Origin of the sequence: Variovorax sp. 22077 (assembly GCF_052044195.1) — a bacterium.
Taxonomy (GTDB): domain Bacteria; phylum Pseudomonadota; class Gammaproteobacteria; order Burkholderiales; family Burkholderiaceae_C; genus Variovorax; species Variovorax atrisoli.
The window spans coordinates 169,280-225,155 of record NZ_JBQEQC010000010.1; the positions used below are offsets into that span (position 1 = coordinate 169,280).

The following is a 55,876-nucleotide window of genomic DNA, read 5'->3' on the forward strand; positions in this document are numbered from 1 at the left end:
AGCTCGGTGATCGCCTCGACCGTGGCGCGTGCGCGCTCGCGCAGCGCGTCGGTCTCGCCTTCGACACGCGTGAAGGTGCCGCACGATTGTTCGCCCGCCATCACCTGCGCCACGGCCGCGACGTCGTGCGGCGTCTCGACCAGGTACCGCGCACGCACGCGCTCGGGTGCCATCACGCTCACAGCTTGCTCAGGTCGGGAAAGGGCCGCACCGGCTCGCTGCCGTCCCAGCCCTGCGACGCGCTGCGGATCAGCTCGAACATCTTGCCCTTCGGGCCCGCGACTTCCGACAGCTCGATGACGGTGCCCGGGTGGTACTCGGTGTCGAAGTAGATGAAGCGTCCGCGCTCGCCCACTTCCCCGCTCATCACGGGTTTGAACCCCTGCGCCGTCAGGCGCGCGAGGTCGGCGTCGTAGTCGGCGGTCCAGTAGGCCACGTGCTGCAGCCCCGTGCGGCCGGCCCGCAGGAAGTCGCGGTACATCGATGGCACGTCGTTTCGCGTCTGGATGAGCTCCACCTGGACGTCACCCGAGTTGGCGAGTGCCACCGAGTTGTGCGGCTCGTGCACCTCGCCGTTGTAGCGGTAGTTCCTGATGGGCACGCGGGGGTTGTAGAACCAGGGGCCGACGCCCAGCTTCGTGCTCCAGTAGTCCATGGCGGCTTCGATGTCGTGCACGACATAGCCCAGTTGGCGGATCTCGCCGAGGAATCGACTCATTGCGTTTGGCTCCGTGGATGTGAGTGTGTTGTTGTGGTGTGCATCAGAATTTCAGGAAGCCGGTCGAGAACCACGGGAAAATGGCCACGATCACCAGGCCGACCAGCATCGCGCCGATGTAGCCCCAGATGTAGCGGATGCCGTCGTCGGGGTTGACCTTGCTGACGGCGCACGCGCCGTAGTAGCCCACGCCGAAGGGCGGCGCGAACAGGCCGATGCCCATGGAGAAGATGACGACCATGGCGTAGTGCACCTCGTGCACGCCAGCCGCCTTGGCGATGGGAAACAGCAGCGGACCGAACAGCACGATGGCCGGAATGCCCTCGAGCACGCTGCCCAGCACGATGAAAGCAATGATCGACACGGCCAGGAAGCCGTAGGCCCCGCCGGGCAGCGTGCCCATGACCCGCGCCAGGTCCTGCGAGAAACCCGACTGCGTGAGCCCCCAGGCCATGGCCGTGGCGCAGCCGACGATGAAGATGATCGCGCCCGAGAGCGAGGCCGTGTCGACGAGCATCGGCTTGAGCCGCTTCCAGTCGAACTGGCGGTACACCACCAGCCCCACGATGGCCGCGTAGACGATGCCGATGGTCGACACTTCGGTGGCCGTGGCCACGCCCTCGACCACGGCGGCGCGGATTACGAAGGGCAGCAGCACGGCCGGCAGCGCCACCAGCAGCAGCTTGCCGATCTCGCGCTTGCTGTGGCGCTGCACGCCGCTGAGGTCTTCGCGGCGGTAGCGCCACCACACCACCGCGCACAGGGCAGCACCCAGCACCACGGCCGGCAGCAGGCCGCCCGTGAACAGCGCCGCGATCGAGATGCCGGTGACCGAGCCGATGGTGATCAGCACGATCGACGGCGGAATGGTCTCGGTCTGCGCGCCGGTGGCCGACAGCAGCGCCACCAGGTCGCCGGGCTTGGCGCCGCGCTTGGTCATCTCGGGGAAGAGCACCGGCGCGATGGCCGCCATGTCGGCGATCTTGGAGCCCGAGATGCCCGACACCAGGTACATCGCGCCGATCAGCACGTACGAGAGACCGCCGCGCACATGGCCCAGCAGGCTGGCGAGGAACTGGATCATGGCGCGCGCCATGCCGGTCATCTCGATGAGCGCGCCGAGGAAGATGAACAGCGGCACCGCCAGCAGGATCAGGTGCGACATGCCCTCGTCGAGGCGGCCCACCATCACCAGCAGCGGCGTGCGCGTGGTGAGCGCCAGGTAGCCGAAGGTCGCCAGCGCGAACGAGAACGCGATGGGCACGCCGGAGAGCACGGTGGCCGCCACGATGACCACGAAGAAGATCACCAGGTTGAACTTGCCGAGGGTGGCGAACACTGGCGCGGCAAGCCAGAAGGCGCCCACCAGCGCGGCCGTGCCGACAAGCGCGAGCGCGATCTGCCTGCCGGTGCACACGCGCAACAGGCGCAGCAGTGCCATCGCCAGCATGATGCCGAGGCCCGCGGGGATGGCCGCGGCGCGCCATGCGTTGCTGACCTCCAGCGCCGGCGTGACGATGAACGACTCTTCGTGGGCGTAGTCGATCGACGGCCAGATGATCAGCACCAAGAAAGCGACCGAGGCCGCGATCGCGAACGCATCGAGGATGGCGCGCGTCGGCGGGCGCACCTTCTGCACCAGCGCCGTCATGCGCATGTGCTCGCCGCGGCGCAGCGCCACCACGGCGCCGAGCATCGAAAGCCAGAGGAAAAGGATGGACGCGAGCTCGTCGGACCACACCAGCGGCGCGTGGAACAGGTAGCGCGACACCACGCCGGCGAACAGCACGCAGATCTCGGCGAGCACCAGCAGCGCGGCCACGGCCTCGACTGCCGCGCCGAGCACGCGGTCGATGCGCGACGCCATGCCGCTAAGCGGGTTGGCCGAAGCGCCGGCAAAGGCGGCCGCCTCGAAAGTGGATTCATGCGCCATGGGTGATCAGGCCAGCTTGCCGACCGCGCCCTCAAGCAGCGCCCAGGCCTCGGGACCGAAGCGGCCTTTCCATTCGCCGTAGAAGCCCGACTCGCGCAGCTTCGCGCGAAAGCTCTCGGCGGCGGGACGGTTGATGCTCAGGCCCTTGGCCTGCAGGTCGCCCACCATCGATTCGTTGAGCTTGCGGATGTCGTCGCGCTGCTGCATGCCGGCATCGTTGATGGCGCGGGCGACGATGGTCTTCAGGTCTTCGGGCAGTGCTTCCCAGGCGCGGCCATTGGCGATGAACCAGTAGCCGTCCCAGATGTGGCTGGTGAGCGAGCAGAATTTCTGCACCTCGAACAGCTTGGCGACCTGAATGATGGGCAGCGGGTTCTCCTGCGCATCGACGATCTTCGTCTGCAGCGCCGAGTAGACCTCGCTGAATTGCAGGCTGGCCGGCGCGGCGCCCAGGCCCTTGAACATCGAGATCGACAGCGGGCTCACGGGCACGCGGATCTTCAGCCCGTCCATGTCCTTGGCGGAGGCTACCGCCGCCTTGCTGCTGGTGGTCTGGCGAAAGCCGTTGTCCCACATCTTCTCGAAGGCGTACAGGCGCGACTTGGCAATGGCGCCCCGCACGTGTGCGCCGAGCTTGCCATCCATCGCGGCCCACACCTGGGCGTAGTCGTTGAAGGCAAAGCCCACGGCATTGATGGCCGCCACCGGCACCAGCGTGGCAATGACCAGCGCCGAGGGCGTGAAGAACTCGATGCCGCCCGAGCGCACCTGCGCCAGCATGTCGGTGTCGCCGCCGAGCTGGTTGTTGGGGAAGATCTTGATCTCGACCCGGCCCTTCGTCTCCTTGGCGATGCGCTCGGCCGCCTCCTGGGCGCGGATGTTCAGCGGGTGCGTCAGCGGCAGGTTGTTGCCGTACTTGTACGAGAACTCGGCAGCGCGCGCGATGCGCGGCAGCGCCGTGACGATGCCGGCGGCGGGAAGGGCGGAAAGCGTGCGCAGGGCGCGCCTGCGGGTCAGCGAGGTCATGATTTTGTCTCCGTGATCGTCGAGTTCTTGCGGACTGCGGCTGATGCGATTTGATGCATCTTTGAATTCAGCCCACAGGGAAGATAAAAGCATGCATGATCCCGGTCAAACTTGGTTTTGATGGTTTTTGATGTATGAGGGATAACCCTTCACCCCTTCCGGGCTCGTCTGCTTCACCCGTGGAAACCCGCCGTGCACGCGTGGTCGACATCGCCCGCGCGGCGCAGGTGTCCACCGCCACCGTCGACCGCGTGCTCAACCGGCGCCCGGGCGTGCGCGATGCGACGGTGCAGCGCGTGCTCAAGGCTGCGGGCGAGCTCGACTATCTGCCCGGGCCGGCGCTGTATGCGGCGCTGACGCCGCCGCCGCTGCGGCTGGTGTTCCTGCTGCCGGCGGGCACCAACCGGTTCATCCGCATGCTGGGCGACATGGTGGGCTACGCGCAGGAGCACTGGGCGCCGTTCAACGTGCAGTGCCGCACCGTGTTCATCGAGAGCTTCAATCCGCATGAGCTGGCGGACGCGCTGCACCGGCACGGCCAGCGCTGCGACGGCATCGCGATGATGGCCCTCGAGCATCCGGCCGTGCGCGAGGCGGTGGCCGCGCTCGCCGCACGCGGGCTGCCGGTGGTGACGCTGATCTCGGACCTGTCGAACTCGGAACGCGCCGCGTTCGTGGGACTCGACAACCGGGCCGCAGGGCGCACGGCGGGCTACCTCATCGGCCGCTTCATCGGCACGCGCGCGGCGAAGGTCGCGCTCATCGCGGGCAGCCTGAGCTACAAGGCGCACGAGGAACGCGAGGCGGGCTTCCTGCATGTCATCGACGAGATGTTCCCGCGGCTCGAAGTGGTGGGCCTGCGCGAAGGGCAGGACGACGCGGACAAGAACTACCGCCAGACGCGCGCGCTGCTGGAGCAGCACCCGAACATGGGCGGCATCTACAACATCGGCGGAGCGTCCGACGGTGTGGCGCGCGCCCTGAAGGAAGCGGGGCGCGAGCAGAAGGTGATCTTCATCGGCCACGGCCTGACGCCCGATACGCGCGCCTTGCTGATCGACGGCAGCATGGACGCAGTGATCACGCAGAGCCCGCACACCACGCTGATGAGCTGCGTGCGCATCTTCACCAACCTGCGCGACAAGCGCGAGGCGCTGAGCGGCGTGGAGACGACGCGCAGCCAGGTGATTTTTCGGGAGAACCTTCCTTAGCAGGTGCGCCTGGTGGAGCGCCCCCTTTGCTGCGTTCTCGTGAGCACGCGGAAGACTGGCGCTGCAGCCGCGGTCTGGCCAGATACGGCGTAGTGCAGCTTGTTCTGAATGATCTGGAAGAAAGTCTTGACATCCGGCAAGGTGGGAACGTGGTCGCCTGCCAATACGAAGATCTCACGCACGCGGAGGTACGTGCGGCGCTGGCCGGCGCGTTGAGCCCATACCTCGCCTACTCCTGCGGGCCGCGGGCTTCGAGGTCATCTGTGGATCAGCACCGGCTAGCTCAGCGTCGCCATGCCTCGGCGGCTCGGATGCGCAGACTATGGCGGCTACAAGGCGCTGTGGGAGCAATGGATCGTAGGGGTGTATGGCCCACGCGCGCCGGTACTTCGTCGAACTCGAAAAGGTGGGCAAGAGCGTCATCGCCGCGACGGCTGTCGAGTTTATCGGGCAGTCGTACGGCATCGAGCGAGAGGTCAAGGGCATGACGCCCGAACCGCGTCTGCAGATGCGGCAGGAACGTGCCCGGCCGATCACGCTGGCCCTGCATACCTGGCTCATCGCACAGCGAAGCAGGGTCGTGGACGGCGGCGCCACTGGCACTGCGCTCGCCCCGGTCCTTGGGTAAACCTGGGCGCCTGGCGGGTATTCCGGGGCATCGTGACCGCCCGTTCCGGTCTTTCGTGACCGGGCATTCCGCGCGAACGTGACCGATGATCCCGGTCTCAACGTGCCACTTCTACAATCGGAACGCGCAACTCAACACGCATGACGACCCGTCACGATAGAGCGGAATCGTCGGTCACGTTCGTCGGAATACGCAATAGGCGAGAAGAACCTGTGTAAGCGAGCGGCTGCCGCAGCGACCACGTGTCTAATGGAAGCGTGGCGCCTCGCCAGATTCGTTCGATTTGTTCGATCTGCATCTGCCTAAAGCGACGGGTACAGTGGAGCCACAGCTTGCGACCGAAGGTCACTCAGGGCCGACCGCCTTGTGCAGCTTTGCCAGCTGCTGGCAGCGCCCGAGTATTTCGCGAGACAAGTTGGAGCACTGCGCAAGGGTGGTCGCTGCTGCCCAATAGATGGCGGGCGGTCTCCTGTGGTACGACGACACTGTGGCCGGATGCGGCCATGAGCTGATGTCGCATCCTCACCTCATCTCTTCGCGGCATGCGTGACTGCAGGTGAAGGCGGTGGTCCCTTCGCGCCCGTTTCGAGCCAAGCGATTTTGCGTTCGAGGAAGGCGAGCATCGCTTGCATTTCCACAGCCTTGCCACGCAATTTGTCGCGCTGAGCGGTCAAGGTCTTGAGCATCCGCGCGTGGCCACTTCCTGAACGCCGCTCGCCGATGAGCTGCTTGATTTCATCGAGTGACAGGCCCAGAGCCTGGCCCGCCTGTATCGCCGAGAGCAGGCGCAGGTCGCGTTCGGTGAACTCCAGGTAAGGCCGCGACCCGCCGGCGGGCCCCGTGCGCGGCGACAGCAGGCCTTCCCGAAGGTAATGTCTGACTGTCGTCTGCTTCACCCCCGCGCGGCGCGCGAATTCAGCGATCCACATCTGTCATGTACCCCGTCTTGACTATGCATCCAACTGCATAGTTATAACCTCGGTCATGAACCACGCGACACCCCTTCTTCTGCTTCCCGGTCTGATGAACGATGCCCGCATCTGGAATCCGCTTACGACTGCCATCGCGGGAGCGCGCATGTTGCATGTCGCTCCCACCCATCTGCATGACAGCGTCGTCGAGTCGGCCCGCGATGCGATAGCAGCGATGCCAGCCGGCGTCTTCGCGGTCGCGGGGTTTTCGCTGGGTGGGTACGTCGCCCAGGAGGTGTGCCGCCAGGCGGGCGATCGCGTTGCCGGGTTGGGCCTCCTGGATACAGGCGCCCGAGCCGATACCGAGGAAGTGAAGCAGGCTCGAGAGAGGATGATCCAAGCCGTGGACGGCGCAAAAGGCGCGGGCACCGCTACCTTCGTCCAGGTCGCTCAAGGGTTTGCCGCGCGGATCGTTCACGCATCGAGGCTTCAGGACCGGGACCTGTTGCACCTGCTGTTCGACATGGCTTCCACCGTGGGGAGCAAGGGCTTTGTCCGGCAGCAACGGGCCGCGATGAACCGGGTCGACACTCGTGACCTGCTATCGCGCATGCACGTTCCTGGCGTAGTGGTATGTGGGCGTGAGGACCAGATCACTCCCTTGAGCCTAAGCCAGGAGATGGCGTCATTTCTGCCGGACGCCGAGCTCGTGGCAGTAGCCGAGACGGGACACATGTCGATCCTAGAGCAGCCTGCAACGGTCGTTGCGGCTTTGATGCGTTGGCTTATGCGTGTCGACGATGCAACCGCGCGCCACGGCCAAAGGCAGGTGCCGGGCTGAGGACGGCTGCTTTGGGCTCCTTCGCGAGGGTAAAGCCATCGGCTAGGTTTGGCCAGAACCTGTCATTTGCTACCGGGTCCGACCACGCCCATAGCGCATCGCGTTCGATCAAAACGCCGCGCGTCCGAGAGATGCACCACCATCGACATGCAGGGTCTGACCGGTCATGAATGCAGCTTCGTCCGACAGCAGGAAAGCGATGGTTGCGGCAATCTCGTCCGGCTTGCCGAAGCGCCTCATCGGAACCCCTGACAGATAGCGCTGCTCACCCTGGCTGCCCGGTGGATTGTTGGCACGGAACAGTTCGGTTTCGGTCGGGCCGGGTGCGACGGCATTGACCGTGATTCCGGTATCGGCCAACTCCAGTCCCCAGCTGCGCGTGAAACTCACCAATGCGGCCTTCGCCGCTGCATAGGCCGTGCGTTGCGGCATACCAAGGATGGTCAGGCTGGAGATGTTGACGATGCGGCCCCAGCCAGCTGCCTTCATGCCGGGCAATGCTGCTTGGGCAGCCATCAGCGAAGGATGCAGGTTGACGCGCATGACCTCATCGAGTGCCGGCAGCGACACGTCGGCGAGCAAAGCAGGACGGACGAGGCCGACATTGTTGACCACACCGTCCAGGGGGAAGCGATGTGCGACGCTGTCCAGCGCAGCATGCGTTGCATCGTCATCACCCAGGTCAACCGGAATGAAAGTGCCAGGAAAATCTTCCGGCGCGGTACGCGCCAGACCGACCACCTGATGGCCCGCGGCGGCGAGCCGCCTTGAAAGAGCAAGGCCGATGCCCTTGCTGGCGCCTGTGATGAGAAAAGTTCGGGACATGCTTGCTCCTTCTGCGTTCGCCATAGGCGAACGCTGTTCAGTTGGTTCCGGCAGCAGCCTTGCGGATGGCCGGCAGCATCTCAGACGGGTCGGGGCGATGCGTGTAGTCGGGATTGACCTCGGCGTAGACGATGGTGCCGTCCTGCGCGATCACGTAGCGCGCCGGCATCGGCAGCGTCCAGCTCGGATCTCCGTTGAACGCGGGGAGGTCGTTCTTCAATGACTTGTAGAGTTCGACCAAGTAGTCCTGCAGCTCGAAGCGCAGACCGAATGCCGCCGCCACATCGTTTTGCACGTCCGACAGGATCGGAAACTCCAGTTCGTTCTGGCGCGCCGATTTGCGACTGTTGGCAGCCAGCTGGGGCGAGATGGCCACCACGTTGGCACCGGCGCCCCGGATCTCCGGCAGCGCGGCTTGCAGTGCCTGCAACTCCATATTGCAGTAGGGACACCAGACGCCGCGGTAGAACGTCACCACCAACGGGCCTTGACGCAGAAGGTCGGCGGAGGACACCGGCTTGCCGTTCGCGTCGTTGAGCGTGAAGGCCGGGGCCTTGTCGCCGGCTTTCAAGGCCTTCTGCGCAGCGCCGGAGGCGATCAATTCGGCGGTGGCGCGGCGCATGGTTTCGATGACTGACGGCGGCACGTTGTAAGGCGGCTTTCCGGCTTGGAAGTCGGCCTTGAAAGCATCGAGCTTTTCTTGCAATGACATGGGGAGGTTCTCCAGAAAAAAAGACCGGAGGGATCAAGGAGGAACAAGCAGTCCGCAGCACGGACCTGCCTGCCATGAACATCAGGCGGGCCGATTCATCGAGCGCGCCACTTCGGCGGCGCTGATGCCTTCGAGCGCCAAACCGTAGCCCGCGCCTTCTTCGACGATCCGACGCAGCTTCTGCGTCAGCGCGATGCGGGTGTACCGACCGGTGAGCGGCGGCAACTTCGCCAACTCGTCGGCGATCTCATGGGCGCGCGCCAGCAGGCAGTCGGCGGACACGACTTCGTTGACGGCCCCCCATTCCTTGGCGGTGTGCGCATCGAGCTGCTGGCGGGTCAGAATGAAATAGCGGCCGCGCACGCTGCCGATGACTTCGGGCCACAGCAGGTTGACGCCATCGCCGGGCACGATGCCGAAGTCGAAATGCGGCTTGTCCTGGAATACCGTTTCCGGCGTGGCCAGCACAATGTCGGCCAGCAGCGCGTATTCGGAGTGCAGCAGCACCGGGCCGTTGAGCGCGGCGATCAGTGGCACCTCGATGTCGAGGATATTCATCAACACCTTCTTGCCTTCGCGGTAGATCTTGTCGTAACCACGGGGGGTGAAGAAGTCGAAGCCTTCCGGGCTGATCGCATCCATGAAGGCATCGCCAGTGCCGGTGAGGATCACCACACGATTGTCGGGATCGCTTCCGACGTCATGGAACAGATCGACGAACTGCTCGTGCGTGTGGCCGTTGAAGACCAGCTTGCCGCCGTCGGTATGCAAGGTGATTTCGAGCACGCCTTCAGGCGAGCGAGTCAGGCGAGCGTTGGGGTACGCGTTTTGGTAGTCGTTGAAGCGGGACATGATGGTTCCTTCGAGTTGGGGGTGTTTCAGGCCGCGGCCATCGCGTCCACGCGCGCGATGGCGCGTTGCACGGCCGGTCGTTGTTCGACGCTGGCGAACCAGCGGGAGAGGTTCGGGTAGGCATCCAGCGCGATACCTGCGAAGGCACGCCGCCAGAACCAGCCGAAATTCGCGATATCGGCGATGCTGTATTCGTCGCCGGCAACGAAGGTGCGCTCGGTAAGCAGCCCATCGAGCAACGCCGTCACGCGTTCGGCTTCGGCAGTAAAGCGCTGTTGCGCCAGCGGTTGCGGCTCGGCAGCCAGCTTGGTGAAGAAGCCTGCGTTGCCGAAGCTCGGGCTGACAGCCGAGGCGTGGAAGAAAAGCTGCTCGAACACGCGGGCGCGTTCTGGGCCGGAGGCGGGCAACAACCCCTCATGGCGCTCGGCGAGGTACACCAGGATGGCGGCCGATTCGCTCAATACCAGCCGTTCGCCGGTCGTCGGGTGGGTGTCGACGAGCACGGGCACCTTCGCGTTCGGATTCAGCGCGCGAAAGCTCTCCAGCTTCTGCGCGCCCTGCGTCACGTTGACGGGATGCAGCGTGTAGCCCAAGCCCAGTTCTTCCAATGCGATAGGCACCTTGACGCTGTTGGGTGTCGCATACGCGTAAATCTCGATCATGTTGGTCCTTCTGAAGTGGGCGTCTTGCCTGGAAGACGTTGATCGAGATTTTGGATATCCACTGGTTGGAATGGCAGATATGATCTGGCGATAATCTCTATTCCTGAAAGGAATAAATGGATCGTTTTCTGGTGATGAACACGTTTGTGCGGGTCGTCGAGGCCAGTTCCTTCTCCCGTGCTGCCCGGGTGCTGGAAGTCGGGCAACCGGCTGTATCGAAGACCGTCGCACAGCTGGAACAACGGCTGGGCGTCAAGCTGCTCCTACGCTCAACCCACGGACTGGCGCCCACTGAAGCGGGTCTGCGCTTCTACGAGAGAGCACTCGTCGCCCTTCAAGAGGCGGACGAAGCCGAACTGGCCGCACGCGGCGCGGGTACGGGCCTTTCCGGCCGCCTGCGCGTCTCTGCGGCCCCAACGTTTGCGCGCTTGCACGTCATCCCGCATCTGCCGCGATTCCTCGCAGAGCATCCTGGCCTCGAGGTGGACGTGGTGCTGGACGACCGCACGATCGACCTCATTGCCGAAGGCATCGACGTCTCGTTGAGGATGGGGACATTGGCCGATACGGGCGTCGTGGCGCGCAAGCTGGCCTCTTCGCCGCGCTCTGTCCTCGCGACCAAGGAATACCTGGCGCGTGCCGGCGTGCCGCTCGTACCCGCAGACCTGGCCGATCACGAAACGATCGTGTTCAGCCAGAGCAATGTGTGGAACTTCAGCCGCGACGGTACGGAGGTGTCGGTGCTGGTGCGTGGCAGGGCGCGTTTCAGCGCCGCCGAAGGCATCCGCGCCGCCGTGCTTGCTGACATGGGGCTGGCCATAGCCTCGGACTGGATGTTCTCGCCCGAGCTAGCCGATGGCAGGGTACGTCGTCTGCTTGAGAACTGGTCGCTTCCCGATATCGACCTGTGGGCGGTCTTCCCGACCGGGCGCCTGGCCACGGCCAAGGCGCGCGCGTTTGCCAGATTCGTTGAAGACGTGATGCGACCTGGGCTCACTCCTGAACACCCAAGTCCAGTCCTTTAGGCGATGCTTCTACGCGCTGGAGTTGCAGCCACTTCTTGATCGGCCGCTTCTTGTCTCTTTCGGAAATCGCCTTCGGGCCGAGGCTGTGTGAAAACGCTTCTTCAAACGCCGATCCAAAAATAAAATGAGGCGCCCGTTCCCAGCGAGGTGGCCCGTGAAGCGATTCATCGAAGGCGCAGACCGACATCAGGGCATGTTGTTGCCGGAATGCCTGGATGACTATATCGGCGAAGACAACCCGGTGCGCATCGTCGATGCATTCGTCAACGAACTGAATCTGGGTGTTCTCGGCTTCGAAGGCGCCGATCCTGCAATAACTGGTCGCCCTGGATACCATCCGTCGGTTCTGCTCAAGCTCTACACCTACGGCTATCTGAACCGCATTCAACCGAGCCGGCGCTTGGAGCGCGAAGCGCAGCGCAACGGAGCTGATGTGGCTCACCGGCCGGCTCGCGCCGGACTTCAAGACCATCGCCGACTTCCGCCGCGACAACGGCAAGGGCAGCCGCAACGCATGCCGCAGCTTCATTGTGCTGTGCCGGCATATGAAGCTCTTCTCGCAAGCCGTCGTGGCCATCGACGGCAGCAAGTTCAAGGCCGTCAACAGCCTCGACCGCAATTTCTCACCGGGCAAGATCGATGCACGCAAAGAGTAGATCGAGCAGTGCATCCAGCTTTACCTCGATGCATTGGAGGCTGCTGATCGCATCCAGTCCGCCGACTTCGAAGCCAAGACGGATCGCCTGCAGGAGAAGCTAGCCAAGCTGCGCGAACAGATGCGGCAGCTCGACGAGACAAAGGAACAACTCAAGAGCGAGCCAGGGCAGCAGCGCTCATTGACGGATCCAGATGCGCGCTCGATGCTCTAGTCCGGTAAGAGCCCAGGCATCGTTGGCTACAACGTCCAGACAGCGGTCGACGGCAAGCACCACCTCATCGTCGCTCACGAGGTCACGAACATCGGCAATGACCGAACGCAGCTAACCAAGAGGGCAGTGGCCGCACGCGAGGCAATGGGCAAGACCAAGCTGCAGGCCTTTGCCGACCGCGGCTACTTCAACAGCCTGGAGATCAACGCTTGTGAGGATGCGGGAATCAGTGCCTTTGTTCCCAAGCCGATGACTTCCAACGCGAAGGCTACATCGCGAAAGACGATGAATACCCCTGCCCCGCCGGTCAGCGAGCCATCTTCCGGTTCAGCAGGTTGGAGGACAACCTGGAATTGCGTCTCTACTGGCCCAGTGCCTGTCCAAACTGTGCCCCTGAGAGATCAGTGCACCACCTCATCTGTTCGACGCATCCGGCGCTGGGAGCACGAAGCAGTGATCGACCGAATGCAGCAGTGCTTGGACCGCAAGCCCAATGCGATGACATTGAGACGATCAACCATCGAGCATGTGTTCGGAACACTGAAGCACTGGATGGGCTCAACGCACTTCATGATGAAGACGATGGCACGTGTTGGGACGGAGATGAGTCTGCATGTGCTTGCGTACAACCTCAAGCGGGCGATGAGCGTGTTGGGGATTGCGAAAATGATGAAGGGGATGCGGCTGGCGGGGCGTAAGTCTCTTCAGACTCTGGTTCACGCTTCGATAAGGCGCCTTGAGACCTTCATAGTCGGTCTCGGACGCATATCGGCACCGAAGAAGTCCGCTGATCTCAGCACGTCTTCGTTCACATGACGGCGTCGTGCGTTTCTACACAGCCTCGGCCGCATCCCGTCACGTAAGCAGCGTCGCGTTTGGGTCATAGCCTTCCTGATCACCACCAACCTGAGCTTCATCGAGTGGGCCAGCGTCTTCGGCGACGCGAAGATGACGACGGCGCTGCTGGACCGGCTCACGCATCACTGCCATATTCTGGAGACCGGAAACGACGGCTTCCGCTTCGAGCACAGCTCGGCTCAACTCGTTCAGGCAGTCCAACCAAAGAAGGAGAAACTCAGAAACTTATCCAGACCGTGAGCCGGCTGGCTCGCAAATAGGGTGGGTCAATATCGATGGAATCGGGGGTCAGGGTCGCATGGAAATCAACATCGTGGGCCAAATGGACAGGGTGAACTCGGCGAGACGGAAGTAGGCGTGTTCGATGCGCTCACAGACGTCAATTTCAACGACGTGTACGTCCTGATGCAGCAGCTGCTTCCGCAGATTGCGGGCGTAGGGGCGATCGTGCGCGTGTCCTCAACGATACCGGGGTACGGTCCGCATGCGGAGGTGAAATCGGCCGTGCCGATGACTTGAGCCGCCTGCAACCTGTTCTTGCACAGAGTTCAGTTCCATCCCGTGCCTTGGCCGCGGATGATGACGCCATCGCGGTGCCGGGCGACCACTTCGGTGAGTTGCAACGGCAACGACGTCCACTGCGACCGTTACCCTCCGTCGAGGAAAGTCATGACTCCGAGAGAAGTTTCCGGAATACGCATCCCAGACAGTCAGCTCGCTCGCGAGCTGACAGAGTTCGTTCGCGACACCGAGAGCGACCTGCTCTACAACCATTCCTTGCGCTGCTACTGCTGGGGCTGCCTGGCGGGCCGCCGCAAAGCGCTGAAGTACGACGCCGAACTGCTCTACGCCGCCTCGATGTTCCACGACATCGGCCTGACGGCCAAGTACGAGAACAGTGAGCTTCGCTTCGAAGTGGACGGCGCGAATGCGGCGGGTGATTTCCTCCGCAGCCATGGCATTTCCGAGGCGGACATCGAAACGGTCTGGAACGCCGTGGCCTTGCACAGCACCCCCGGCATCCCGCAGTTCATGCAAGCGGAGATCGCCCTGGTCCAAACAGGTGCGGGCATGGACGTTGCCGGGCGGGGATACGATGAGTTCACGGACGCGGAACGCCAGGCAGTGCTCGCGGCCTTTCCCCGCGAGGACGACTTCAAGAGCAGGATCATCGATGCCTTCTACCAAGGCATGAAGCACCGCCCCGCCAGCACCACCGGCACCTTCAATGACGACTTCCTCGCGCACAAGGACCCGCGCTTCCAGCGGGTAGACATGTGCGCAGTCATCTACGCGTCGAAGTGGCAGGGATGATGCGGCTGAAGGCTCAGGAGCGTCCCAATCGCGGTGAGAAGAAGGCGCGCAACGACGCGGGCCGCCGCTGGCGACAGACGTTGGCGACGCGAACGTGGAGGCCTTGCGCCGCGCCTTCAGCCGGCGGCTCAGCGCAAGTCCGCGCAAGAACCGGCAGCAGTTCGTGGAGTGAGTCCGGTCGCCGCGAGGGCAGGCGCGGCAGGCTCGAAGCCGACGAACTGCGCGAACTCGCGCGCACCCTGGCGCGGCATGCGGACCTGGTTCACCGCCGCCGCCGTTTCGGCCAAGCCCATGGACATGCCGCAAGCGGTCAGGTGGTCCGGGGACATGCCCAGGTAGGGAGCGATCACGGGATGGAAGCGTGCGAACGAGACCTGCGGGCACGTGGCGATGCCGCGTGCTCCGGCAGCGATCATCACGTTCTGCAGGAACAGACCCAGGTCGAGCCAGCTGTGAGCCGTCAGGCGTCGGTCAATGCTGAAGAGCAGGCCGACCGGCGCACCGAAGAAGTGGAAGTTCTTCTCGGTCTGTGCGGCGCGCGCGGCGGCGTCCTGCCGGTCGATTCCGAGACAGCTGTAATAGCGCGTCGCGAAGTCGGCCTGTCGCTCGCTGAATTCCTGCGGCAGCGAATCCGGAAAATGGGGCGACGGGGGCAGACTTCCTTCTCTGAAGCTCGCGACCAGCGCGTCGCCCAGTTCGCGCAGAGCGGCGCCCGCCAGCACGTGCACGCGCCATGGCTGCGTATTCGAATTGCTGGGCGCCGTCGCGGCGGCATCGAGGATCTCGAGCACCGTCTCTGCCGCGATCGGGTCCGGTCGGTATGCGCGCGTGGACCGGCGTGACTGCAGCACCCGGTCGATACAGCGCGCAATCTCCGCCTGCGTGCAGTTCACCGTGTCCATGTCAGTCCTCGGAGCGGAAACCGGAAGCCTGCACGATGGGACGCCAGAACTCCCGCTGGGACGCCAGCTGCTTCGCATACTCGCCGGGCGAAAGCGTCAGCGTTTCCAGGCCGATCTGCTCCAATGCCGAGCGCAGCGCCGGATCCTTGGTCGCGGCAACGATGGATGCGTGCACCGCCTGCACGGTCGACTCGGAGGTCCCCGGTGGCGCGAAGATCCCATAGTTCTCCACGCCGACGACCTTTGGGTATCCCTGCTCGATGAAGGTGGGTACCTTTGGCAGGAAGGCGGAGCGCTTCTCGCCGGAGACACCCAGGATCCTGATCTTGCCCTGTTGCAGGTAAGGCAGGAAGTCGGCAACGAACCCGAAGTACGCGGGGATCTGCCCGCCGATCAGGTCCTGAATCGCCGGAGCGGAACCGCGATAGCCCACGTGTTGCAGCTTCAGGCCCGCAGTGTCGGAGAGCTGGTATCCAAGAAAATGCGCGAAGGAGCCGGCAGCGGGCGACGCAAAGGTGGCAGCGCTCGGCGTGCGACGCACCCATTCGACATACGTCTGCAGGTCGTGAACGCTGGCCGGCGAAGCGTTGCTCACGGCAAACGCACAGGTCGCCGTGACCACTGGCGACACCGGCACCAAGTCTGCCGCTGGATCGTAGGCGAGCTTTGCATAGACGTGTGGGTAGATCGTGAGCGCGGATGCGTGCGTGCACAGCAGCACACTGCCGTCGGCTCGCTCGCGCTTCAACTGTCCATTGGCAATACGGCCGGCGGCCCCCGCCCGGTTGTCAACGATGTACTGGCGCCCCTGCCTGCGCCAGCCCTCCGTCAGGTGACGTGCTGTCGTATCGAGGGTTCCCCCCGGGGGATAGCCGACGAGCAGCTTGCCCACGCCCGTCTGGGACAACGCCGGCAGAAGCCAGCCCGCGGCCGGCACGGCCAGTGTCATGCGCACAAAAGCGCGCCGATTGATTGCGTCCATTCCGCGTCTCGCTTCACTCAATGATTGGTATGACCGAATCATGGTCGGACGGCGCGAGCGCTGGAACTGAAGACTTTGCAAGGGCAAATTGCATACCGTGCAACTTGCCTTTTGCGATGCTAGTCGAGCGCCTCCTCGGCAAGACGTGCTGTTGCCGCCACCACGTCGCGCAGCCACACATGGCCTTCGTCGTGATCGTCGCGGCGGTGCCAGACCGCGCGGATCGTCGACGTTCCTGCCTGATAAGGGGGTTGCCGTCGCAGCAGGTCGCTGCTCTTGGCCAGCGCTATGGCGAGCGAGGCGGGCACAATGGACAGCATGTCGGTCTCGCGCAGCAGGGCGGGAATCGCCAGCGAGTGCGGCACTGTCACGCGCGCGCGCGGGGCCTCCTGCACCGCAAGCAGCGCCTCCTCCAACGCGTGGCGGTCGAACATCTCGGATTGCCGCGCTAGGCCGCGCTCCAGAATGAAGCCGCCCACCGCGCCTTCTTCCTCGCCTCCGACGGAAAGCGTCACGAGAGGAAATTTCGCCATGTCCCGCAGCGTGAGCTTGCGACGCGAAGCGGGATGCCCCTTGCGCATCAGGATCGCTTCACCCTGCGACATGAGCGTGCGGGAGTTCAACCGGCCAGGCACCTGCGAGAAGATGCCGACGGCCATGTCGATGCGGCCCAGGTCGATCTGCTCGGCGAGGTCGAGCCGAGTGAAAGGACGGATGACGAGGTCCACGCCCGGCGCCGAGCGCTGCAGCTCGCGCGAGAGCGGCGCCACGATGACTGCGGTGAGGTGGTCATTCGCGGCGATGACGAATCGCCGCGTGGACTGCTGCGCAGAGAAGGGCTCGACGCCCAATGTGGCCTCGATCCGCCGCAGGGAGTCGCGCAGGGCAGGGGCCATGGCTGCGGCACGGCCGGTGGGGATCATGCCTTTTCCTGTGCGCATGAAGAGCTCGTCCCCCACCAGTTCACGAAGCCTGGCGAGCGCGTGACTCACCGCCGACTGCGACAGGTGCAGCCGCTTGCCCGCGAGGACCAGGTTGCGTTCCTCGTACACCGCATCGAAGACCTTGAGCAGGTTGAGGTCGGTCCGGCCAATGCTCATGTTCGTCCTCCAGCCAATGAACGCCGTGCATTATGGGCTTGCAGAGAGATCAGTTTCGTTTCCAGAGAGGGTCGCCCATCATCGGAACCAGCCAATCAGGAACTCACCCCATGATCAACGAAACACTCATCCAGGACCGCGAGGCCTTGATCGACCGCTGCATTCCCTTCCTCGAAGAAGTCAAGCACATGACGGCGAGTACCGAAGTCGAGCGCTGGCTGAACCAGAAGTACGGCCCCGACAGCGAGCTCTACCAGACGCTCGCGCGCCTGGTGCAGAAGGGTATTGAAGACGGCTGGGCGGCGAACGTGGAGATCGACGGCCCGCACTACCGTCGCAGCCGCATCGCCGAACCTTCGGACAGGACCCTGCACTTCAGCATCACCGCGGTGTACATGGACAGCACTGGGAACGAGCAGGGCCATCCCGATCGCCGGTTCCGCGGCCAATACCATGGCCACCCCTACGGCGAATTCAACATGGTTGTGCCCGTCACGCCCGGTGCAGCCCTGAACGGTCCGAACGGCTGGTGCTTCGGCGGGTGGACCGCGCCCTCGCCCGGCAGCCAGCACTATCCCGAAGCCAAGGAGGGTGCCGTCATCGCGCTTTTCTTCCTGCCCTCGGGACGGATTTCCTATCACGCCGCGCCGCAGGACTAAGCCATGACCACGAACACACGTGAATGGGCCCAGGAGGCCGTCGCGCAATGTGTGGCGAGTGTCGTGCGTTCCCGCCGCGCCGTGCGTGCCTTCAAGCAGAAGCCGCTCGATCGCAAGCTGGTGGGCGAGATCCTGGCGGATGCGGCCACCGCACCGAGCGGCGCCAATGTCCAACCTTGGCGGGTGTATGTCGTGACCGGATCGGCCAAGGAGCATTTGGCTGCGGCGCTGGTCGCGGCGTCGCGATCCGGGACGGCTCCCGCGCCCGCGCACTTCCCCGAGCCGCTGCCCGAGGTGTTTCGCGCCAGGCTGCAGGACTTCGGCGCACGGTACTACGCATCCCTGGGTATTGAACGCAGCGACGCGGAAGCACGCGCCCGCCAGTCCGAGCGGAACTTCTCGTTCTTCGGCGCACCGGTCGGCCTTCTTTTCAGCATCGACCGCCGCCTGAAGCCGCACAGCTGGATTGATCTCGGCCTCTTCGCGCAAAACCTGATGATCTCTGCCAAAGCGCGGGGCATCGACACCTGCCCGCAGGTGTCCTTCGCCCCATTCCATGACGTGATTGCCTCGCATCTTGGCATGGCACCAGAGGAAGTGACGGCTTTCGGCATGTCCATGGGCTACGGCGATCCAGATGCACCCGTCAACCAGACGGCCATGCCGCGCGAGCGCGTGCAGGATTTCGCTCGCATGGTCGGCTTTCCCGAATGAACCCAGGAGCACTCACTTGAAGAACACACTGCTCGCCTGCGTCGCGGCGGCCACGATCGGCGCAGTCGCGTCCGCTTCCGCTTCCGCACCGGCCCATGAAACGACCGAGAAGGTCACCCCCGCGTTCCGGCAAGCCATCCCCAACATTCCCGGGAAGTCGCTCATCTCGGTCGTGGTGGACTACGCGCCGGGCGCCGCGTCGCGTCCGCACCTGCATGCGAAGTCCGCATTCATCTACGCGTACGTCGTTTCTGGCGCAATCGAATCTCGGATCGACGACGGCCCGGTGCAGGTCCTGCATGCGGGGGAAAGCTTTTATGAGCCCCCGGGCGCAAGACATGTCGTCAGCCGCAACGCGAGCAAGAGCGAGCCTGCCAAGCTGCTCGCCGTCTTCGTGCTGGACACCGGGGACACCCCCCTCACGACTCCCACCACCTCAACCGAATCTTCAGAGAGCAAACCATGACCATGCGTCTCGACTACAACCAACTCGCTCCCGCTGGCGCCAAGGCGCTGGGCACCCTCTATGGTTACGTATCGCAGAGCGGCCTCTCGCCGGCACTCGTGGACCTCGTCTACCTGCGCGTGTCCCAGATCAACAACTGCGCGTTCTGCCTGGACATGCACACGCGCGACTTGCTGAAGAAGGGCTTGCCGATCGAGAAACTCGCGCTGCTGCAGGCATGGCGGGAGGCCGGCGATCTCTTCGACCCGCGGGAGCGGGCCGCACTCGCCTGGGCAGAGTCGGTGACGCGCGTCGCCGACACCGGCGTGCCGGATGAAGACTACGAAGCCGCGCGCGACGTCTTCGCCGAGAAGGAATTGGTGGACCTCACCCTGGCAATCGGTCTGATGAACACCTACAACCGCATGGCGATCAGCTTCCGCAACACGCCCCAGGCCGCGCTGAAGAAGTAGAGCTTCGGGCTCGCGCCGCGCCAATTCACCCGCATTTCTTTGTCGCACCGTTGCCGATCCGGCCACGTTGCCGCCGGGTTGCGGCCAATGCTTTGGCGGCCTTTCCCAACGAATCACCGAATATCTGAAATCAAGATGGCAAAAGTCCTCGTCCTTTACCACAGCTTCTACGGCCACATCGAGGCCATGGCGGCAGCCGTCGCCCGCGGCGCGCGTAGCGTTCCCGACGCCGTCGTGGACTTGAAGCGGGTGCCCGAAACGATGTCCCCGGAGGTGTTCCGCGGAGCGGGTGGCAAGGCCGACCAGACCGCTGCGCTCGCTGAGCCGGAAGAACTCGCCAACTACGACGCGATCGTCTTCGGCGCTCCCACCCGCTTCGGCAACGTCAGCGCACAGATGCGCACCTTCATCGACCAGACGGGACCGCTCTGGATGAAGGGTGCACTCGTTGGAAAGGTGGGATCCGTGTTCACCTCCTCGGCAACCCAGCACGGCGGCCAGGAGAGCACCATCCTCACGTTCCTCCCGACCCTGCTGCACCATGGCATGGTCGTGGTCGGCCTGCCTTATGCCGAGAGGCGCCAGATGGGCATCGATGAGATCAAAGGCGGCAGCCCGTACGGAGCGGCAACTCTCGTCGGTGGCCGGGGCGAGCGCCTGCCTGGCGAGCAGGAGCTGGGCATGGCGGAGTTCCAGGGCCGCCACGTCGCGACCATCGCGACGAAGCTCCACGGCTGAGGCACGCGGCGATATCGCGCGCTGGTCGGTGTATTCCTAGAGACCCGTACCAGTCCAGTCATGCGGCCGCCAGGCTGCGCGGACTTCGTGAAAAAGTTCCTGCGCGTTGCGCGCGCAGCGCTCCAGTTGCTCGTCGTGTCCGACCACAAGGGGCGCGCCGCCGTCCCCTTCACACGCCTCGTAGCGCGGCGCGACGTCGACGAAGAAGATGCCGTTCTCCTTCAGAACCACGCCTGGCGCGGAATGCAGGTGAGATCGTCTCCACCATCTCGCTCCCAAGCTTGGCTCAACTTGAGCGCGAACTTCGATCTCCACTGGTGTGCTACCTCCAAGGGGGAGCTTTTCGAATCGGACGGGGCAGCATATCGCCCGATTTCACCGAGGGATCGCCGATCCAGGATCGCGACATCGCAACGCAATACCTTGGGAATCTCCTCGGCGTTATCGGCATCGAGGACGCCACTGTGGTGGCAGGCGGACGGGCGAAGGCCGTCGACCTGGATGAGCAGACGATGGATGGATTCTTCGCCGCGCTGCAGCCGCGGATCGACCGCGCTGCGCAAGTTGAAATCACTCGCCAATCCTGAGCCTGGCTTGGCGGCAGGCCCTGGCACGCGTTCTGGGCGCCGCTGATGTGGTGATCGCTTGTGAGCGCGCGACTCGGCAGTACTGGCGTCGGATTCGGCTATGCAGCAACGCCATGCGCCAGTAAAAGCTGCGATTGCATGCTCGTAGCTATTAGATATACATTACATGCTTATTGCAATGTAACCTCCGGTCGACGCACACCCACGGTCTTAGGGTACCGGGGCCGCATTGCGGGGCCTACTCAGGAATTCGGCATGTCGATTCGCATTGGGCGCTTGCCCGCAGAAGATCAAAGCAATGGATGGAGCGCATTGCTGCCGCCGCGAAGGGCGAGCGCCGCGGTACAGGGCGAGCTGGACTTTGACTGGTTGGTGGTCGGGGCAGGGTATGCGGGCGTCGCTGCAGCCCGGCAACTTGCTCGGCTCCAGCCCAACGCATCTATCGCGCTTGTCGAAGCCGGCGTGGTCGGGGAAAACGCTTCCGGCCGGAACTCTGGCTTTGCGATCGATCTTCCGCATGCACCAGGGACGTCGGAACATGGGACAGAGCAAGGCCGCCGCGCGATCCGCGTGGGACGCTTTGCCCTCGACGAACTGGATCGCCTGGTCAAGGCGCACGGCATCGATTGCGGCTGGGAGAAGCGTGGGCGATACCACGTTGCGGTGACGGATGAGGTTGCAAAGCACTCCCTTGCGACGTATGAGGCCAATCTCAGGGCTTGGCAAGAGCCGTACCGATGGGTCGATCGAAACGAGTTGCGAGAAGCGCTGGGCACCGCCTACTACGGCGCGGCCATTCACACCCCGGGCACCTACCTCGTCAATCCTGCGAGTCTTGTCCGCGGGCTTGCCGACAGCCTTCCTCCCCAGGTCAGGCTCTTCGAAAACTCACCAGTGATCGAGGCAGACATCTGCGGCCGGACGCCCGGCGTGCGGACCCCGTCCGGCCGGATTCGCGCGAGCGCCCTCATCCTCACGGTCAACGCCTTCTCGCAGTCCTTCGGCGTCTATAGGGCGCGTCAGATTCCGATATTGCTGTTCGCGAGCTTGACGCCCGCGTTGACCGATACACAACTCGGCCAACTCGGCAGCGAGTCGACCTGGGGCGTGACGCCGGCGCATGGCATGACCGGATCGACGATGAGACTGACGCGAGAGGGTCGGCTGATGATTCGCCAGGGATTCGAGTACTCGCCTTCATTGCGCACCACTGACGCCCGTCGCGCGAAGGCCCGAGAGACCCATCTGGCGCTCCTGCGTCGGCGATTTCCTCAGCTCGGCCCGATCGAGCTGGAGCACTCGTGGGCTGGCTGGCTTGCCGTGTCGCACAACCACGCGCCCGCATTCGGTCGCGTAGGACCGCGTTCGTTTGCCGCCTCGTGCTGCAACGGGTCCGGCATTGTGCGGCACACCGCGGCGGGTATGTTCATCGCGGACCTCGCCGTTGGCCAGGATCATTCTCTGATGGCGGATTTTCTCTCTCAAGGAACGGCCGGCTACATCCCTCCGCGCCCGCTGCGCGACATCGGCGTCAGCTTGGCCCTTTCCTATGGCGCGTGGACCGGGCGAGGCGAACGATGACGTCATCGCTATCGTCGACGTGTCAGGGGCTGCACGATTCCTCACTTTTCTCACACGGAGCACCTGAATGACTTCTCTTCGCCTCATCCCGGGACACACCATCACCTGCGAGGCGCGCGGGGGCGCATCCGATGGCGTGGCCGAAATCTCTTGGGCGGTTGCGGACAGCGAAAGCGCTGCGCTTCCCTGCGGCTTTGGTCGCTGGCACGAGGCAACCTGTGAGCCGAAGACGCTCGCCTATGACGAAATCATCCTGGTGCTGGAGGGCGTCTTCGGCGTCGAGACCGGCGACGGAGAACGCGTCGAAGGTCGCCCCGGCGATGTGATCGAAATCGGCAGGGGGACCACGGTCAGATACTTCGGGCGCCAAGCCCGGCTCTTCTTCGTGACGAATTAGGACTGGGCGCGCGCCGGGAAGGCTACGACTTGCCCGTCTTCGGCGGCCTCTCCTGGCCTGCGGCAACGATCATCCCGGCAAGGCATTCGAGTTGGGGGGCGATGGATTTTTCCGGCACCGGAAACAACTTGAACACTGCGATCCCGCGAAGCGTGGAGAACACCATTTCGGCGAACCCTTCGGGGTCGCGATGGTTCGCGGAGATCTCAGGGAAGAGCGCCAGGAAATGCGCGAACGATACCGGGTCCTCCGCCTGTCGTTTCGCATCGATGCGCTTGAAAAGCGAGGGAATGGACTTACAGCCGAAGAACACTCCCCAGGCAGCCACATAAGAGTCTGCTCCGTAGATGTGCTGCCATGCGCGTTCCACGAACTCTGCGGCGCGCTCATTGAGCGGGATCGCTGAATCCGGCCACACAGGCCCCTTGTCAGAGAGTGGTGCCATCACCTCTTCCACAACCTGCTCTAGCAGCGCCTGCCGCGTTCCGAACTGATGCTGCAACGCACCGAGCGTGACTTTCGCGCCGGACGCAATGTTCTGCAGGTTGGCTTTCTGAAAGCCTTGCCGCCGAATCAGCGATATCGCTGAATTCAGGATGCGGCGCCGGGTCGTTTCGCTGCGCTCCGCCTGGGTTCTGACGACGCGCCGGGATTTGTTTGGGGAAGTGGCCATCTTCCGCGCATTGTATTCACAGCGTCGCGGGGGCACGTAAACCCTATACATGTTGCGTTAAATGCTTATTGTTTTATGCAAGATTGAAACGTACCATGCAGCCTCTGCAAGTCGACCATCAAGCGCCGAGCCTGCCCACAGCGACAGTTCGACTGTTCGGGGGAAAAGCGCGTGGTCCCCATCTCAGGAATGCGATCTGCTGTCATGAAATCTGTGGATATAGAAGACATTGCCCCGCTGCAAGTGCGAGTGCAGGGATCGGAAGAGTCCGCTCAAGCGACCCACAAGAAAAGGGCGCTCATCGCCGCCATCATCGGCAACGCGCTGGAGTGGTACGACTTCATCGTCTACGGGTTTCTGGCGGTTTTCATTGCCAAGCAGTTCTTCCCAGCCGGCGATGACGCAGCAGCACTCCTTTCGACCTTCGCGACATTCGCCCTCTCCTTCGTCGTGAGGCCTCTCGGTGGTGTGTTGATCGGTCTGTATGCCGACCGCTTTGGGCGACGTCCTGCGCTGAGCTTCATCATGGCGTCGATGACCGTGTCGATGCTCATCATGGTCTTCGTCCCTTCCTACGCTTCCATCGGGGTGACGGCCACCGTGTTGATGGTCATCGCGCGCATACTCCAGGCGCTCTCTGCGGGCGGCGAGTTCGCCAGCGCCGCGACCTACCTTCTGGAGTCCGTTCCGGCAAAGAAACGAGGCCTCTACAGTGGCCTCTACAGCAGCGGCCCGTTGCTTGCAACCGTCATGGCAGCGCTTGTCGGACTGCTCATGACGCAGGTGATGTCACCGGAATCCAGAGACAGCTGGGGATGGCGCGTTCCCTTCGCATTTGGCCTGCTGATTGCACCGGTCGGCTACTACATCAGGAGATACCTGCCGGAATCAGAAGTGTTCGAAAGAAACGCTGGCGACCGGGGAACCATGGAGATGCTTCGAGTCGTTCTCAGAGAGCACCGCCGTGCACTCATGGTCGCGCTGTCTCTGGCGGCGATCGGCACGTCGGTTCAATACGTTCTTCTTGTGTATGCGCCCACCTACGCCGTGCGCGAACTCAGGCTGCCGGCCGATGTTCCGTTTCTGGCCCTGTTGGTCTGTGGCGCCATCGGGACGGTCCTCACACCGCTGCTGGGAATGGTTGCTGACAGGCTGGGCGCGAAAAGGCAGTTGTACATCAGCCTTGCCGTACTGATCGTGATGATCGTACCGCTCTATATCTGGATGACCTCCGGGCCAACGACGGCGAAGTTCATCATCTGCTCGGCTATCTTCACCACTGTGACGTCGGCCTCCAATGCGGTCTATCCAAAGTTAATGGCCTATCTCTTTCCGCCTGAACTTCGCTCCACAGGCATGGCGATCTCATACAACTTGAGCGCAACCATCTTTGGGGGGTTCTCCTTGTATGCGATCACCGTCATGCTGAATGCGTTCCGAACCCCTCTCGTGCCTGCCTTCTACGTGGTTGCTGTGACGGCCGTGTTCTGGATCTTTCTGGTTGTGCTGCATCGACCCGGCTCGGACTTCAAGGTCTGAGGATCAGCGTGGGCAGGACACCGATGCCCCATCCCTTCACCTCCCAAAGAAAAATCATGCCCAATTCATCCAGCGCAATGAAACCTGCTGCTTCGGACCAAGCGCGAGAACTGTATTCCCGCCTGCTCGTGTGCGACATGACGTCACCCTTCTGCGCTCCCGCGGACCAGCGGCTCAAGGACGCATTCGTTTCACGGCTCATTGACGAGGGCTTTACCTTCGTGTCCTTCACGCTGGTGGCCGACAACAGCGACACGATCGGTGCGATCCAGGCCATCGCGGCGTACCGGAAGTTCTTCCTTGACCAAAGCGATCTCTGCTTGCTCGTCAACACGGTGGACGACATCCATCGGGCCAGGAACGAGCGCAAGCTTGCCGTGGGCTTTCACTTTCAAGGATCTGTTCCGGTCGGTCGGGACCTTTCGATGGTGGAAGTCTTCTACAAGCTCGGGATCCGCCACATGCTGCTGGCTTACAACCAGAAGAACTTCGTGGCGGATGGATGCCACGAACTGGGTGAGGGTGGGCTCAGCCGATTCGGGCGAACGTTGATCACTGAGATGAACCGAGTCGGGATGCTGGTGGACGTTGCCCATGCCGGCTATCGCTCGTGCATGGAGGCCATTGAGTACTCCGATCGCCCGGTGATCTGCAGCCACGGCAACATATGGAACATCCACCAACATCCGCGTTGCTACCGAGACGATCAGATCAAGGCTGTGGCAGCCAGCGGCGGCGTGTTCGGGCTGACGGGCCTTTCGATCTTCACCGGAGACGATGACGCGTCGCCTTCGAAGTTCGCCGAACAGATCGACTACATCGCTCAGTTGGTCGGGCCTGAACATGTCGGTCTGGGACTTGACTACATCGTCGATTTGCCTGCGATCACAGCCGACGCTGCGGCCCACGCAGACAAGCTGCCGCCAGAGGGCGGCTACACGCGCAGCGATATGAAGCAGGTGGAGTTGGACGCCATGCCGGAAGTGGTGGATGCGCTCTTGAGCAAGGGCTATTCCGACTCGGATATTGGTCTGGTCATGGGCGAAAACTGGCTGCGTGTGATGAAGCAGGTCTGGAAGGCGCCGATGTAGGGTTCATTGGCGGAAAAGGGAAACGCCCGGATGCGCCACATACAGCGGCTGCGCGGAGCGCGAAAAGCAGTCCCTGTGCGCGATCGCAATGAAGTACTGGAATGGACCCGGCTCCATCCAAAGCGACTCCGGGGCAGATCCCGCAAACGGTAAGAGTCATACGGTCCGCCGGTGTCCAGGCGCCCAGAGGCTGTTGAGCCTTCTTGGGATGGGTGCTTTCCCGACTCCGGATCTTTCCACCGATCAACGATTCCGCCACGAGTCGTCGCGTCGAAAGACAGGCGCGATGGTCGTTGCTTTCTCATTTCACACCTTGTTCAGGAGAAAAAAGATGAGCTCTCGGTCGTCAAAGAAACCGTCTTCGCATTCCCTGTTCCTCAAGTTCAGAACTCTCCAGAAGATCCAGTGCCCGTCGCCTTGCCGCAAGGTCTGGATGTTGCTGGCCTTCGTCGCTGTCGTGGGCGGATGTGGTGGTTCTGGTTCAACGCCAGGCTACGCGCTGCCCGTTGCTTCAGAGCCGTCCTCCCCAGAAGGCCGAGCGCCTCAAGTCGAGCTTCTGTCGTCGCGCCGGGATACGGTCAGCGGAGGCGATGTCATCATTGCGGTGAGCAATGATCCGGCTTCTGCATCCGCTTCGGCGACGGATCTGAAAGTCAGCCTCAATGGCGTTGATGTCAGCTCGTCGCTGGAGCATGACCCGGCAGGCAACCGCCTCGTCGGTCGTATTGCAGGCCTTCATTTGGGGGAGAACACGATTTCTGCGCGGGGCAAGTCTGGACCTGCAACGTCGCTGACGGTCAAGAACCATTCCTCATCCGGCCCCATCATCTCAGGTCCCCACCAAGTCCCTTGGATTTGCGAAACCGAGAGCTCCGGGCTCGGCGCAGCATCGGATGCAAGCTGTACCGTTTCGAGTCGATTGGACTGGTACTACGTCACCACCTCCAACGCCTTCAAACCGCTGACCAGCGTGGGTGCTCCGTATCCCGCAGATCTTGCTACGACAGAGACCATCGATGGAAACAAGGTGAACTTCATAGTGCGGGTCGAATCGGGCACGATCGATCAATCGATATACCGAATCGCCATCCTCGATGACCCCGCCCATCCGATCTCAAATCCGTGGACGAAAGACGGCAAAAGGCCCGGTGCGGGCTGGAATGGAAAACTCAATCTCGTGTATGGCGGAGGATGCTCCCCTGGTTATCGATCCGGTTCGAACACCTTGCCGGACGCTCTCGCCATGCTGCCTCTTAGCGTGGATAACGCCATAGACCCGCTAGGTCTTGGCTTCGCCGTTGCATTCGCTTCGCGCATGGCGATGGACAACGGTTGTGATCCCGTGATGGCCGCGGAAAATTCGATGATGCTCAAAGAGCACTTCATCAAGTCATACGGAATGCCAAGATTCACCGTCGGGACAGGGCCCTCCGGCGGCGCGATGATTCAGCACTTCATCGCCCAAAACTATCCTGGTGTACTTGACGCGATCACGCCCGGCCTGTCTTTTCCCGATACGCCGTCGGTCATACTCGACGTTGTCGACTGCGCTCTGCTTAATCGATATTTCGATGAGATGGGATCGGACGCCTGGCCTGTGTCATTGCAGGCCAAGGTGGCCGGCTATCCGGTGAGTGGCACATCGACCACTTGCCGCAGCTGGGATGCTGCGGGTCACGCTTTTGTGACGCCCACGCAAGGCTTCTCGCCGGTCGTACCGCCGACGGCAATCTACGATCCACTTACCAACCCTACCGGCGTGCGCGGCGGATACGTGGACGGATTGGTCAACGTCTTCGGGGTGGATGCAGCCACAGGCTTTGCCCGCTCAATCTATGACAACGTCGGCGTGCAATACGGGTTTCAGGCGCTGAACAGCGGGGCCATTACCGTCGAACAGTTCCTCGATCTCAACAGGCGAGTCGGCGGGTTCGATGTGAATGGAGCCTATACAAGCGTTCGGGCGACCGCGAACATTCGAGGGGTGGAGAACGCCTACAAGTCAGGACTCGTGAACGCGGGCGAGGGCATCGTTTTGCCTGTCATCGATACGCGCCTCTATACCGAGGGCCTGAATACGCACACGAGGGTTCGCACCTTTGCAACTCGTTCCAGGCTGCAGGCCGCACACGGAACCGATGCCAATCACGTGAGTTGGTTGTCCGCGAGCACGGGAGGGTATCAGGGGGTGGTCAATCTCACGAAGATGGCGCTCGTGGCTCAGAACGAATGGCTTGAAAGAATCGCCTCAGATACGTCGACAGACGATTTTGCGAGAAAGGTCATCAGAAACAAGCCTTCTTCGCTTGTCGATACCTGCTGGGATGTGAGCGGAGTTGCCCATGCAGAGCCCGCGACCCTGGATCCCGGTGGTGTCTGCAATACCCTCTTTCCGATCTATTCGACGCCTCGGATTGCGGCGGGCGAGAGCGTTGCGCAAGACGTCATGAAATGCGTGCTCAAGTCACCCGAGGTTTCTGACTACGGGGTGGTCTTTTCATCGGTGCAGTGGGCCGAACTCCAGACCATTTTTCCGAAGGGTGTGTGCGACTGGACAAAGCCGAGCGTGGGAAGAGTTGCTGCTGTCCCATGGCAGCGGTATTGAAGCGGTCCGCGGAGGCTGCAACTACCGGCGTGTCAGGCGAAGACAAGATGGTCTGAGTTCCTGAGAACGTACAGCTTTTCACTAATTCGGGAACAGTTCGTGACTTCATTTGGGTGTGCGCAAGACGGAAGAACGTTGATAATTGCTAAGAACTTTCGTAGCCCACCTGGGCGCTCGCCTGGGCGGCGGTGACCTGGTGCTGACCATGAGCAGCCTTGCCGGATGCAGGCGGGTCGTCTTCCGCTACTGGATCGGCGACGTCGAGGTGATGTCCTTGAAGTGCGCGTGGAACGAGGTGGGACCATGCCCGCCTCATCGGAGAAGCACCTGAGACGCAGTGCCAGGAGATCCGGCGGCAGTTGCGCGACGCCTTCTATTGCGACAACTGAATGCAAGGGCATGGTGCTCGCGCAGACCTGCGTGGTAGTGCTGCAGATGCTGCAAGGTTTGCGCGGGGGCTTGAGCCGTCTCGCGCTCAGTCTGTGAACCCTAGGCCATCGGGACGCCGTGGGCCGCGGTGATCGCGAGCCATCGCAAGTTGCCCGCCTGACGTTTCTCTTTCGCAGGCCGGTCCAGCATGCCCGCTGACGGACGGGGATCCAAGCTCCATGGCAGAGGAGCCCTGACCGGATCTTCGGAAGGCGATCGGCCTCGCCGTCGAATGACGCTTCGGTGCGCACCGTCCATGTGCTTGAGTGACTCTCTCTGGAGTGTCAAGCCTGCGGCGCGACGGACTGTCCATCACCGCCTGACCTGGACTCGCCGCATAATTCGTAACATAATAAGTTGCATGAAATTCGCCAGCCGTCTCCTCCACCGGCCTCCACGTGCTGCTGCACATGGCTGAGCCCCACGGCCCTGTCAGCGCCGGGACCCGGAGCCGCTGCCTGGGTTGCCGGCCCTTCGCGCGGGATTCTCGGTCCGGATGGCGACCTCCCTGGCGCGTTGATGCGAAGGCACGCCGCCCGCTCGGCGCCTGTCCGGCCGTGAGCGGGCCTGTGGGGCGGATCGTGCCCCTCACCGGGCACCCCGTTCGGTACCGCTGGCTTGGGGCGACGGCGCGATGGCGGTAGCCCAGGTCCTGCCCTTGCTGCCTTGGCCCCGGGACATCGCTTTCATTCGGGCGAAGGGTCGCCTTTGATGACGCCGTTCTCCGATCCAGCGGCCGTATCAGGCTATGCACAGAGAACAGCGAGGATCGTGCCGGGTCTGCGGGATCTGCACAGGATGGCAGCCGTGCTGCTGGCCGAACGCGCGACTGGCGACGCGCGCATCCTGGTGCTCGGCGCCGGCGGTGGGCTGGAGCTGAAGGCTCTGGGCGACATGCAGCCGGGCTGGCACTTCGACGGCGTCGATCCTTCGTCGGAGATGCTCGAGCTCGCCCGCACGACGCTCGGCCCGATGGCGGACCGTGTGCGCTGGCACGAAGGCTATATCGACGACGCTCCGGCGGGTCCGTTCGATGGCGCGACCTGCCTGCTGACGCTGCACTTCCTGCCACCGGCCGAGCGCCTGAAGACGTTGGCGGAGCTGCATATGCGGCTCAGGCCCGGCGCATCCCTGGTCGTCGCGCATCACAGTTTCCCTATGGAGGATCCGTTCGGGGACAGATGGCTCGCGCGCAATGCGGCGTTCGCTGCTGCTTCGGGCGTCCCTGGGGTCCAGGCGAAAGCCAGCATCGCAGCGATCAAGGAGCGGCTGCCCGTGCTGTCGCCCGAGCAGGACGTCGATCTGCTTCGCGCGGCGGGATTCGCGGACATCGAACTTTTCTATGGCGCGTTCACCTTCAAGGGCTGGGTCGCTCACCGACCCTGAGGGACCGCGTCCGCGCGGCCTCATGGGCGATCGGTAAGGGGCGCGCGCAAGCCACGAAGGCGACTTTCCTGGGCTGGCCTGCCGCGACCGGCCGTGTCGCAGGCGCGGATCGCGGCTTGTGCGGCATGGCCGTGGCCGACACGCAGAGACTGACCCTGCCTCGATTTCACGTACTGCAAGAAGTTGCCAACGTCGGCGATACGGAGAATCGAGATGAGAGAAGGCAAGCGGCCCACGAGGCAGCACACGCAAGAATCAAGGCTGAGGCTGTGAGGCTGGCCGCATCGGGGTGGGCATGATGCTGATTTCCATGAAATCCTGCCCCCGGGGGAGTGCGCGCGAAAACTTGGACTACCTGGAGGTAGTTCATGTATTCCTACGAAGATCGGATTCGAGCGGTCGAGCTTTACATCAAGCTGGGCAGACGCGTCAGACCGACCATCCGGCAGCTTGGTTATCCAACCAAGAATTCTCTGAAGGGCTGGTACAACGAGTACCAGCAGAAGCTCGACTTGCCAGCGGGTTATGCGGGGCGGCCAGCCAAGTTCTCGAAGGAACAGAAGGCGGCAGCGATCGAGCCTACCTCACTCACGACCGCTGCATTGCGGCCACCATGAGGTCATTGGGCTACCCCTGCAGAGGGACGCTCACTGCGTGGGTTCGGGAGGCCCTTCCTGATGCCGGAAGGCCTGTCGTCGGCAGTACGGGGCGACGAAGGCATTCCGGGGAGCTGATGCAAGCGGGAGTCATGGCGCTTTGCACCCGCGAGGAAAGTGGCCAGGCTATCGCCGACAAGTTCGGCGTGTGCCGGCCAACCCTGTACATATATGGACTCCCGGTTTGAAACAAGCCGCCAGGCGGCGCTGATCGTGAACTGATCTGCATACGAGTCGATTGCGTACATATATCCGGCGTCACGACGAAGTCGGCGCCTCGATGGAATCCGCGCACCCAGGCCTCAACAACTGGCAGGCCTGAACAGGGCCGGCGTACAACTCAGGTTCCCTGGATGCCGGATCGACCGATATGCCATCAATGAACTGCAGCGCACTTGACAGAACTTGATCAGACTGCGGGGCGATAGTCCTCCTTCTTGGCCAGCAAGACCCAGATCACTCGGGCCATCTTGTTGGCAATCGCGACGATCGCTTTGGGCGCCCCTCGTCGTGCGGCGAGCTCCAACGCCCATGCATGCTTGGCATCGGTCTTCTTGGGAGCGGTTCTGAGAACAGCTCGAGCGCCGTGCACAAGCAAGGTTCGCAGGTACTTGTCTCCGCGTTTGGTGATACCCATGAGTTGTTGCCGGTCGCCGCTGGAATGCTGGCGGGGGACCAAGCCCAGCCAAGCCGCGAAGTGCCTGCCATTCTTGAACTCATGAGGATCCCCAACGGCAGCAACAAACGCGGTGGCGGTCTTGGGGCCGACGCCTTCAATATGGGCAATGCGCTGGCAGGCCTCGTTGCTTTGGAAGACTGCATCGATATGGCGATCAAACGCCTTGATGCGCGCGTCAAGTGCGCTGAGCTCGTCCATGAGCTCAACGAGCATCGTTCGCAGGATAGGCGTCAGCGGGTTGTTCAAGTCCTGCGCGATCCCCGGAACCTCTCTGCGCACTCGGGTCAGGGCTTTGGCGAACACGATGCCGCGCTCGGCCAGGATGCCTCGGATCTGACAGACCAGTGCCGTGCGTTCGCTGACCAGCCGTGATCGAACTCGATGCAGACCCTGTATGTCTTGTTGCTCAATAGTCTTTATCGGAACGAACCGCATGCTGGGGCGCTGCATGGCTTCGCAGATTGCCTCTGCATCATTTCCATCGTTCTTGCTGCCCTTAACGAAGGGGCGAACAAACTGGGGGCTGATCAGGCGAACCTCGTGCCCGAAGCGCATGAATTGGCGTGCCCAATGGTGAGCTGAAGCACATGCCTCCATCGCGATTACACACGGAGCCAGGTTGACAACGAATTCACTGAGTTGGGCCCGCATCAGTCGTCGCCGGAACAACATCGAACCGTCGGAAGCGGCTCCGTGAAGCTGAAAGACGTTCTTGGCTATGTCAATCGCAAGGAAGCGGCAAGCGGTCATGGCGATCTCCTTCGAAGAAGGTTGGGGTTCTCAGTCCAGGGCACATCGTGCGCGCCGGCACGCAGGGAGTCCATCCCATTAACTGGAAGAACCAACTTCTGGGACGTGAGGCATCCGCATCCATGAAACGCACCAATCCATCTCCGTCCTCACAAGAGCGCGACGAACTCGAGCGCCAGGTTGAGTCGCTGCGCCGCGAAGTCAGGCAACTGCGGCTCGAGCAGGACCTCTTGAAAAAGGCCAACGAACTGTTAAGAAAAGGCCTGGGCGTCGACCTGCAGCTCCTGTCCAACCGGGAGAAGACACTGCTGATTGACGCCCTCAGGGAGCACTATGGCCTGCCAGAGCTCCTTATACAGTTGGATCTTGCGCGTAGCTCATACATCTATCACCGGGCCCGTGCAGCGGTGGGCGATAAGTACCTGCAGGTGCGGCAGTCCATCACCGACATCTTTGAGTCGAACCACCGCTGCTATGGCTACCGCAGGCTGCAGGCTTCGCTCACGAGGCAGGACGTCAAGATCTCCGAGAAAGTCGTGCAGCGGTTGATGAAGCAGCAAAGCCTGGTGGTTCCAAAGCCCAGGAAGCGCAGGTATGCGTTATACCTTGGCGAACTCAGCCCAGCGCCGGAGAACCTCATCAACCGCGACTTCCAGGCCGCGGTCCCCAACGAGAAGTGGCTCACGGATATCACGGAGTTCCAGATCCCGGCTGGCAAGGTGTACCTCTCGCCCATCATCGACTGCTTCGACGGAATGGTCGTCAGCTGGACCACGGGGACCAATCCGGACGCGGAGTTGGTCAACACGATGCTGGACGCAGCCATCGAGACAGTGGCCGAGACGAATGATCGGCCTGTGGTCCACTCCGATCGGGGCGGCCATTACCGTTGGCCAGGTTGGCTATCAAGAATGAGCGACGCGAAGTTAACCCGCTCGATGTCTCGCAAGGCATGCTCACCCGATAACGCAGCTTGCGAAGGCTTCTTCGGTCGGCTGAAGAACGAGCTGTTCTATCCTCGGAATTGGAACAACGCCACCATCGAGCAGTTCGTTGAGGCGCTCGACGCGTACATCCGCTGGTACAACGAAAAGCGGATCAAGATCTCGCTCGGCTCCCTCAGCCCAATCGAATACCGGGTGAGCCTTGGACTTGCGGCATAAAACCAGTCCAAGTTTTTATCCGCACCCCCCAAATCAACAGTTACCCTCAGCAGCCACCGGCCGCGCGATTTCCGCAGAATCGAGGAGGCTGCCGAGAAGTACGAGGAGATCGTCGAGTGCTACAACGTCAGCGGCGGCTACGACTACCTGCTGAAGATCGTGGCGCCCAGCGTCGGCCATTTCCAGGCGCTGATGGAGAAGATGCTGAAAGACGACATCGGCATCGAGCGCTTCGCCAGCCGGATCGTCCTGCGCCAGTCGCCGAACCGGCGCGGATATCCGCTGCGCATCATCGCGCACCAGAAGCGGTGAAAGTGGCGCTGGTGTGGTCGCGGCGATCTGACCTGCTCGGGTCAGCCGGGAAAGTTCGGGTCGTCAAGGTGTTTGGTGAGGCACGCTCACACGCTGCCTTCCTGTACGCCAATCGCAGGTCGAGCCGGATGAAGGCGCTGGTGCACGACGTGATCGGCGTGTGGCCTGCTGCTCGCGGAATGCCTACGCACCGCGCTCGAAGAACGCCTGGTATTCGTTCTCCGGCACGAAAAGGCCGCCCGTTGTCCAGATCAGGTGTGTCGCCTTCGGAAGACTTCCAGTGAGTCCGTTACGTGCGAGGTACGCATTTCCAGGACCGGATGAAGTCAGCCATAGAGGGCCTTCAAAAGCAGCTGTAGCCGAAGGCTCGACACGGATCCCCTGCGTGATCGCCGCAGCGTGCAAGTTCTTGAAGAGCGCTTCGTCTTCCACCGTGAAAACGCCCCCAATTCCTGATCTCATCACTTCCACTGCGCGTGCTGACGCGCGCGGCACGGCGAGACCGTCAGCTTCCGTGGCGTTGTCCAGGCCGATGTCGTAGACGCTCGGGTTCGAGCCGCTTTCGTCGAGCAGCGAGAGAAGAAAGCAGGGCGAGGCCGTTGGCTCTGCAAAGAAGCAATGCACATGCGGGCCGAATACATGGGAAAGACCGAACGCAATCCCCCCCGGTGCTCCCCCGACGCCACAGGGAAGATAGACAAAAAGCGGGTGGTCTGCGTCGATCTGAATCCCAAGTTCACTCAGCTGAGTCCGGAGCTCGCTCGCGGCGGTGCTGTAGCCCATGAACAAAGAGAGCGATCCCTCGTCATCGACAAAATGACAATTGGGATCGGCCGCGGCCGCCGTACGGCCAGCCTCTACAGCGGCGCCATAGTCGCCTTCGTGCTCTACGACTTGAACACCTCGCTTGCGCAGTCGATCCTTCTTCCAGCGCTTTGCATCCGCAGACATGTGAACAGTGGCCCCCAGGCCCAAGGCCGATGCGATCACACCAATGCTGAGGCCGAGGTTGCCCGTGGAACCAACTGCGACCTGATACTTGCCGAGCGTCTCGCGAATCGTCTCTAACGAAAGGTCGCCAATGCCGGCGAGGGTTCCTGCTGAACTTTTTAGCAACTGCTTCTCAGCGAATTCCAGCACCTCGTGAATGCCGCCTCGGGCCTTGATGGAGCCCGCGACGGGCAGCGCATGGTCCGCCTTGATGAGTACGCGTCCTGATTCCAAGGGGATGCCCAAGTGGCTTTGAAGAGCCGGAACCGGAAGTACGGCGGACTCAATTGCACCGCGCGTGTCCCGCAACTCCGGAAACATGTCCGTCAGAACGCGACTGAACCTTCGGAATCGGTCTTCTGCTGCGCGTACGTCTTCACAGCCAATTGGCCGGTCATCCCAAGTACTTCCCATGCGTCCGTCTTCTGATCGGGCAGGGTTCGTCCAGAACACTGGCTTGCGCGTTCGAATGTTTTCGGCCAATTCAGAATCGCGCTGCTTGTCATTGAATTTCATGATTGCTTGAACGGCTCCAGGTCCTGAAGAGGAAGGCTTATTTGTCGTGGCGACTTGCTAGAACCCATCATCCTCAAAGTGGTGATGGTGAAGGTGGAGTCGAGCAATCTACTCACTCTCAACCCAACCACATCGCTGCCGCCTTGGCAGCGAGCATCACGACGGGAATGTTGGGGTTGGCGGAGATGAGGTTTGGCATGACCGATGCATCCGCCACGTTCAGTCCATAGATGCCCCGGACACTCAGGTCTGGGTTGAGAACAGAGTCCGTTTCGTCCTTGCCCATCTTGCAGGTGCACGCAGGATGATATTGTTGGAACGCATGAGACCGGATGTATGCGTCGACCTCGGCGTTATTCCGGAAAGGACGATCGGGCATAAGGGGGTTGCCTCGGAACGGAGAGAGTTCCGCTGACTCGAGCATTGCTTGAGCGCGCATCACGCCTTCCCGCAAGGTTTCAATGTCTCTCGGCTCGGACAGCGAGTTGTAGACGATGCGAGGCCGCTCGGTCGGATCTGTGGAACGAAGCAGGATTTCACCTCTGCTTTGCTGGCTCAGCAAATTCATCTTCACGCTGAGCGTGTCTTGATAGGGGCGCTTCAGCCCTGGGAACCAGACGTCGGCATAGGGCGGAGGTGTCTGCAGGTAGTACTGCAAGTCAGGCTGCGGCAAAGTCGAGTTTGATTTTGCGAAACCGAGTATGACGCCTGGCAGACGCGAAGCGGGGCCGCTGCGAAGCGCCAGCCCCCGAAACATGCTGAAGACCGCCTGGTCAAGTCTGAGCGTCTGATGAAACGTCCCGGGCTTCTTCCGCTCCCACATGACTTCGACACCCAGATGGTCTTCGAGGCCTTGCCCCACAGGAAGGTTCACCAAGGGTGAAATTCCCATCGAGCGCAGGTGCGCTGCAGGTCCGATGCCCGAGAGCATCAGAAGGTGTGGCGTATTGATCGCTCCCAGGCTCAGCACAACCCGGCCGGCGCGCGCCGCTTGTTTTTGGCCCTTGGTAACGTATTCGACGCCGACTGCCCTCGTTTTGTCGAAGAGGATCTTTGTCGCCATCGATTCGACTTGGACGGTCAGGTTGGGGCGCTGCAGTGCAGGGTGAAGAAACTCCCGCGCGGCCGAAGAGCGGCGCCCGTTTCTGATGGAGTACTGCACCGCACCAAAGCCTTCGGGGTGAGATGCGTTGTAGTCGTCAGTCCTATCGTAGCCGAGGGCACGAAGCGCATCGAACCATGCGGCGAAGACGGGATCATCAAGTCGTCCCTGTTGAGCGCCGATCTCTCCGACGCCGCCCCGGGTGGCGCTCTCCCCGCGCTCCCAAGCCTCGCATTCCTTGAAGAAGGGGGCAACGTCCTCGAATCCCCAGCCATCAGCGCCAGCCGTGACCCAGCGTTCGTAGTCGCGCGGATGGCCGCGTGTATGCGCCATGTAGTTGATCGATGAGCCTCCCCCGATCACCTTGCCGTGGAGCACTTCATTGATACGACCGTTCAGACCTTCGTCGGGGTCTGAGGTGTCCACCCATCGGTACTGCTTCTTGGCGGTCATCGGTTTGATGCCGACGGGAAGGCCGATCATGGGATCCTTATCCCATCCGCCGGCCTCCAGAAGCAGGACACGCACGCTGGGGTCTCTAGACAGTCGATTTGCAAGCACACAGCCGGCGGAGCCAGCACCCACGATGACGAAGTCGAACGTTTGATTCATGACTCTTTCCGATTCGAGACCATTCGGTAGAGCTGTTGCCGTGCAGAAGGCGCAGCATGCCAAGAGCGGCCGCTCGAGTTCCTTCGAGACATCGGCGCGTGCCCCGCGCATAGCCGCCCCTGATTGCACAGCAGAGCCGCCTAAAAAGCTGTTGTTAGTCTACTATTAAAAATCCGAAACTGGATCGGCGGCGGCGGTGCGTGAGGGGCGATGCGCAGAGAAGTATGGGGAATTCCCTATTGGAGGCCCATTGCATCACCATCGGCAAGAGGCTATTATTAGATTAACAACGGATTTATGATGCGATAGCGTGCGCTGTGGCGGAACCCGCGCACTACTTTGGAGTATTGCTATGGCGAATGCTGGAGTCGGCGCGATCATGCAGGTTGCTTACCTGGTGGAGGACATCGACAAGGCCATGGCGCGCTGGGCCGCCATGGGCGTAGGGCCCTTCTTTGTCGGCCGGCATCTGAAGTACGCGGTGCAAACGCATCGCGGCGAAGACATCTCCGCCGACATCAGCGCTGCGTTCGCATACGTCGGAGATCTCCAGATCGAACTCATGCAGCAGCACAACGATGCGCCTTCCTCGCTCACGGAGTTCAAGTCGGTACATGGCTTTGGATCGCATCACCTCGGCATCCTGTCGAAAGACATCGACGCAGATGCGGCTGCACTCGTCGAACGCGGTTTGAAGCCGATCAGTCGTTGGGTTTCAGCAATCGGTGTCGAAACGAGATTCTTCGAGGCGGAGTTGGATGGAGGCAGCGTCATCGAGTTGATCCAGTCCTCGCCGGCTGTGGAAGACGGTTTCGCCCAGATGAAAGCTGCCAGTGCGGCCTGGGATCGCTCAGGGCCCGCGTACTTCGAATTCTGAGACATCGGACTCTGCGCGACTTATCGGATTCGGCAACTTACCTTGGAGCAGAGATGGAATTGAAAATTGGTGATACCGCCTACCCCTCATTGAAAGGAAAGGTCTCGGATGACGAGTGGGAAATCAGAGTCCAAACCGCGGCGCTCTTTCGTCTCATTCCGTTGATGGGATGGGATGATCTTTCGATGCAGTTGATCTCTGCGCGGGTGGGCGAGCACTATCTCGTCGGCCCCAACGGCCTATTGTTCGAAGAGGTTACGGCGTCGAGCCTGGTGAAGATCACAGTCGATGAGCGGTTGGTTTCCGAAACGCCTTTTGGCGTTGTCCCTTGCTCTTGGCATCCCATGCGCGCGGTGCACGAAGCTCGGCCCGATGCCAACTTCGTGATCCACACTCACGATGACATCATCGCCGCGGTGGCTTGCAATTCCCAGGGGCTTCTTCCTATCTCCCAGTCCGCTGCCTTCGCTCTCGCCGACGGGATCGGCTACCACGCCTACGAAGGGGTGGAGACTCATCCGGAATGCGCTGTTGGCCTGCAGGCCAGTCTGGGGTGGCACAACAACGCCTTGCTGTTGCGCAATCATGGGCTGATCACGATCGGCTACTTTGCAAAGCACGCCTTCCTTCGGCACTACAACATCCGCAAGGCTTGCAGGATCCAGATGATGGCGACGTCGACCAAGGGTGGCGAGCTCATTCAGTTTGGACCGCCGTTGCTGAAGATGTTCAAGGCCGAGCTGCAGCGCGTGGCCAACGGCGAGGGCACGAGTGATCCATGGGATGGCCTGGTGCGCAAGCTCGTGAAGCTGGACCCCAGTTTCATGGACTGAGGGCCGTCTTCCGAGGCTCGCTTCTGCGCCGAGGTGGTGATCGGAGGAGCGGGAAGATCGGCCGGCCTAGCACTCACTTCCCGTCGTTCACATCTCCTTGCCAAGGACTCCACCATGAAAAGCAAGCTCGTCGGCCTTGAGAAATGCGCGGTGCTGTATCTCGCGACCCTCGGCTGGTTGCCCAACTACCTGCTTCCCTACGATGTGATGACGGCGATGAAGCGTTTCAGCCTGACCGAAGATCATGTCGGCTGGCTTGCTTCCGCCCAGCTGCTGGTCTTATCGCTCACAGCGCTATTGATGAGCAGGTGGATCTCTCGGCTAAGCAAAAGAACATGGTCGATGGGGGCCTGTTTCCTGGGCTTTGGGGCCACGGCAGCCATGATCTTTGCTCATGACCTGTATATCTACGCGGCACTGAAGATCGTTTTCGGCGTCGCTGCCGGCGTTCTCGTGGCGTGTGTCTACGGCCTCGCCTCGTACTACGAGCATCCGGAGAAATGGTTCGCACAAGCTGCGATCGTGATCGCCGTGGTTTACGGTATTGCCATGTATGTCGCGCCTCTCCTTATCGGAAGGTACGGGCCCACGGGCGCGGAGATCGTTCAACTCGCGATGATGGCATTGGGGCTTGTTCTCTCGCCGAAGATGCCTGCAGCCAGCCTGTCTTGGACCACGAACATGACTCAGAAGTCCAGGACGCGAAGCATCGGCATCGTTTGGATGTTGGCCGCAGTGTTTGCCCTGTTCATTTCCCAGTCCGTGACCATCAGTTTTGCAGGGCCGTCGAGCCACTCTTTGATGATCGACGATGAGAAGCTCGGCCTGACCTTCACGATCGCGGCGTTGATTCAGATTCCTGCCGCTGTTCTCACGAACTGGATGGGTAATCGCGCGGGAGCATTCAAGCCGATCTATTGGGGGCTTGCGATCCTCATCGGCACCGCTCTGGGAATGTACGAGGGCTGGAGCCGCTGGGGCTTCTTTGTTGCTCTGAGTCTTATCAATGCGGGTGTGGTCATTGCCAATCCCTACCTCCTGAGCGTTCTTGCCGAACTGGACGAAACGGGAGAAAGCGCCGCCTTGGCGGGATCCATCACAAATTTCGGCTTGGCAGTGGGCCCGGCACTCGCCAGTGTCGTGTTCGGATTCGGTGGCGTGCGGCCGGTGGGTTGGACGGCGGCCGGCCTCCTCGTGTTGGCCATCCTCATGGTGTTGGCCGCTTCCCGCTCGATCACGCAGTATGGTCGCACGCCCCCGTTTGCCGAGCGGGCCTAACCTCACCAGCTCCGGGTGATGTGGAGCGACGGTGAGGCGGCCGTGGCGTGTGCTTACAGCTGGCTTGGCTGCAAACCTGCGGCTGCGTTTTGAGCGGCTTGCGTTCCATCAGTGGCGGCCATCGACATCAGCGTTTTCGTCCAACAGGCTCTTTTGCGTGGCCGTGCTGTTCGCCGCAAGCCGGAAACGTCCAGCGCGTGGACGCCGCGATGTGGTTGGGGGGGCTTGGTCAATGCTCGCATCGCTTGAGGGCGAGCCCGTGATTCCTCATGAGGCTCGCTAACCCACGGGTCGCGCAATTGCGCTTTCGCGCGAAGTGCCGATAGTTTTGCACGGCCGAGCAGCCTGCTGTCTCGCCTGCGGTCGATTCGCGAAGCCTCTCTGTTCACTCGGGCAGTTCCGTTTAGTAACGGGTTTTAAGCAGCTTGCCATCTCTATCGCGAGCTTGGCGCTAAATGCTCGGGTATCTTGGTGTTGAGCAGATTTGTGGCCTCCTTGGTGCAGCCCGCACTAGGAATGTGCGTCCACAACTCCGAGGCGTACCTGCTGGGAATGACTGACGTACGCAGTGAGGTTAACCCTATTGTCTTGATTAGGGGCAAATAGAAAAATCGGCATTAGTCAGATATATAGCCGGGTACGCGACATCGGGTTCGCCGGAGGATGGCGGGCATGACTCCTGCTTACGGAGCTTGTCCGTCTACAAACTCGTTGTTAGTCAAGTATCTGGCTGACAAGCGATCCATGCAAGCAGCGGTTGGTGCGAACCGCAGAGAACGTCAACTTACCAACTGGAGATATCTCATGAGGTCCAAATCCATTCTTCCTTCTCGCACCGCGAGGGTCGCCAGGCTATCAGGAGCCATGATGTTGACCCTTGTCTTCACGGGTGTGGCGACCATGGCGGACGCCCAGAGCGGTGACGCAGGCAAGCTCGGCTCGGAGCTCACGCCCCTCGGGGCGGAAAGGGCGGGCACCGCCAGCGGAATCCCTGAATGGACGCCGCCCGGTGCCGTGGGTCAAGGTTGGACCTTCGGCACATTGCGCTCCGACTTCTTCAAATACAAGTCGGACAAGCCTCTCTACACCATCGATGCCACCAATGTCGACAAGTATGCGGACAAGCTGAACGCAGGCCAGGTGGCCCTGATCAAGTCCACGAAGGGCTACAGCATGGATGTCTATCCCAGCCGCCGCACATGCGGGGCGCCGGGTGTCGTGGCGGAAAACACAAAGAAGAACGTCGGCTTCGCGAAGTTGAATCCGGATGGCCTGAGTCTCTCGGATGCATTCGTTCCCGGCATTCCATTTCCGATGCCGAAGAGCGGGGCGGAGGTGATGATCAACGCAAAGATGCACTACCGCGGCGCGGGCATCGAGATGGTGAACCAGATCGTGTATGTTTCTCCTCGCAAAGGCAGCAGCGAGTGGATCAAGGTGACTGCCGACAGCTTCACCTACATGCCATGGGCGGACAAGAACAGTACGACCTTCGCCAAGGCCGAGCAGATCGAGTCGTACTACACCATGAGCTATCAGTCGCCGACGGCGTTGGCGGGCCAGGGCGCCGTGTTCGTGGCGCCGTCCAACAAAGCTTCGGAAACCTTCTACTATTTTCCTGGGCAGCGACGCACGCGCCGGATGCCGGCCTATGCTTACGACGCCCCTCAGATCGGCTACGAGAATCAGTACAACATCGATGAAGCCTATGTGTTCAACGGCGCACTAGACCGCTTCGACTGGAAGCTCGTTGGAAAGAAGGAAATGGTGATTCCATACAACGCCTTCGGTCCATACGACTTCAAGGCCAAGGCCGACGACGTGTTGAAGCCGGACTTCATCTCCCCCACGCATCGTCGGTACGAGATGCACCGCGTCTGGGTTGTGGAGGCCACCGTCAAACCAGGATTACGCCACTCCGCGCCGAAGCGGGAGTTCTACATCGACGAGGACAGCTGGACCTTCGTGGGCGCAGTCGACTATGACGCGCAAGGCAAAGCCTGGAAGGTTCGAGAAGGGTTTGTCATTCCTGTCTACGAAACCGGGTCGTGCGACTCGGTAGCTTTCGTCCAGCACAACTTGGCGGAAGGCCGCTACCTCATTGACGGCGCCGCCCTCGCCAACGGCACCGACATGAAATGGGTCGTCGACGGCACGGGCAACGCCCGGTTGAAGCCTGACTATTACTCTGCCGAGAGTCTGCGCGCGCGCAGTGAGCGTTGATTCGAGCGGAGTAAAAGCAATGAACAACATCATCCTTCGCACCTCGATCCGCTCGACGCGAGTCGTTCGCTATCAGTTGGCGGCGTTTGCCCTGGCAACGGGTGCCGCGCAGGCGGCAACCTTCAAAAACGCCGACGGATCCATCCAGGGCAGCTTTGATTCGACCGTCTCGATCGGAACCGGGATCCGGACCGAATCCCCGAGCAACTCTCTGGTCTCTCCCGCGTACGACAGCACGACCTTCGCGCGCACGGGCGGAGGCATCATGGGGCAATTCAGCGGGCTGAGCGACCAGGGGAACATCAACTACAAGGAGGGCAGGCCGTTCACAACGTACCTCAAGGGCACCCATGAGCTTTTGCTCAAGATGCCTTCGGAGGGCTTGTCTTTCATGGCGCGTGCCGCATGGGCCCGAGATTTCTCCGCGACCCACACGACGGGCGCGGTGAGCGGTCAGGACTTTGTGTCTGCTGTGCCGCCCAACATCCAGGATGGTCTCTCCGCAGATGCGCGCAGAGACCTGCGGTTCAAGGCGCGCCTCCTTGACTTCTGGGTCAGCAAGACCTTCGACGTGGCGGGGCAGCAGATCCGGGTTCGTGCAGGCAACCAAGTCATCAGTTGGGGCGAGAGTCTCTACGAGATCGGTGGCATCAATGCCACCAACGCAATCGACGTCAACCGGGCCGCTCAGCCAGGGGCGCAGGTCAAAGAGTTCGTGCTGCCAGCCCCCATGGTAAGCGTCGCTGCTGGCCTGGGTGGGGGGGTGAACGTGGAGGGCTATGTGCAGGTGGGCTGGAACAAGAGCTACTTGCCGCCTGTGGGCAGCTACTTCTCAACCTCCGTCGTCGGCGTCGGAAGCAACGCCTACGGCGTGACGACCACCCGGGCAAAAGATTCCGGTCAATGGGGACTCGCGCTGCGCTACCAGCCAAAAGGGACCGATCTCAATCTCGGCGCCTACGTGATGAACTATCACGACAAACTGCCCCAGACATCTCTGAGTCCTGAAGGCGCGACCATCTATCGCTACCCGGAGAATCGCCGCATGTTCGGCCTGAGTGCGAACTTTCCGGTGGGAGACTGGGCCATCGGCACCGAGCTGTCGTACCGGCCGAAAGATGCGGTGCCTCTGAATCCCGCAAGCGGGTGTGTGGCCCAGGGGGGGAAATGCTGGGCGGATACCGAGCGCTATCAGTGGCACCTGACATCGCTGCTCGCACTTCAGCCCGGCAACGCCGGCCCGATTCTCAGCCTTCTCAAGGCGGACACCGCCACGCTGACGACCGAGACGGTGGTCATCGGCTATCCGAATCTCAAGTCCAGCTACGCAGGCTCTCCGATTGCATCGGGAGGGCTGCTGTGGGGCAATGAACTGAACGATGTGGTTCAGACCGGTGCTCTGGTCACCCCCGGCTCGTCCGTAGGTACCAAGTACTCGGGCGGGATCAACGTGGATTTCAACTGGGTGTACGACGGCTCCCTGATCAAGGGTTGGCAGGTCAATCCGGGTATCTACGTTCGAAGAGGCCTGTTCGGTCGAACCCCCGGGATTTCTTCCCAGTTCATGAAGGGTGTCACAGCGGTGAACTACTACGTTAACTTCATTCAGAATCCCGCGACCTGGCAGGTCAGCGCCAACTACACGCGCTTCATGGGCGGCCGCACCTTGCTCGACAACCCCGTACGCGATCGTGATTTCTTCGGCATCGTTGTGTCCCGCAACTTCTAGGTCCGATGTGAAAGAGACAAGTGCAATGGCTCCCGGCGGAGCCTCCGCGTCGCAGCGGTTCCTTGCAAGGATCGAAGCCATCCTGTTCGCTCGCCGCCGCGCCGTCCTGATCGGACTGGCCGTCTTTACAGTAATCATGGGCTTCTTCGCCCTCAAGTTGAGGATGGATGCGGGCTTTGAGAAGCAGTTGCCGGTGGGACATGAATATGTCCAAACCTTCAACACCTACCGCAACGACTTCCTGGGAGCGAACCGCCTGACCATTGTGGTCAAGGCAAGAGCGGGATCCATCTGGACGCCCGAAGGGCTGAAGAAGCTCAGCGACGTCACTCAGGCTCTCACGTTCTTGCCGTACGTCTCTCGAGCCAGCGTGCAATCGCTGTGGACGCCAAATTCGTTCGTCAACGAGATTACCGAGGACGGGTTCCGGGCCGACCCTATCATTCCAGGTACCGTCACGCCGGATCGTCTTGATGCCGGTGCCGTCGAGGCGATCAAACGGTCGGCCGCCCAGGGCGGCTACGTCGGCAGCCTCGTGTCGCGCGACCAGACCAGCGCGATGATTACCGCCGACCTCAACGAGTTCGATGCCCAAGGCCAGCGGATCGACTATGTTTCATTCGGCCGTCTGCTTGAATCCGAGCTTCGCTCCAAGTTCGAAGATCGGAACTATGAGATCCAGATCATCGGCTTCGCCAAGCAGATCGGTGACATCGCAGAGGGAGCGTCATCTGTCCTTGAGTTTTGCGGGTTGGCTCTCCTTCTGACCGCGGCAGCGGTGTACTGGTACTGCCGCTCGATGAAGCTCACACTGCTGCCGATCGCATGTTCACTGACCTCTCTGGTCTGGCAGTTTGCGACGCTGCATCTTCTGGGCTATGGCCTCGACCCACTCGGCGTCCTAGTGCCGTTCCTCGTGTTTGCGATCGGCGTATCGCACGGTGTTCAGCAGATCAACTTCATCGTTCGCGAGATATCGCAAGGCAAGACAACCGAACAGGCGGCGAGGTCAAGTTTTCGAGGCTTGCTCGTACCTGGGACGCTCGCCCTGGTGACGGCATTCGTATCATTCATCACGCTGCTAATGGTCCCCATTCCGATGGTGCGCGAACTCGCGGTGACGGCATCGCTTGGCGTCGCCTACAAGATCATCACGAACTTGGTGATGCTGCCCGTCGCCGCATCCCTGGTTCAGGTAGACCAGGCGTATGCCGCTGGAGCTGAACGCAAGGGCGCGGAGCGGGCCCGCTGGCTTCGGTTTATCACCCGCGTGGCCGAGCCTCGGGTTGCCCTGGTGGTTCTGCTCTCGGCCGCGGTCGTTCTCGTGGCCTCAGCCTGGCAGAGCAGGGACCGCGTCATAGGAACGCTGCAAGCGGGCGCACCGGAACTGCGCCCGGACGCACGCTTCAATCGTGATGCGCAATCGATCGGCGCGAGCTACGACGTCGGGTTGGACTGGCTCAGCGTCGCTTTCGAAGCCCCGCCGGATTCTTGCGACAACGTCGCCATCGGGGCTTATCAGGAACGGTTTGCCTGGTGGATGCAGCCGGTGCCGGGTGTCCTCTCGGTCGTTTCGTTTTCTTCCCTTCTGCGGCAATACAACGAGGGATACAACGAAGGGAACCCGAAGATGTCCGTGGTGCCGATCGATTCCGGTAACTACTCTGCACTCGCTGTAGAGATAAGCCGGATTCCCGGAACCATGCGCAAGGACTGCAGCATGACCGCGGCTCACATCTACTTGGCCGACCACAAAGCGACCACTATCAATGGAGTCATCGCAGCGGTAAAGAATTTCCGCGCGAGATACCCGATGGATGGCGTAAAGATCCGTCTCGCGTCCGGCAATGCAGGGGTGTTGGCGGCGATCAATGACGAGATCGAGCACAGCGAACTGCCGATGATGCTGTATGTCTACGCGACGATCGTGTTGCTCGTGTTCGCTGCCTATCGGGATCTTCGTGCGGTACTCGCGTGCTGCCTTCCTCTGACGATCGGCACCTTTATCGGCTACTGGTTCATGAAGGAGCTCGATATCGGATTGACCGTCGCGACGCTCCCCGTGATGGTGCTGGCCGTCGGTATAGGCGTGGATTACGCGTTCTATATCTACAACCGCCTGCAGTTGCATCTTGCGAAAGGACTCGGAATCGTCGAAGCGTTCGAGCACGCAATTCTGGAGGTCGGTACTGCCACGATCTTCACCGCGATCACCTTGGCTGTTGGTGTCGTGACGTGGTCGTTCTCTTCTCTGAAGTTCCAGGCCGACATGGGCAAACTGCTGGCTTTCATGTTCATCGTCAACATGGTGATGGCGATCACGGTGCTGCCGGCGTTTGCAGTCTGGCTGGAACGGATTTTTCCCCGACGCAGGCCCGTGCGCACGGTTGGAGCGCCGGCACATTGAGCAAAGAGTCAGATATGAAATGTATTTTGCGTGCCGCTGCAGCAATCAGCCTTGCGACCGGCGTTGTGGTGGTGCAAGCTACCGAGACTCCCGCACTCCGCCCTGTGGCGGCGGTGCAGACGCCGATCGCCACCCAGGCGATGATGCTGGGGGCCGCCTGGAGCGGAAAGCGTGCCGTGTCGGTCGGTGCCAACGGCGTTGTGCTCCTGTCCGATGATCAGGGATCTACCTTTCGCCAGGCGCACCAGGTACCGGTCAGCTCGACGCTCACCAGCGTGAGCTTTGTCGACGCGGCTCACGGCTGGGCTGTGGGTCACTGGGGCGTTGTGCTCTCCAGCGGCGACGGCGGCGAGAACTGGAAGATCCAGAGGCTCTCGACCGACGAAGATCGGCCCCTTTTCGCCGTCCACTTCTTTGACTCCACGCATGGCGTTGCTGTCGGCTTGTGGTCTCTCGTGCTGACAACGGACGACGGGGGCGAGACGTGGGCGCCCCAGAACATCGCGCCGCCCCCGGGAGGCAAGAAAGCCGATCTGAATCTACTCGGCCTGTTTGCGGACAAGCAGGGGGCCATCTATGCAACTGCAGAGCGAGGCCAAGTCCTGCGGTCGTCCGACCAGGGGCATACGTGGACTTACCTTGATACCGGCTACAAAGGGTCGCTTTGGGCAGGCGCTGCGCTGTCTGACGGCACGTTGCTCGTGGGAGGCCAGCGCGGCACCTTGCTGCGCCGCAATGAAACCACGCAACAGTGGCAGTCGATCGATCTTCAAAGCAAAAGCTCGGTGACTGCCATATCGGTCCATGGCGACGACGTCCTGGTTGTTGGCCTCGATGGCTTGGAAGCTCAGAGCCGCGACGGTGGACGGACGTTCTCGGTCGCTATTCGCCCGTCGGGCGATTCGCTGACTGCGGCTTTGGCCAGCGATGAGCGGCGGTGGATCCTGCTTTCGAAGCGTGGTGTCGTGGGAGACGCGAAGTAGATGTGCCCGAAAGCCAGACCCAACGGGAGACTCGCATTACCCCCGGTACGAAGCTTCAGATATTCGCCTTACATCGAATTTTCCGGTTTATCAAGCCTCGAACGGGGGCTGCGGTTTCGAGGTTCGAAGGTGCAAGGTCTCGGGTAGGAAGCACCGGAGGTATGCAACTGTTGCCCTGACCGACTCGGCGAATGTCTCATCGTCGATTCGTCCGTGCGCCGAGTAGGCACCCGACCACAATGCATCGCTGAACTCGGCGGCATAGCCGTAGTAGCGATCAAGATGCGGGATGTCGGGCATTATGAAAACAGCGTGCATGTATTCGACGGCCTTTTGCCCCAGCGAGAAGTTGGTTTTAAGGTTCGTCAAACGAGTTTGCCTGTGCATGGTCGGCCCGAGCATGACTTCCGACATGGGCCGGCTGCTGTTCAGCGCGTCGCGAGCCTCCTTCATGCTCGCGTATATCCATTCCTGCCAGCTGGGATTCCTTTGAGCAATTAAAGGAGCCGAGCTCTCGATCACCCGCTCCGTGAGCTTGTCGTTATGCAGTCGATGCAACTCGAGATGCACTGCCGTGATCGTGCTGAAAAGATAATGCACGGACGCTGGTGCGATGCCGGATTGCTTCGCAATATCGTAGAGACTGAGATCCTCGATATTGGATCTTTCCAGTAGCTCCTCTGCAGCCTTGATGATCGCCAGGTAGCGCGCCTTGCTCCGCTCCTGCGTTGGAACGCGAGGCGTTCTGCTGGTTTCAGGGGTACGACCTTTGCGGTGGGACGCCTTCGGGCGCACAGATGGCGTCGTGCTTGTGTCCGGAATTTCGTCGGTCATTTCGTTGGAACCTTATTTTTCGCGTGACTCGAAGAGATAGTGGTCGACGCGCTAGGCGGTGGGGCTAATTGTGCTTCAGAGCACGTTGCGCTGCACGTAAGCCTCCTCGTACGCCGGACTCCATATGAACGCCGTCGTAATCGTTGCCTGCGAACGAAATCCCGCTCAGTGCTTCGACATTTCTCTTGAATTCGAGGATCTTACCGTGCTGGCCGGGGGAGAGGCGCGCTATTCCCCAATGGTGCCGCTGGACGCGAGCCTCCTCTACCCATCCGGAAATCCCTGGAAAGAAGACTTCGATCTCGTTCAATGCCTGCTGGATAACTTCACTGTCAGGCTTACCAATCAGTTCCGCCGACCTGGGGAAGCTGGACCATGCAGAGATGATCGCCTTGCCGCTCGTCACCAAGTGAGGGGTCTTCACCGTATGGTTGAGTGCCATGTTGAAGGCAACATCGCGAAATGCATGTCCGACGTAAACGAACGCCTCGGTCGGGAGGGGGCGGTCAAGAAAGAAATAGACCAGAACAAAAGGGGAGTTCGGGAATTCAGAGAAAAATCTTTGTTCCGCGGCCAGATCATCCGGAATTATTTCTGCTGCGCGATTCATCGGGGTAGTCAAAATCACATGGCCTGCCTTTAGCGCTTTCCCATCTTCCAGAAGTACCCCTTCAGTGTTGCCCTTGTTCGTCAGGATTTTTTTTGCGCCAACGCCATATCGAACATCGAGTTTTCTTGCCAGATGTTCTGCAATGGAAACGTTGCCGTGGCGTAGCGTCATTACCTTCGTGGTGGCGACCAGCTTCATCAAATTCAGCAAAAAATAGAAATTCGTGAATTCTGGTGTCGTGTTTGACATAGCGTGTGCCGAAGGGCGCAAAACATAGTCTCGAAATTCGTCGCCCGCCCAACTGAATGCTTCGGCAGCGGTCGCGTTGTCATAGGCCGGGATATCGACCGACGATTCGAACAGGTCGAACTTCTTCGACAACATGAGATATCGTGTGACGAACCAAGCTAGGTCTCGTGTGCCTCGTGGACCCATCAATTTGGCCAGGCCCAGATTCCCCTGGGGATAGCAAAGAGCACCTTGTCGATTCAAATGGCCGGCCTGATGGTTCAACTGCGGCATGAGATCACCAGCGAGGCCTTCGGCGCGGATGAGCCCGAGCATGTCCCGGTAGTTCGAATGAATTCCTTGGCCGCCTGCCTCCGCTGCGTCGCCGTTTCGTTCGATTCTCACCAGCCTGCCACCTGGCCGCTCTGACGCTTCGACGACGATGACCTTCTTGCCTGCATTCTGAAGGGTGATGGCTGCAGTCAGACCCGTGATGCCGGCGCCAATGACGATGTTCGTGTTGCTCATGTCTTTGCTTGCTTGGTGAATGGAGCGCGCCCGCGCGCAACATCAGTCTAACCTAAACTTGATTAACATCGAATAAATGCTACAGTGACGCCATTCGAGGATCACTCGATGGTGGCGCCGGTCGCGCCCTACTTTTCACTCACAGGAGTTCTCTGATGGCCAAGAATGAGATCCGGCTCACTGAGGATCGGTTTGCCTCGCCCTCTGGGGCGAGCATCTTCTACAGGGACTTCGTGCCTCTCACTTGCGCTTTGGCCGTTCCGCTCTTGTGCCTGCACGGTTTCATGCGCAATTCACGCGATTTCGAGGAGTTGGGGCCCGCGCTTGCTGAATCGGGCGTGCGAGTGATCGCTCCGGACCTGCGGGGCAGGGGGTTTTCCACGCGCTACGCAGACGTCAAGGAGTACCACTTTGACCTTCTCGTGCAGGACGTCTGGAGTCTCCTTGACCACCTCGGCGTCCACCGTGTCGCGGTTCTCGGCACTGCTTTGGGGGGGCTCATAGGTCTGAACATGGCGGGAGAGGCTCCTGCGCGAGTGCGCGGGCTTGTCCTCAATGACATCGGCGCAGAGATCGGTTCGGCATCTGTGAAAAGATCCGCCGGACACGCGGAAGATGCAGACTACAGCTTCGATGTCGCATTGGCGCGGGTGAAGGACCACTTCAGTGCCCAGTACCCGGATCTGGAAGGAGAACAATGGGTCAAGCTGATGCTTCGAGCCTATCGCGAGATGACGCCCGGGAGGTACGCCCGTGACTTCGATCTGCTCGTTCTCGCAGACGCTGCACGGATGGGTCGGGAGAGTCCAGATGCATGGGACGCGTACCTCGCAACGCGCGGGGTGCCCATCGCGCTGCTGCGCGGCGAGCATTCCGACTTTCTGACGGCCGACACGGTCGAGCGCATGCTCAAAAGCCACCCCGACACGGTGCTCACGACAGTGAAGGGGCGCGGCCACCCGCCGCTTCTCGACGAACCCGAATCTCTCGAAGCCATTCGTGCGCTGCTTCGGAAGGCATCCACGGACGTGTGATGCCTCTGGGACATGGGTTGACGGCTTCCTCCAATCCGTAAACCGGGGCAAGCCCGCACCGCTCTCGATCCGGGACCTCCTCCGGTGCGGCTTCCCGCGGGTGGCCTACCGCTCCAAACACCTATCAGTGCCTCAAGAAAAAGGAAGATCCATGAACGAGTCTGTTCAATCTGACGTGCAACGTCTCGTTTCCGCCGAAGAGTGGCAACTTCGAGTCGATCTCGCGGCTTGCTATCGTCTGGTCGCTCTGCATGGCTGGAGCGATCTGGTCTTTACCCACATCAGCGTACGCATTCCAGGACCGGGGCATCATTTCCTGATCAACCCCTACGGACTGATGTTCGAGGAGATCACGGCGTCGAACCTGATCAAGGTGGACCAGAACTGTAAGAAGATCATCGACTCGCCGTATCCGGTGAATCCCGCCGGCTTCGTGATTCACAGCGCGGTGCACGCCGTGCGTGAGGACATCCGGTGCGTCCTTCACACACATACGCGCTCGGGCATTGCTGTCAGTGCGCAGAAGAACGGCATCTTGCCCATCAGCCAGCAGGCGACCTTCGTGCTCTCGTCCCTCGCCTATCACGAATACGAAGGCGTCGCGATTCACGACGACGAGAAGACACGTCTGCAAGCGGACCTGGGAAACGCGAACTTTCTCGTGTTGCGCAACCATGGTCTTTTGACCTGTGGAAGGACCATCGCCGATGCCTTCCTCGCGATTTACACGTTCGAGACGACCTGCCAGATCCAGATCGCGGCTCAATCGGGAGGAAGTGAACTCGTCCACGTAGACCCCAAGATCATCGCGGGAGTGGCTCACGCAACCAAGGTGCAAACCGGAGGGAAGGCGGGGGAGTTCGTTTGGCCATCGCTCCTGCGTAAGCTCGATCGGCTTGATCCAAGCTACTCTGCCTGAAGGAGTGCGATCTTGGCATCGACTGTCACCGTTCTTGGCGCGGGCTCGATCGGCGCCTTTGTCGGCGGAGCATTGCTAAGCGCCGGCGCCGACGTTCATCTCATCGGTCGCAGCGCCATGGGGCAACGGATCTCGAAGCATGGCTTGCATGTCTCCGATCTCCACGGCTGGGACGTTTCCATTCCTGCCGACGCCGTTCGATTCTCAGTTCGCGTCGAAGGCCTCCCGCCGAGCGATTTCTTGATCGTCGCGGTGAAGAGCGCCGACACGGAAGGCGTGCTGCCGGACATCCGGCGTCTCGCGAAGCCAGGCTCGATCGTGGCGAGCTTCCAGAACGGAGTCGACAATGTTCAGAAGCTTCGAAGCGCGCTGCCAAACCACATCGTGCTGGGAGCAATGGTTCCCTTCAATGTCGTGCAGCTTCCTGACGGCCGCTTTCATCGCGCGACACTTGGCGAACTGATGGCGGAAGGCCACGAGGCATGGCATCCCTGGCTTTCGCTGTTCTCGGATGCGCGGCTCCCGTTAGCGCTCAGAACCGATTTTGACGAGGTCCAATGGGGAAAGCTCCTCCTCAATCTCAACAACCCGATCAACGCTTTGTCGGGCGAGCCGCTGCGCGTGCAGCTTTCGACCCGTGGCTACCGACGCGTGTTGGCCGTACTCGTCGAGGAGGCATTGATGGCGCTCGATGCTGCTTCGATCGAGCCAGCGGCGGTCGGCGGACTTCCGTGCGACCAAATCCCAGCCCTGCTCCGCCTGGAAGATCAGGAGTATCTGTCCATGGTCCCGGCGATCTCTGCCATGGACCCCCAGGCGAGGTCGTCGATGTGGGAGGACCTGGAAGCAGGTAGGCCGACTGAAGTCGACCATCTGAATGGCGCAGTGGTTCGCCTCGCGGCGCGGCACGGAGGCACAGCGGAAACGAACATGGCGATATGCGAACTGATACACGCCGCTGAAAAGGGAGGTGATCGGCGTATGTCGCCCGACGCCTTGCTCCGGGCCCTCAGCCTGGAATAGTCCTCCACGTCTTTGCTGGGGCAGCGCTCCCTGACCGCCATCCGGATGGAACCACCCAACCCGACTCCACCGAGGACACACTTGCTACATCGAAGCCGATCCCACTGGTTCCATTCCGCAGAGCCCTACGCGCCCAGTGCACCCTTGGAGGGTGTTCTCGAGGTGGATGTTTGCGTGGTGGGTGGTGGCGTTACCGGCGTCTCGACGGCATATCACCTGAAAGAGATGGATCCGCACGTCTCTGTCGCTTTGCTCGAGAGCGAGGTGGTGGGATTCGGTGCGAGCGGACGCAATGCGGGACAGTTGATCGTCGCGTTCGGCGAGAGCGACTTCAAGGCGCAGATGAGACGCCACGGCGCAGCGAAATTGCGAGAGGCCTATACCTACATCCATGAAGGTATATCGACGATCGAAGCTCTGATCGATGAGCACGACATCGACTGCGACTATGAGCAGACAGGCTACTTCGAGATGGGACTCAGAGCCGACGACAGTACAACGCTTGACGAGTACCTGGCGTTTTGCCGAGAGATCGGCCAGGAATCGTTTCTCGAGCAGATCTCGGAGGCCCAGGTGGCGCGTTCCTTTCAAAGCCCACACTTTGGCCGAGCCGTTTTCGATCGGCGCGGTGGTCAGTTCAATCCACTGAAGTACCTGAGAGCGCTAAAGCTCGTCGCCCAGAGGTTGGGGGTGCAGGTTCACGAGAACAGTCCTGTGGTGTGCATCGAGCGCGAACCAAGCTGCATCCGCCTGCAGACCGGAAGCGGCACCTTGCGCTGCCAGAAGCTCGTCGTCGCCACGAACGCATATTCCCACCTTCTTCCCGGGCTTGAAGATCTGGGAATGGTTCGATCTCAGTCGCCGGTATTTGTCTACGCCAACGTGACCGAACCCCTGTCAGAGCCGCACTGGAGGGCCCTGAACTGGCCGCGCAGAGCGGGCGTCAACCTCATGTCGAAGCTGTTCTATTCTTTTGCCCCGACCCGCGACGGTCGGCTGCTTTACGTTGGCGGCTACTACGCGAGGGTTCCGCAGGGCAATGACATGTCGCTGGACATCAGCAGCAACTTCCTCAGAGAGGGGCCTCGTCATCTGACATCCTTTTTCCCCGCCCTCTCTGACCTCAGGACTGCTCAGAGCTGGGGAGGGCCGATCTCGACAACGCGGGACTTTGTTCCACATGTGGGCTTGCTTGCCGATGGTCGGATCGGGTACGCAAATGGATGTTGGGGTCACGGGATGCCACTGGGCACCAGGAATGGAAGGACTCTTGCCCGGCTCATGCTCGATCGCCAGGCACCGGATGCGGAGTCCTGGCTCGTGACGCGCAACAAGATCGATTGGCCCAGTCGGATGATTGTGTCGCCGTTGGTTCGCAGCCTGAGTGCCGCCGTGCGCCGCGATATCCGAAAGATCGGACGGAAGATGCAGCCGCGACTCATCTTCGAAAAGTAGGTGTGCGTATGAATGCCGATGCAATGTCGACCTGTTGAACGAAAAGTTCGAGTGAACCTTTATGCCTGGATCGCTGGGAATCAGATCCAAGAAGGCTGGGGTCAAGAACCTGTCTCGCAGCACCTGCGGCAACGTCCCAGACCCTGATCGCGCGCAGCCGCGCGAACCATCGGATGAGGCGCTACCGCGCGCCATCGAAAACGTCGTGATCGGAGAGGATGTGCGCGCCGGCCGACTGGTCGAGGTCATGCCGTGTTATCACATACCGCCCGTCGACATCCTGGCGATCTATGCTAGCCGTCGGCATCTCAGCGCGAAGGTGCGGGTGATGGTCGACTTCCTGGTCGATGCTCTTCAGGATTCGCCGCTGGTGAAGGGCGAGGCGGCGGTGGTGGACAAAGAGCCGGTCGGAAAGCCCTCGGCGCTTGCGCCTTCAAGTGGCGGATAGCGCAGTCCACACAACAGCCAGCTCACCCGAACCTCGGCTCCTGCAGCGCGAGCTCGCGGCGCACGGCCTGCGCCAGGCCGAGCAGCGACGGTCCGAGGTCCTGCGCGATGGTGTGGATCGACTCCTGCGTCGAAAGGCTGACGTTCAACGCGTAGATGGTGCCTTCCACCTCCAGCGGTGTGGCCAGCGCAACCACCTCTGGCTGCCAGGCCGCGGCGCAGAAGCCTCGCGTGCGGACGTCGGCGCACGCTTTCCTGATCTCGGACTCGATGGCTTTCCACTTGAGGCGCCGTCGTGAAAGAAGCTGCATGAGCTGGGTCCGGTGCCGCGGCGTGAGCGCGGCCAGGTATGCGCGTCCCAGCGAGGTGAGCTCCATCGGCACCCGCTGGCCGGAGACCACATGCCGAAGCGCAGCGCGCTTCGCATAGCGGATGGATTCGAGGTAGACCATCTCGTCGCGGTCGGGCGCCGCCAGTCCCACGTTGATACGTTGCCGCCGCGCCAGTTCAAGCATGTGCGGGGCCGCGGCCTGCAGGATGCGCGACGCGGTTCGCATCGCATGAGAAAGACTAAGGACCCCGGGAGCCAACCGGTAGGCGCGCTCGGCCTTGTCGAGTTGCAGCATGCCGCTGCCGACTAGCGTCTGTGCGAGCCTGCTCACTGTGGCTTTGGAGAGGCCCGTTCGCTCTGCCAGTTCGCCATTGCCCAACAACTCCGACCCGGGACGAAATGCGCGAAGGATCTCTATACCCCGTTCCAGCGAACGATTGGCAGGGGATCGACCGGGCTTGTGGTCGAGGAAAAAGCGGGCTTGATCGGGCATGGGCATGGGTGCGGAGGTCTTGCGGGTGATGAATCATCATAGGCAAATTCCATTCAATGGAATTGGTATCCCCTGATTCGATCACTTTCTCCTAAAGTTGATGCGCCCCTATGCGATGTAGCCAAGAACGTTCGCGATCGCGGGGATTCATTACTTGGTTCTGGAGACAAACAGATCA

At 61.5% G+C, this 55,876-nt stretch carries 53 protein-coding genes and 6 pseudogenes (1 of these 59 only partly in view); 37 read left to right on the forward strand and 22 right to left on the reverse strand.

All coding sequences use genetic code 11. The features are described from left to right. The 4 genes in view from ACTJLF_RS16540 to ACTJLF_RS16555 are tightly spaced (at most 43 nt apart) and all read right to left on the reverse strand, a layout consistent with a single transcriptional unit that may run on beyond the window. Nucleotides 1-173: the start of a ribulose-bisphosphate carboxylase large subunit family protein gene (locus ACTJLF_RS16540; protein WP_186475897.1), read on the reverse strand. It extends 1,096 nt beyond the left edge of the window; the window shows 173 of its 1,269 coding nt (coding positions 1-173); it begins with the start codon at nt 171-173; the stop codon falls past the left edge of the window. A gap of 5 nt (nt 174-178) precedes the next feature. Then, nucleotides 179-718 carry a VOC family protein gene (locus ACTJLF_RS16545; protein WP_019658198.1) on the reverse strand — a complete coding sequence of 180 codons (540 nt, stop codon included), beginning with the start codon at nt 716-718 and terminating at the stop codon, nt 179-181. 43 nt (nt 719-761) lie between these two features. Next, nucleotides 762-2,651 carry a TRAP transporter large permease gene (locus ACTJLF_RS16550; protein ID WP_440883511.1) on the reverse strand — a complete coding sequence of 630 codons (1,890 nt, stop codon included), beginning with the start codon at nt 2,649-2,651 and terminating at the stop codon, nt 762-764. Between the two features lie 6 nt (nt 2,652-2,657). Beyond that, complete coding sequence (locus ACTJLF_RS16555; protein WP_145761193.1) at nt 2,658-3,677, reverse strand: TRAP transporter substrate-binding protein; 1,020 nt, start codon at nt 3,675-3,677, stop codon at nt 2,658-2,660. A gap of 134 nt (nt 3,678-3,811) precedes the next feature. Between ACTJLF_RS16555 and ACTJLF_RS16560 the strand changes: the two genes are divergently transcribed. Continuing rightward, entirely contained in the window at nt 3,812-4,888 is a 1,077-nt protein-coding gene (locus ACTJLF_RS16560; RefSeq protein WP_145761192.1) for a LacI family DNA-binding transcriptional regulator, read from the forward strand. Here the strand turns inward: ACTJLF_RS16560 and rhuM are convergent. Next, nucleotides 4,885-5,091: pseudogene (gene rhuM / locus ACTJLF_RS16565) on the reverse strand (RhuM family protein); the annotation flags it as partial. The gene ACTJLF_RS16560 and the pseudogene rhuM overlap by 4 nt on opposite strands. Before the next feature lie 164 nt (nt 5,092-5,255). On the opposite strand from rhuM, the gene ACTJLF_RS16570 reads away from it, so the two are divergent. Further along, nucleotides 5,256-5,516 (forward strand): IS66 family transposase, encoded by a 261-nt coding sequence (locus tag ACTJLF_RS16570; protein ID WP_440883512.1) that lies wholly within the window; start codon nt 5,256-5,258, stop codon nt 5,514-5,516. A gap of 527 nt (nt 5,517-6,043) precedes the next feature. Here ACTJLF_RS16570 and ACTJLF_RS16575 read toward each other — a convergent pair. Continuing rightward, on the reverse strand, nt 6,044-6,445 hold the full coding sequence (locus ACTJLF_RS16575) for a helix-turn-helix domain-containing protein (RefSeq protein WP_440883513.1): 402 nt from the start codon (nt 6,443-6,445) through the stop codon (nt 6,044-6,046). Nucleotides 6,446-6,500: 55 nt separating this feature from the next. Here ACTJLF_RS16575 and ACTJLF_RS16580 point away from each other — a divergent pair, with 55 nt between their 5' ends. Beyond that, nucleotides 6,501-7,268: an alpha/beta fold hydrolase gene (locus tag ACTJLF_RS16580; protein WP_440883514.1), complete on the forward strand. Its 768-nt coding sequence runs from the start codon at nt 6,501-6,503 to the stop codon at nt 7,266-7,268. Between the two features lie 108 nt (nt 7,269-7,376). Here ACTJLF_RS16580 and ACTJLF_RS16585 read toward each other — a convergent pair whose 3' ends face one another. The 4 genes from ACTJLF_RS16585 to ACTJLF_RS16600 all read right to left on the reverse strand — a co-directional run bounded on the left by ACTJLF_RS16585 (nt 7,377) and on the right by ACTJLF_RS16600 (nt 10,319). Further along, the gene (locus ACTJLF_RS16585) at nt 7,377-8,093 is read right to left on the reverse strand and encodes an SDR family oxidoreductase (RefSeq protein ID WP_440883515.1); all 717 of its coding nucleotides are present in this window, start codon (nt 8,091-8,093) and stop codon (nt 7,377-7,379) included. Between the two features lie 37 nt (nt 8,094-8,130). Beyond that, nucleotides 8,131-8,805 carry a peroxiredoxin-like family protein gene (locus ACTJLF_RS16590; protein ID WP_440883516.1) on the reverse strand — a complete coding sequence of 225 codons (675 nt, stop codon included), beginning with the start codon at nt 8,803-8,805 and terminating at the stop codon, nt 8,131-8,133. 81 nt (nt 8,806-8,886) lie between these two features. Continuing rightward, nucleotides 8,887-9,657, reverse strand: a complete 771-nt coding sequence (locus ACTJLF_RS16595) for an enoyl-CoA hydratase/isomerase family protein (RefSeq protein WP_440883517.1) — start codon at nt 9,655-9,657, stop codon at nt 8,887-8,889. A 26-nt stretch (nt 9,658-9,683) separates the two neighbouring features. After that, nucleotides 9,684-10,319: a glutathione S-transferase family protein gene (locus tag ACTJLF_RS16600; protein ID WP_440883518.1), complete on the reverse strand. Its 636-nt coding sequence runs from the start codon at nt 10,317-10,319 to the stop codon at nt 9,684-9,686. Nucleotides 10,320-10,435: 116 nt separating this feature from the next. Here ACTJLF_RS16600 and ACTJLF_RS16605 point away from each other — a divergent pair, with 116 nt between their 5' ends. Then, a complete protein-coding gene (locus ACTJLF_RS16605; protein ID WP_440883519.1) occupies nt 10,436-11,344 on the forward strand; it encodes a LysR substrate-binding domain-containing protein in 909 nt (302 codons plus the stop codon). Here the strand turns inward: ACTJLF_RS16605 and ACTJLF_RS16610 are convergent. After that, nucleotides 11,313-11,786, reverse strand: coding sequence for a hypothetical protein (locus ACTJLF_RS16610; protein ID WP_440883559.1), 474 nt, complete (start codon nt 11,784-11,786; stop codon nt 11,313-11,315). The genes ACTJLF_RS16605 and ACTJLF_RS16610 overlap by 32 nt on opposite strands. Here ACTJLF_RS16610 and ACTJLF_RS16615 point away from each other — a divergent pair. The 6 genes and pseudogenes from ACTJLF_RS16615 (at nt 11,691) to ACTJLF_RS16640 (ending at nt 14,385) form a co-directional block, all read left to right on the forward strand. Further along, nucleotides 11,691-12,047 carry a hypothetical protein gene (locus ACTJLF_RS16615; protein ID WP_440883557.1) on the forward strand — a complete coding sequence of 119 codons (357 nt, stop codon included), beginning with the start codon at nt 11,691-11,693 and terminating at the stop codon, nt 12,045-12,047. The two genes, ACTJLF_RS16610 and ACTJLF_RS16615, sit on opposite strands and share 96 nt — an antisense overlap. Beyond that, nucleotides 12,034-12,213, forward strand: a complete 180-nt coding sequence (locus ACTJLF_RS16620) for a hypothetical protein (RefSeq protein WP_440883520.1) — start codon at nt 12,034-12,036, stop codon at nt 12,211-12,213. The genes ACTJLF_RS16615 and ACTJLF_RS16620 overlap by 14 nt, the downstream gene beginning before the upstream one ends. 66 nt (nt 12,214-12,279) lie before the next feature. Beyond that, nucleotides 12,280-13,029, forward strand: a complete 750-nt coding sequence (locus ACTJLF_RS16625; RefSeq protein ID WP_440883558.1) for a transposase — start codon at nt 12,280-12,282, stop codon at nt 13,027-13,029. A gap of 75 nt (nt 13,030-13,104) precedes the next feature. After that, a pseudogene (locus ACTJLF_RS16630) lies at nt 13,105-13,311 on the forward strand (ATP-binding protein); the annotation flags it as partial. Between the two features lie 117 nt (nt 13,312-13,428). Continuing rightward, nucleotides 13,429-13,590: a hypothetical protein gene (locus ACTJLF_RS16635; RefSeq protein ID WP_440883521.1), complete on the forward strand. Its 162-nt coding sequence runs from the start codon at nt 13,429-13,431 to the stop codon at nt 13,588-13,590. Nucleotides 13,591-13,740: 150 nt separating this feature from the next. Then, nucleotides 13,741-14,385, forward strand: a complete 645-nt coding sequence (locus tag ACTJLF_RS16640) for an HD domain-containing protein (RefSeq protein WP_440883522.1) — start codon at nt 13,741-13,743, stop codon at nt 14,383-14,385. Between the two features lie 128 nt (nt 14,386-14,513). On the opposite strand, the gene ACTJLF_RS16645 is transcribed toward ACTJLF_RS16640, so the two are convergent. The 3 genes from ACTJLF_RS16645 to ACTJLF_RS16655 form a co-directional block, all read right to left on the reverse strand. After that, nucleotides 14,514-15,287 carry a nitroreductase gene (locus ACTJLF_RS16645; RefSeq protein ID WP_440883523.1) on the reverse strand — a complete coding sequence of 258 codons (774 nt, stop codon included), beginning with the start codon at nt 15,285-15,287 and terminating at the stop codon, nt 14,514-14,516. Between the two features lies 1 nt (nt 15,288). Continuing rightward, nucleotides 15,289-16,269 (reverse strand): tripartite tricarboxylate transporter substrate-binding protein, encoded by a 981-nt coding sequence (locus tag ACTJLF_RS16650; protein WP_440883524.1) that lies wholly within the window; start codon nt 16,267-16,269, stop codon nt 15,289-15,291. Nucleotides 16,270-16,388: 119 nt separating this feature from the next. Further along, nucleotides 16,389-17,369: a LysR family transcriptional regulator gene (locus ACTJLF_RS16655; protein ID WP_440883525.1), complete on the reverse strand. Its 981-nt coding sequence runs from the start codon at nt 17,367-17,369 to the stop codon at nt 16,389-16,391. Between the two features lie 110 nt (nt 17,370-17,479). Here ACTJLF_RS16655 and ACTJLF_RS16660 point away from each other — a divergent pair, with 110 nt between their 5' ends. The 5 genes from ACTJLF_RS16660 to wrbA all read left to right on the forward strand — a co-directional run bounded on the left by ACTJLF_RS16660 (nt 17,480) and on the right by wrbA (nt 20,398). Then, the gene (locus ACTJLF_RS16660) at nt 17,480-18,028 is read left to right on the forward strand and encodes a 4-hydroxylaminobenzoate lyase (RefSeq protein WP_126186303.1); all 549 of its coding nucleotides are present in this window, start codon (nt 17,480-17,482) and stop codon (nt 18,026-18,028) included. Between the two features lie 3 nt (nt 18,029-18,031). After that, complete coding sequence (locus ACTJLF_RS16665; RefSeq protein WP_440883526.1) at nt 18,032-18,742, forward strand: nitroreductase; 711 nt, start codon at nt 18,032-18,034, stop codon at nt 18,740-18,742. A 16-nt stretch (nt 18,743-18,758) separates the two neighbouring features. Beyond that, a complete protein-coding gene (locus ACTJLF_RS16670; RefSeq protein ID WP_440883527.1) occupies nt 18,759-19,208 on the forward strand; it encodes a cupin domain-containing protein in 450 nt (149 codons plus the stop codon). Beyond that, a complete protein-coding gene (locus tag ACTJLF_RS16675; RefSeq protein WP_019658186.1) occupies nt 19,205-19,660 on the forward strand; it encodes a carboxymuconolactone decarboxylase family protein in 456 nt (151 codons plus the stop codon). The genes ACTJLF_RS16670 and ACTJLF_RS16675 overlap by 4 nt, the downstream gene beginning before the upstream one ends. 135 nt (nt 19,661-19,795) lie before the next feature. After that, nucleotides 19,796-20,398 (forward strand): NAD(P)H:quinone oxidoreductase, encoded by a 603-nt coding sequence (wrbA, locus tag ACTJLF_RS16680; protein WP_019658185.1) that lies wholly within the window; start codon nt 19,796-19,798, stop codon nt 20,396-20,398. Nucleotides 20,399-20,434: 36 nt separating this feature from the next. Here the strand turns inward: wrbA and ACTJLF_RS16685 are convergent, their stop codons facing one another. Further along, on the reverse strand, nt 20,435-20,629 hold the full coding sequence (locus tag ACTJLF_RS16685; protein ID WP_019658184.1) for a hypothetical protein: 195 nt from the start codon (nt 20,627-20,629) through the stop codon (nt 20,435-20,437). Nucleotides 20,630-20,715: 86 nt separating this feature from the next. Here ACTJLF_RS16685 and ACTJLF_RS16690 point away from each other — a divergent pair, with 86 nt between their 5' ends. The 3 genes from ACTJLF_RS16690 (at nt 20,716) to ACTJLF_RS16700 (ending at nt 22,963) form a co-directional block, all read left to right on the forward strand. After that, complete coding sequence (locus ACTJLF_RS16690) at nt 20,716-20,985, forward strand: hypothetical protein (protein ID WP_019658183.1); 270 nt, start codon at nt 20,716-20,718, stop codon at nt 20,983-20,985. Between the two features lie 255 nt (nt 20,986-21,240). Beyond that, complete coding sequence (locus ACTJLF_RS16695) at nt 21,241-22,566, forward strand: NAD(P)/FAD-dependent oxidoreductase (protein WP_440883528.1); 1,326 nt, start codon at nt 21,241-21,243, stop codon at nt 22,564-22,566. 67 nt (nt 22,567-22,633) lie between these two features. Next, on the forward strand, nt 22,634-22,963 hold the full coding sequence (locus ACTJLF_RS16700) for a hypothetical protein (RefSeq protein WP_019658181.1): 330 nt from the start codon (nt 22,634-22,636) through the stop codon (nt 22,961-22,963). 22 nt (nt 22,964-22,985) lie between these two features. On the opposite strand, the gene ACTJLF_RS16705 is transcribed toward ACTJLF_RS16700, so the two are convergent. Further along, on the reverse strand, nt 22,986-23,636 hold the full coding sequence (locus ACTJLF_RS16705) for a TetR/AcrR family transcriptional regulator (RefSeq protein WP_020723415.1): 651 nt from the start codon (nt 23,634-23,636) through the stop codon (nt 22,986-22,988). A gap of 204 nt (nt 23,637-23,840) precedes the next feature. Between ACTJLF_RS16705 and ACTJLF_RS16710 the strand changes: the two genes are divergently transcribed. The 5 genes and pseudogenes from ACTJLF_RS16710 to ACTJLF_RS16730 all read left to right on the forward strand — a co-directional run. Beyond that, nucleotides 23,841-25,175 carry an MFS transporter gene (locus ACTJLF_RS16710; RefSeq protein ID WP_019658179.1) on the forward strand — a complete coding sequence of 445 codons (1,335 nt, stop codon included), beginning with the start codon at nt 23,841-23,843 and terminating at the stop codon, nt 25,173-25,175. 56 nt (nt 25,176-25,231) lie between these two features. Further along, nucleotides 25,232-26,266, forward strand: a complete 1,035-nt coding sequence (locus tag ACTJLF_RS16715; RefSeq protein ID WP_244164416.1) for a dipeptidase — start codon at nt 25,232-25,234, stop codon at nt 26,264-26,266. A 331-nt stretch (nt 26,267-26,597) separates the two neighbouring features. Further along, on the forward strand, nt 26,598-28,871 hold the full coding sequence (locus ACTJLF_RS16720; RefSeq protein ID WP_440883529.1) for a DUF6351 family protein: 2,274 nt from the start codon (nt 26,598-26,600) through the stop codon (nt 28,869-28,871). 1,140 nt (nt 28,872-30,011) lie between these two features. After that, nucleotides 30,012-30,686: a class I SAM-dependent methyltransferase gene (locus tag ACTJLF_RS16725; protein WP_026346818.1), complete on the forward strand. Its 675-nt coding sequence runs from the start codon at nt 30,012-30,014 to the stop codon at nt 30,684-30,686. Nucleotides 30,687-31,054: 368 nt separating this feature from the next. Next, nucleotides 31,055-31,509, forward strand: a pseudogene (locus tag ACTJLF_RS16730) (IS3 family transposase); the annotation flags it as partial. Between the two features lie 242 nt (nt 31,510-31,751). Here the strand turns inward: ACTJLF_RS16730 and ACTJLF_RS16735 are convergent. After that, nucleotides 31,752-32,771: an IS110 family transposase gene (locus ACTJLF_RS16735; RefSeq protein WP_369652172.1), complete on the reverse strand. Its 1,020-nt coding sequence runs from the start codon at nt 32,769-32,771 to the stop codon at nt 31,752-31,754. 80 nt (nt 32,772-32,851) lie between these two features. On the opposite strand from ACTJLF_RS16735, the pseudogene ACTJLF_RS16740 reads away from it, so the two are divergent. Then, nucleotides 32,852-33,934, forward strand: a pseudogene (locus ACTJLF_RS16740) (IS3 family transposase); the annotation flags it as partial. Nucleotides 33,935-33,985: 51 nt separating this feature from the next. Next, a pseudogene (locus ACTJLF_RS16745) lies at nt 33,986-34,246 on the forward strand (Lrp/AsnC ligand binding domain-containing protein); the annotation flags it as partial. Nucleotides 34,247-34,429: 183 nt separating this feature from the next. Here the strand turns inward: ACTJLF_RS16745 and ACTJLF_RS16750 are convergent. Together ACTJLF_RS16750 and ACTJLF_RS16755 are read right to left on the reverse strand one after the other, a co-directional pair. Next, complete coding sequence (locus ACTJLF_RS16750; RefSeq protein ID WP_440883530.1) at nt 34,430-35,752, reverse strand: D-serine ammonia-lyase; 1,323 nt, start codon at nt 35,750-35,752, stop codon at nt 34,430-34,432. Nucleotides 35,753-35,870: 118 nt separating this feature from the next. Beyond that, nucleotides 35,871-37,466: a GMC family oxidoreductase gene (locus tag ACTJLF_RS16755; RefSeq protein ID WP_440883531.1), complete on the reverse strand. Its 1,596-nt coding sequence runs from the start codon at nt 37,464-37,466 to the stop codon at nt 35,871-35,873. 352 nt (nt 37,467-37,818) lie between these two features. Here ACTJLF_RS16755 and ACTJLF_RS16760 point away from each other — a divergent pair, with 352 nt between their 5' ends. The 7 genes from ACTJLF_RS16760 (at nt 37,819) to ACTJLF_RS16790 (ending at nt 47,796) form a co-directional block, all read left to right on the forward strand. After that, complete coding sequence (locus ACTJLF_RS16760) at nt 37,819-38,343, forward strand: VOC family protein (RefSeq protein WP_019658169.1); 525 nt, start codon at nt 37,819-37,821, stop codon at nt 38,341-38,343. Nucleotides 38,344-38,396: 53 nt separating this feature from the next. Continuing rightward, complete coding sequence (locus tag ACTJLF_RS16765) at nt 38,397-39,176, forward strand: class II aldolase/adducin family protein (protein ID WP_440883532.1); 780 nt, start codon at nt 38,397-38,399, stop codon at nt 39,174-39,176. Between the two features lie 114 nt (nt 39,177-39,290). Further along, complete coding sequence (locus tag ACTJLF_RS16770; protein ID WP_019658167.1) at nt 39,291-40,454, forward strand: MFS transporter; 1,164 nt, start codon at nt 39,291-39,293, stop codon at nt 40,452-40,454. 867 nt (nt 40,455-41,321) lie between these two features. Continuing rightward, nucleotides 41,322-42,677 (forward strand): DUF1329 domain-containing protein, encoded by a 1,356-nt coding sequence (locus tag ACTJLF_RS16775; RefSeq protein WP_020723409.1) that lies wholly within the window; start codon nt 41,322-41,324, stop codon nt 42,675-42,677. Between the two features lie 19 nt (nt 42,678-42,696). After that, nucleotides 42,697-44,406 carry a DUF1302 domain-containing protein gene (locus ACTJLF_RS16780; RefSeq protein WP_019658165.1) on the forward strand — a complete coding sequence of 570 codons (1,710 nt, stop codon included), beginning with the start codon at nt 42,697-42,699 and terminating at the stop codon, nt 44,404-44,406. Between the two features lie 25 nt (nt 44,407-44,431). Continuing rightward, a complete protein-coding gene (locus tag ACTJLF_RS16785) occupies nt 44,432-46,813 on the forward strand; it encodes an efflux RND transporter permease subunit (RefSeq protein ID WP_440883533.1) in 2,382 nt (793 codons plus the stop codon). Further along, complete coding sequence (locus ACTJLF_RS16790) at nt 46,810-47,796, forward strand: WD40/YVTN/BNR-like repeat-containing protein (protein WP_418151449.1); 987 nt, start codon at nt 46,810-46,812, stop codon at nt 47,794-47,796. Before ACTJLF_RS16785 ends, ACTJLF_RS16790 begins: the two co-directional genes overlap by 4 nt. Before the next feature lie 90 nt (nt 47,797-47,886). Here the strand turns inward: ACTJLF_RS16790 and ACTJLF_RS16795 are convergent, their stop codons facing one another. Continuing rightward, nucleotides 47,887-48,630 carry a TetR/AcrR family transcriptional regulator gene (locus tag ACTJLF_RS16795; protein ID WP_440883534.1) on the reverse strand — a complete coding sequence of 248 codons (744 nt, stop codon included), beginning with the start codon at nt 48,628-48,630 and terminating at the stop codon, nt 47,887-47,889. A 64-nt stretch (nt 48,631-48,694) separates the two neighbouring features. Then, on the reverse strand, nt 48,695-49,996 hold the full coding sequence (locus ACTJLF_RS16800; RefSeq protein ID WP_080647953.1) for a protoporphyrinogen/coproporphyrinogen oxidase: 1,302 nt from the start codon (nt 49,994-49,996) through the stop codon (nt 48,695-48,697). A 155-nt stretch (nt 49,997-50,151) separates the two neighbouring features. On the opposite strand from ACTJLF_RS16800, the gene ACTJLF_RS16805 reads away from it, so the two are divergent. From ACTJLF_RS16805 to ACTJLF_RS16825, 5 genes and pseudogenes are all read left to right on the forward strand, one after another. Then, nucleotides 50,152-51,030: an alpha/beta fold hydrolase gene (locus tag ACTJLF_RS16805; RefSeq protein WP_440883535.1), complete on the forward strand. Its 879-nt coding sequence runs from the start codon at nt 50,152-50,154 to the stop codon at nt 51,028-51,030. 151 nt (nt 51,031-51,181) lie between these two features. Beyond that, nucleotides 51,182-51,949 carry a class II aldolase/adducin family protein gene (locus ACTJLF_RS16810; RefSeq protein ID WP_019658158.1) on the forward strand — a complete coding sequence of 256 codons (768 nt, stop codon included), beginning with the start codon at nt 51,182-51,184 and terminating at the stop codon, nt 51,947-51,949. A 12-nt stretch (nt 51,950-51,961) separates the two neighbouring features. Beyond that, on the forward strand, nt 51,962-52,972 hold the full coding sequence (locus ACTJLF_RS16815) for a 2-dehydropantoate 2-reductase (RefSeq protein WP_019658157.1): 1,011 nt from the start codon (nt 51,962-51,964) through the stop codon (nt 52,970-52,972). Between the two features lie 144 nt (nt 52,973-53,116). Next, a complete protein-coding gene (locus ACTJLF_RS16820) occupies nt 53,117-54,427 on the forward strand; it encodes an FAD-dependent oxidoreductase (protein WP_019658156.1) in 1,311 nt (436 codons plus the stop codon). A gap of 205 nt (nt 54,428-54,632) precedes the next feature. Then, a pseudogene (locus ACTJLF_RS16825) lies at nt 54,633-54,875 on the forward strand (hypothetical protein); the annotation flags it as partial. Between the two features lie 22 nt (nt 54,876-54,897). On the opposite strand, the gene ACTJLF_RS16830 reads toward ACTJLF_RS16825, so the two are convergent. Beyond that, nucleotides 54,898-55,704 carry an IclR family transcriptional regulator gene (locus ACTJLF_RS16830; protein WP_019658153.1) on the reverse strand — a complete coding sequence of 269 codons (807 nt, stop codon included), beginning with the start codon at nt 55,702-55,704 and terminating at the stop codon, nt 54,898-54,900. Nucleotides 55,705-55,876 lie beyond the last annotated feature (172 nt).

Excerpts from the sequence above, each read along its gene's own strand:
- ACTJLF_RS16545 (WP_019658198.1), bottom strand. The coding sequence starts at position 718 with ATGAGTCGATTCCTCGGCGAGATCCGCCAACTGGGCTATGTCGTGCAC.
- ACTJLF_RS16550 (WP_440883511.1), bottom strand. The coding sequence starts at position 2,651 with ATGGCGCATGAATCCACTTTCGAGGCGGCCGCCTTTGCCGGCGCTTCG.
- ACTJLF_RS16555 (WP_145761193.1), bottom strand. The coding sequence starts at position 3,677 with ATGACCTCGCTGACCCGCAGGCGCGCCCTGCGCACGCTTTCCGCCCTT.
- ACTJLF_RS16560 (WP_145761192.1), top strand. The coding sequence starts at position 3,812 with ATGAGGGATAACCCTTCACCCCTTCCGGGCTCGTCTGCTTCACCCGTG.
- ACTJLF_RS16570 (WP_440883512.1), top strand. The coding sequence starts at position 5,256 with ATGGCCCACGCGCGCCGGTACTTCGTCGAACTCGAAAAGGTGGGCAAG.
- ACTJLF_RS16575 (WP_440883513.1), bottom strand. The coding sequence starts at position 6,445 with ATGTGGATCGCTGAATTCGCGCGCCGCGCGGGGGTGAAGCAGACGACA.
- ACTJLF_RS16580 (WP_440883514.1), top strand. The coding sequence starts at position 6,501 with ATGAACCACGCGACACCCCTTCTTCTGCTTCCCGGTCTGATGAACGAT.
- ACTJLF_RS16585 (WP_440883515.1), bottom strand. The coding sequence starts at position 8,093 with ATGTCCCGAACTTTTCTCATCACAGGCGCCAGCAAGGGCATCGGCCTT.
- ACTJLF_RS16590 (WP_440883516.1), bottom strand. The coding sequence starts at position 8,805 with ATGTCATTGCAAGAAAAGCTCGATGCTTTCAAGGCCGACTTCCAAGCC.
- ACTJLF_RS16595 (WP_440883517.1), bottom strand. The coding sequence starts at position 9,657 with ATGTCCCGCTTCAACGACTACCAAAACGCGTACCCCAACGCTCGCCTG.
- ACTJLF_RS16600 (WP_440883518.1), bottom strand. The coding sequence starts at position 10,319 with ATGATCGAGATTTACGCGTATGCGACACCCAACAGCGTCAAGGTGCCT.
- ACTJLF_RS16605 (WP_440883519.1), top strand. The coding sequence starts at position 10,436 with ATGGATCGTTTTCTGGTGATGAACACGTTTGTGCGGGTCGTCGAGGCC.
- ACTJLF_RS16640 (WP_440883522.1), top strand. The coding sequence starts at position 13,741 with ATGACTCCGAGAGAAGTTTCCGGAATACGCATCCCAGACAGTCAGCTC.
- ACTJLF_RS16645 (WP_440883523.1), bottom strand. The coding sequence starts at position 15,287 with ATGGACACGGTGAACTGCACGCAGGCGGAGATTGCGCGCTGTATCGAC.
- ACTJLF_RS16650 (WP_440883524.1), bottom strand. The coding sequence starts at position 16,269 with ATGGACGCAATCAATCGGCGCGCTTTTGTGCGCATGACACTGGCCGTG.
- ACTJLF_RS16655 (WP_440883525.1), bottom strand. The coding sequence starts at position 17,369 with ATGAGCATTGGCCGGACCGACCTCAACCTGCTCAAGGTCTTCGATGCG.
- ACTJLF_RS16660 (WP_126186303.1), top strand. The coding sequence starts at position 17,480 with ATGATCAACGAAACACTCATCCAGGACCGCGAGGCCTTGATCGACCGC.
- ACTJLF_RS16665 (WP_440883526.1), top strand. The coding sequence starts at position 18,032 with ATGACCACGAACACACGTGAATGGGCCCAGGAGGCCGTCGCGCAATGT.
- ACTJLF_RS16675 (WP_019658186.1), top strand. The coding sequence starts at position 19,205 with ATGACCATGCGTCTCGACTACAACCAACTCGCTCCCGCTGGCGCCAAG.
- wrbA (WP_019658185.1), top strand. The coding sequence starts at position 19,796 with ATGGCAAAAGTCCTCGTCCTTTACCACAGCTTCTACGGCCACATCGAG.
- ACTJLF_RS16695 (WP_440883528.1), top strand. The coding sequence starts at position 21,241 with ATGTCGATTCGCATTGGGCGCTTGCCCGCAGAAGATCAAAGCAATGGA.
- ACTJLF_RS16700 (WP_019658181.1), top strand. The coding sequence starts at position 22,634 with ATGACTTCTCTTCGCCTCATCCCGGGACACACCATCACCTGCGAGGCG.
- ACTJLF_RS16705 (WP_020723415.1), bottom strand. The coding sequence starts at position 23,636 with ATGGCCACTTCCCCAAACAAATCCCGGCGCGTCGTCAGAACCCAGGCG.
- ACTJLF_RS16710 (WP_019658179.1), top strand. The coding sequence starts at position 23,841 with ATGAAATCTGTGGATATAGAAGACATTGCCCCGCTGCAAGTGCGAGTG.
- ACTJLF_RS16715 (WP_244164416.1), top strand. The coding sequence starts at position 25,232 with ATGCCCAATTCATCCAGCGCAATGAAACCTGCTGCTTCGGACCAAGCG.
- ACTJLF_RS16720 (WP_440883529.1), top strand. The coding sequence starts at position 26,598 with ATGAGCTCTCGGTCGTCAAAGAAACCGTCTTCGCATTCCCTGTTCCTC.
- ACTJLF_RS16725 (WP_026346818.1), top strand. The coding sequence starts at position 30,012 with ATGACGCCGTTCTCCGATCCAGCGGCCGTATCAGGCTATGCACAGAGA.
- ACTJLF_RS16735 (WP_369652172.1), bottom strand. The coding sequence starts at position 32,771 with ATGACCGCTTGCCGCTTCCTTGCGATTGACATAGCCAAGAACGTCTTT.
- ACTJLF_RS16750 (WP_440883530.1), bottom strand. The coding sequence starts at position 35,752 with ATGAAATTCAATGACAAGCAGCGCGATTCTGAATTGGCCGAAAACATT.
- ACTJLF_RS16755 (WP_440883531.1), bottom strand. The coding sequence starts at position 37,466 with ATGAATCAAACGTTCGACTTCGTCATCGTGGGTGCTGGCTCCGCCGGC.
- ACTJLF_RS16760 (WP_019658169.1), top strand. The coding sequence starts at position 37,819 with ATGGCGAATGCTGGAGTCGGCGCGATCATGCAGGTTGCTTACCTGGTG.
- ACTJLF_RS16765 (WP_440883532.1), top strand. The coding sequence starts at position 38,397 with ATGGAATTGAAAATTGGTGATACCGCCTACCCCTCATTGAAAGGAAAG.
- ACTJLF_RS16770 (WP_019658167.1), top strand. The coding sequence starts at position 39,291 with ATGAAAAGCAAGCTCGTCGGCCTTGAGAAATGCGCGGTGCTGTATCTC.
- ACTJLF_RS16775 (WP_020723409.1), top strand. The coding sequence starts at position 41,322 with ATGTTGACCCTTGTCTTCACGGGTGTGGCGACCATGGCGGACGCCCAG.
- ACTJLF_RS16780 (WP_019658165.1), top strand. The coding sequence starts at position 42,697 with ATGAACAACATCATCCTTCGCACCTCGATCCGCTCGACGCGAGTCGTT.
- ACTJLF_RS16785 (WP_440883533.1), top strand. The coding sequence starts at position 44,432 with ATGGCTCCCGGCGGAGCCTCCGCGTCGCAGCGGTTCCTTGCAAGGATC.
- ACTJLF_RS16795 (WP_440883534.1), bottom strand. The coding sequence starts at position 48,630 with ATGACCGACGAAATTCCGGACACAAGCACGACGCCATCTGTGCGCCCG.
- ACTJLF_RS16800 (WP_080647953.1), bottom strand. The coding sequence starts at position 49,996 with ATGAGCAACACGAACATCGTCATTGGCGCCGGCATCACGGGTCTGACT.
- ACTJLF_RS16805 (WP_440883535.1), top strand. The coding sequence starts at position 50,152 with ATGGCCAAGAATGAGATCCGGCTCACTGAGGATCGGTTTGCCTCGCCC.
- ACTJLF_RS16810 (WP_019658158.1), top strand. The coding sequence starts at position 51,182 with ATGAACGAGTCTGTTCAATCTGACGTGCAACGTCTCGTTTCCGCCGAA.
- ACTJLF_RS16830 (WP_019658153.1), bottom strand. The coding sequence starts at position 55,704 with ATGCCCATGCCCGATCAAGCCCGCTTTTTCCTCGACCACAAGCCCGGT.